Below are 56611 nucleotides of genomic sequence, written 5' to 3'. Positions count from 1 at the left end.
AACACCTTTACGCATCTGGGCTTTTGTGTTTTCAATGTTCATAATACATGATTTAATTTTTTGTGATTAACATTCGCTTTTTGATTTTCCCGCTGCGTGATTACTGCTTTGGTTGATGATTGAAACTCTTTGATTGATTGATTGATTGATTGATTGATTGATTGATTGATTGATTGATTTGATTTTGATTGATGATTATTTAAAGAAAGGTATGCTCAACGGATACTTATAAGCTTCACCATTAGAGGCTTTTACTGCAGCATAAATGATTAAGATAAATTCGATTACTTTCAAAAAACAAAACAGAAGCACAGCTATGATGCCTAGAATGGTTAATCCTGTAATGTTTCCTGTACTCAAATGGTCAATAATAAAATCGCCATTGAGGTGAATATCGTGATTTGGAATATTTTTAAAAATCGTATAGATAAAAATAGGAATGGCAATTAGACATAATACTATAGTATACATGAACATACTCAATTGAAAATTTAAGGCATTTTTACCATTTACATCCACAAATTCTGATTCATTTTTCTTGGCACTCCAAATGATAATAGGAAAGATATAATTCCCAAAAGGAATAACATATTGTGTCAAAGCACTCAAGTGCAAGAACGTAGCAATATTTTTTTCGTTGTTAGGTGTCATTTTATTTGATTTTTGGTTGATGATTTAATTTGATTTAACAATACTATAGATAGGCTATTAATTTCTTATACAAAGATAAGGCTAAAAAAAGGTATTATGCAATGCAAAGTACTAAGATTTAACAAAATATTAACATTTATAAAAGCGCTGAATACTATATCATTTTTTGTACTTTTATAGCAAAATCAAGCGTTTATGGAATTTTCACCTTCAAAATTAAATACTTTTTTGTTCTTTAAATTACCCTCTGCTTTTTGGTCAGGAGTTAGGGTAAAAGCCATCTCAAGGGAACAATGTGTGGTAACGGTTAAACATCGTTGGTTCAATCAAAATCCTTTTAATTCCATGTATTTTGCCGTACAAGCCATGGCGGCCGAATTGACAACTGGTGCTTTAGTAATGATGCAAATCAAAAATTCAGGAAAAAAAATCTCGATGTTGGTTGCCAATAACAATGGTAATTTTACTAAAAAAGCTACAGGACGAATTACTTTTACTTGCAACGATGGTCATTTAATAAGCGAAGCTATTCAAAGAACTATAGCTACCGGCGAAGGACAAACGATATGGATGAAATCTATTGGTGTAAATGAAAAAGGCGAGCAAGTTTCGGAAATGAATTTTGAATGGAGTATTAAATTAAAGTAATTAACAAACGTTAAACCCTTTACAATTAGGGTTTTTTTATGATGTTTCGATTGTAACTTTGATAAAAATTACTAAAATGAGAATACTAATTACAGGCGCAACAGGTTTAGTAGGAAACGAATTGGTAAAATTGTTATTAGCAAAAGGCCATACTATTCATTATTTGACCACTTCGAAAGATAAGATTGAAGCCGAATCAAATTATATTGGTTTCTTTTGGAATCCGCAAGAAGGAAAAATTGATGAAAACTGTATTTTCGAAGTAGATGCCATTATTCATTTGGCCGGAGCCAATATTGCCAAGCGTTGGACCAATGCTTACAAACAAGAAATTATTGAAAGTCGGACACTTTCAGCCGAGTTGCTTTTTAACTTGGTCAAAAAACATCCGAACCATCAAATAAAACAAATAATTTCCGCTTCTGGAACAGCTATTTATCCTGAAAGTATTGATGAAATTTATGATGAAACTACAAAGGAAACAGAAGATAGTTTCCTTTCTAATGTTGTTAAAAAATGGGAAGCCAGTGTCAATGTTTTCCAAGTTTTAGGAATCAAAGTTTGTAAGCTAAGAACCGGAATTGTTTTATCCAAGAAAGGCGGCGCTTTGCCCGAAATGGTAAAACCTATCAAATTAGGATTCGGTTCAGCAATGGGTTCAGGAAAACAAATACAGTCTTGGATACATATTAATGACTTGGTTGCCCTATACAATTTTGCTTTAGAAAAACGACTAGATGGTGTTTATAATGCGGTTACGACAAATCCTATAAGCAATGAAGTATTGAGCAAAACTATTGCCAAAACTTTGAAGAAATCAATTTGGTTGCCAAACACACCAGAGTTTGTAATGAAACTGATTTTAGGCGAAATGTCATACCTATTATTTTCAAGTAAAAACCTTAGTGCCAACAAGATCTTGGATTTAGGCTTTCAGTTTCAATTTCCCGATATAGAGAAAGCGATTGATGATCTATACCAATAAAAAAAGTGCTGTTAATTGACAGCACTTTTTTTTACTATAAAGATTGTTGAATTAATAATTATTACAGCTTTAAGCTAACCTAGAATAGTGTTTTTCTTAATCGTGTTAACAAATTTAATTAAAACGAAAACGTAATAGTCTTAAAATTATATTAAAATTTGGTTAAATAAATTTCAAAAATTTAATCCATGACCATCAAAAAAGTGTGACAATTTGACATTTTAAAAGAAATGGCAGTACTTTTGCAATCTGAACGAACGGAGTAAAACTCAAAAATGAAAATCAAGAATTTTTTTAAAAATACCTCACAAATGAATACGGATAACACGGATAAAGAGCCAATTGAAAACACAGCTGAAAATGTAGCAAATGAAATCGAAACGGCTGAAGAACTGAGTGTTGAAGAACAATTGCAAGAAGAATTAGCCAAAGAAAAAGACAAGTTTTTACGTCTTTTTGCTGAATTCGAAAATTTTAAAAAGAGAACGACAAAAGAACGTATCGATTTATTTAAAACTGCCAATCAAGAAGTATTGCAAGCCATGTTGCCTGTTTTAGACGATTTTGACAGAGCAATGGTTCAAATTGCCAAAACTGAAGATGAGGTTTTACTAAAAGGAGTTGAATTGATTCATGAAAAATTAAAAAACACTTTAGTATCCAAAGGTTTGGAGCAAGTTGACATCAGACCCGGAGATCCTTTCAATGCTGATTTCGCAGAGGCTATTACCCAAATTCCGGCACCAAGCGATGAACTGAAAGGTAAAATCGTAGACGTAGTTGAAAAAGGATATAAATTGGGCGACAAAATTATTCGTTTTCCAAAGGTTGTGATTGGTCAATAACAAGATATTATGAGCAAAAAAGATTTTTACGAAATATTAGGCGTTTCCAAAAGCGCATCTGCTGAAGAAATTAAAAAAGCTTACCGGAAAAAAGCGATTGAGTTTCACCCTGATAAAAATCCGGGCAATAAAGAAGCCGAAGAGAACTTTAAAACGGCAGCCGAAGCTTACGAAGTTCTAAGTGATCCTGATAAAAAAGCCAAATACGATCAATACGGTCACGCAGCTTTTGATGGTGCCGGCGGTTTTGGTGGCGGACATCACATGAACATGGATGATATCTTCAGTCAGTTTGGAGACATTTTCGGTGGCGCTTTTGGTGGCGGAAGTTTTGGTGGTTTCGGTGGCAATGGTGGCGGACAACGTCGTGCCAAAGGAAGCAATCTACGTATCAAAGTAAAAATGACCTTGGAAGAAATTGCCAATGGTGTTGAGAAAAAAGTCAAAGTAAAACGCAAGGTACAAGCGCCCGGCGTAAAATATAAAACTTGTTCAACCTGTAACGGTCAAGGACAAGTGTTGCGTGTGACCAATACCATTTTGGGCAGAATGCAATCAGCTACAACTTGCCACGTTTGTGGTGGCGTTGGACAAACAATCGAAAGTAAACCTAACAATGCCGATGCACACGGAATGATATTGGAAGACGAAACAGTATCTATCAAAATTCCGGCAGGTGTTGTAGATGGTATGCAGTTGAAAGTGTCAAGCAAAGGTAACGATGCGCCGGGGAACGGAATTCCGGGTGATTTGATTGTTGCCATCGAGGAATTAGAACACGAATTTCTAAAACGTGAAGGCGAAAACCTTCATTATGATTTGTATATCAGTTTTGCTGAAGCCGCTTTAGGGGTTTCAAAAGAGATTGAAGCAGTAAATGGTAAGGTCAGAATTAAGCTTGAAGAAGGCATTCAATCGGGTAAGATTTTGCGTCTAAAAGGCAAAGGTATTCCGAGTCTGAATAGCTATGGTAACGGTGATTTGTTGGTGCATGTAAATGTTTGGACACCAAAGAGTTTGAGTAAAGAACAACGTCAATTTTTTGAAAAATCATTAACTGATGACAATTTTATTCCAAGGCCTGAAAAGAGCGACAAATCTTTTTTTGAAAAAGTAAAAGATATGTTTTCATAATTAAAAAATTAGTTTTACATTTGGTTATTACTTGGAAACAAGTAATTTCTTTTTCATAGCAATTTTTCCCATCCTTTTGTAAAAATTAGGGTGGGTTTTTTTTGTAACAAACATTTCCGTTTGACTACTTATTGGTTACTTTTACAAAAACAAAATATAAGTATGAGCAATATACTTGAAGTAAACAAAGTCGTAAAGCAATACGGTAATTACACTGCGCTCAACGAAGTTTCTTTAACCGTTCCAAAAGGCAGTATTTACGGACTTCTAGGTCCGAATGGCGCCGGAAAAACTTCCCTTATCCGCATCATCAACCAAATCACCATGCCCGACAGTGGCGAAATCATCCTGGATGGTGAAAAACTCAATCCGTCTCACGTACATTCTATTGGCTATATGCCGGAAGAACGAGGTTTGTACAAAACCATGAAAGTAGGCGAGCAGTGTCTTTATTTGGCTCAATTAAAAGGCTTGTCCAAAGCCGAAGCCAAAAGAGAATTAGACTATTGGTTCGATCGTTTGGAAATCCAAGGTTGGTGGAACAAAAAAGTACAAGAGTTGTCCAAAGGAATGGCGCAGAAAGTACAATTTGTAGTAACGGTTTTGCACAAACCCAAGTTGCTTATTTTAGACGAACCATTCTCAGGTTTTGATCCGGTGAATGCCAATTTGATTAAAGACGAAATTATCGAGCTAAACAAACAAGGAACCTCGATTATTTTTTCGACTCACCGCATGGAAAGTGTGGAAGAAATGTGCGATTATATCGCCTTAATTCACAAATCAAATAAACTCATTGAAGGTAAATTGTCGGAGGTAAAGAAACAATTCAGAACTAACAATTACGAAGTGGGTATTTTATCAGACAATATCGAAGGTTTGATGTATGACTTGTCACAGAAATTTACTTTGGCACAAACTGATTTCAAATCATTGAATGACGAATTGAAGTTGGAAATAAATTTAGGCAACGCAACACCAAATGAACTACTCAATACTTTAGTCCAACGCGGACAAGTAACTCATTTTGTGGAAAAAATCCCGAGTGTGAATGATATTTTTATTAAAACAGTAACAGAATAGATTGTTAGAAATTTAGATTGTTAGATTTTTAGAAAAAAGAATCTAACAGTCCAAAAATCTAATAATCCAAAAATCTAAAAAATGAGCAAACTAAGTTTAATCATCAAAAGAGAATTTGTCGCCAAAGTGCGCAACAAATCATTCATCGTCATGACTTTTTTAAGTCCGTTATTGTTTGTCGGAATTGCAGTTTTTGTAGGCTATTTGAGCACTATGAAAGCTGATAAGAAAACTATTGCCATTCACGACGAAAGTGGTTTGTTTGTAAAAGAATTTAAAAGCAATGACGAATACAAATATGTCGATTTGACATTAGTAGATACCAAAATTTTAAAAGACAGCATCGTTAGCGAAAGCTATGAAGGGTTATTGGTTATCCCAAAAGCAACAGATATCAAATCTTTGGAAAAAGGCATTCAATATATTTCCAATGATAGTCCAAGTGTTTCCTTTATTGAAGATGTGGAAGATGTCATTAGCCAAAAACTCACCAAAGAGAATTACATCAAATCCGGTTTAGATACCTTAGCCATTAAAAAATCGGAAGCTGATGTTACTATTAGTTTGTCCAAAGCTTCAGGCGAAACGGCTTTAAAAGGGTTGAACGAAATTAAAATCGCCATTGGCGGTGCCTTCGGTTATTTAATCATGATGTTTATCATCATTTACGGTAATATGGTGATGCGAAGCGTAATCGAAGAAAAAGTATCGCGCATTATCGAAGTAATCATTTCTTCGGTAAAACCTTTCCAATTGATGATGGGGAAAATCATTGGAACTTCATTAGCCGGAATTTTACAATTTATGATTTGGGCCATTCTCGGATTAACAGCCATGTTTGTATTGTCCTCTGTTTTTGGAGTGCAAATGGGATCAACTTCAGGTGTTGATACACAAACTTTACAAAATGCCCAAGAAGAATTAGGCGGTTCTATGGTAATGTATGTAAAAGAACTTTGGAACTTACCTATTGCAACCATTTTAGTTTCATTTATCATTTATTTTATCGGCGGTTACTTTTTATACAGTTCATTCTATGCGTCAATCGGTGCGGCTGTCGACAATGAAACCGATTCACAACAGTTCTTGTTGCCAATTATTATGCCTTTGATTTTAGGAGTTTATATAGGTTTCTTTACTGTGATCAATGATCCGCACGGAACGGTAGCAACTGTATTTTCGATGATTCCTTTAACATCACCAATCGTAATGATGATGCGAATTCCGTTTGGTGTACCGCTATGGCAAATTGCCGTTTCAATGATTTTATTGTTCAGCACTTTCTTCTTAGTGGTTTGGTTTGCCGCCAAAATTTATCGCGTGGGTATTTTAATGTATGGCAAAAAACCAACTTGGAAAGAACTCTACAAATGGTCAAAATACTAAATATGAAAAATTTATTTTTGCTATTGTTATTGTTTTTTAGTTTTTCGGGTCAAGCCCAAAAGGATGACGTGCAAAAAACCATCGATACGTTTTTCGAAGGTTTTCATGCCAAAGACACGGTAAAAATCAAATCAACATGTAGCGAGAAACTAGTCTTGCAATCTATATCTGAAAGTTCAAAAGGCAATAAGTTTTCGGAAGAAAGTCCAAACGAATTCTATAAATCTATAGCGACTATTCCGGCTGACGTTAAGTTTGAAGAAAGAATTCTAAGTTATAATATTCAAGTCGATGGAACGATGGCAAATGCTTGGACGCCTTATGAATTCTACATCAACGGTAAATTTAGTCACAAAGGCGTGAATGCTTTTACACTTTATAAGGATAACGGAACTTGGAAAATTATTCATCTCATTGACACGCGCCGAAAGTAATCTTTATAAAATCTTTATACTTTCAAGAGTTTACTTTATATCCTACTTATAAGTATTGCCGTAACTTTGTCAAAAATTAATACCAATGGACAAGTTAGTATTAAAAAGCGTTAGGAATCAATATCTTATCAGCTTTTTGTCGGTAGCTGCGGTTTCTTTTTCCTGTCTGATTGTCAGAGATGTGATCGACTACAGAATTGTTGGATATCTTCTATTAGTAGTGGTTTCCTTGTTGGCTATTTTTCTCGAAATCAAGCCGGTTTTATTAGGTGCTGTTTTAAGCGCTTTGGCTTTGAATTTTATGTTTATCAAGCCTTATTTTACTTTGCATATCGACAGTGCCGAAGACATTTTACTATTGATAATGTATTTCATCATTGCCTTAATCAATGCGGTGCTGACCAACAATTTTCGCCGAATGCAACGCGCCATTCAAGTCAAACAAACCCGAGCCAGTACTTTAAAATTATACAATACTTTATTAGATTCTCTTTCGCATGAATTGAGAACTCCAATTGCGGCCATTCTCGGTTCGATTGATACTTTGCAACAAAAGAATGTCAACCTTTCCGAAGAAACCCAACAAAAACTCCACAACGAAATCGAAAAAGCATCAATGAAGTTGAACTATCAAGTGGAAAATTTGTTGAATATGTCTCGCTTAGAATCGGGCTATATTCATCCCAAATTGGATTGGTGCGATGTCAAAGAAATCATCTACAATGTTTGCGATCGCCTAAAAGAAGAAACCAAAGACCACAAAATCACTTATGCCATCGATGATAATTTGCCGCTTTTCAAACTCGATTATGGTTTGATGGAACAAATCATTTACAATTTGGTTTACAATTGCGCGCAACATACACCAAAAGGCGTCAACATAACCATCAGCGCCAAATATGAAGTCGATGCCGATTATGAAACGCACATCGATTTAATCAAAAAATGTGTCCTCACAATTTCCGATGATGGCTATGGTTTTCCGCCAAACGAAATTGACAAAGCTTTCGATAAATTCTACCGATTCAAAACATCAAAAACCGGTGGAACAGGCTTAGGACTTTCCATCGTAAAAGGTTTTGTAGAAGCGCAAAACGGAACCATTACCTTAAGCAATGCCAAAGATGGTGGCGCAGTTTTCGAGTTGACTTTCGCGGTTGATTGTTTACCTATTAATTCTTTAGACCATGAATAACGGTTTTTCCATATTAGTCATTGACGACGAAGCGCAAATCAGAAAATTGCTCGAGATTTCTTTGGAAGCCAATGATTACAAAGTGCTGTTTGCCATCAACGGAAAAGAAGGCATTACGATGTCGGCGAGTCACCAACCTGATTTGATACTATTGGATTTGGGTTTACCCGATGAAGACGGACAAATAGTTTTGAAAAAATTACGCGAATGGTATCAAAATCCGATTATTATTCTTTCAGTAAAAAGTGCCGAGGAAGAAATCGTAAAAGCGTTGGATTCCGGTGCCAATGACTATCTGACCAAACCTTTTCGAACCCAAGAATTATTGGCCCGAATCAGAACCGCTCTGCGAAATAAAACTACAGTAAACAACGAGTTAACAGTTACTTTCGGCAATTGTTCAGTCGATTTTACTTCCAGAATAGTTAAAGCCAATAACGAAATTATCAAACTCACCGCGACAGAATACAACTTACTGACCTTATTAATCAAAAACGATGGTCGCGTCTTAACCCATCAATATATTTTAAAAGAAATTTGGGGCCAAAGCTACGCCGACCAAACCCAATACTTACGTGTTTTTGTAGCACAGCTTCGCAAAAAGATAGAAGAAGATGCCAATCGCCCGAAGTTTATTATTACCGAATCCGGTGTTGGTTATCGATTTAATTCCGGCTAAATAATCCAAAAAAAATCGTCTGAAGCATATTTTGTGAAAACCACTTTCGGTCTTCACCTAGGCATTCGCATGCCAAATTTTAACTAAATAATACTTTAAAATGAATACAACTGTAAAGCAAAAAATCACCGCAGCCTCGCTATTAGTCGCACTCGGAATCATTTATGGCGATATCGGAACGAGTCCGCTGTATGTAATGAAAGCTATCGTAGGCGACAAATCCATTACCGAAATGTTAGTCTATGGCGGCATTTCGTGTGTGTTTTGGACACTGACTTTTCAAACTACTTTTAAATACGTTTTACTAACGCTTTCAGCCGATAATCATGGCGAAGGTGGCGTGTTTTCGTTGTATGCTTTGGTAAAAAGATTCGGAAAGGGAAAATTGGTCCTTCCAACCATACTCGGAGCAACCACACTTTTAGCTGACGGAATTATTACGCCGCCTATCTCTGTTGCTTCGGCTGTTGAAGGTTTGGAAGCCATAGTGCCTAATTTGCCAACGATACCAATTGTAATAGCGATTCTTTCGGGGTTGTTTATTTTTCAACGATTTGGTACTCATAGAGTAGGTACAATTTTCGGACCGGCAATGGTTGTTTGGTTTACCATGTTGACGGTTTTAGGATTGTCTCAAATCATTCACCATCCGGATATTTTGAAAGCTTTGAATCCTATTTATGCTTACCGTTTGTTAGTAGAATATCCTCACGGATTTTGGCTGTTGGGCGCTGTATTCCTTTGTACAACAGGAGCCGAGGCTTTGTATTCTGATTTAGGTCATTGTGGTAGAAAAAACATCCGAATCACTTGGATATTTGTAAAATCGGCGTTATTGATTAATTATTTAGGCCAAGGCGCTTGGTTGATGCACCAAGGAAATGAATTCTTAAATGGACAAAATCCGTTTTATACCATCATGCCCGAATGGTTTTTAATCTTTGGAATTGTGATTGCTACTTTAGCGGCCATTATTGCTTCTCAAGCTTTGATTAGCGGTTCATTTACGTTGATTAACGAAGCGATTTCCTTGAATTTTTGGCCGAGAGTGGCTTTGAAAAACCCAACGAATTTAAAAGGACAAATTTATATTCCATCCGTGAATACAATACTTTGGATTGGTTGTATATTGATGATTTTATACTTCAAAAATTCGGCACACATGGAAGCGGCTTATGGTTTTTCTATCACGATAGCCATGATGATGACTACGATTTTATTGTCTTATTATTTGTTCTTTATCAAAAAAGTAAAAATCGGTTGGATTGCTTTGATGCTATTGGTTTTTGCCTTGATAGAAGTTTCCTTTTTTATCGCCAATATTGTCAAAATTAAAGAACGATGGATGTTCCTTTTCTTCGAATTGTTCATCTTCATGGTGATGTATGTTTGGTATTATTCCCGAAAAATCAATAACCGTTTTCTGAAGTTTGTCAACTTGGCCGAGCAAACGCCAATGTTAGAAGAATTAAGTGCCGATGATGAAATTCCAAAATACGCCACGCATCTAATCTATTTATCCAAGGCGAACAAAACCTATGAAATTGAAGAGAAAATCATCAAATCAATCTTTGCCAAAAAACCAAAACGCGCTGATGTTTATTGGTTCTTGCATATCAATCGAACAAACGAACCGTTTACACTGAATTATGAAGTGATTGAATTGTTAGATGATAAAGTGATTAAAGTGGTGCTCAATGTTGGTTTCCGAATCCAACCTAAAGTCGAATTGTATTTCAAAAAAATTGTACAGGAATTGGTAGAACGCAAAGAACTGAACCTTCATATTCGTCCTGATGGTTCAACAAAATACAATGCCGAACCCGATTATAAGTTTGTGATTATCGAGAAATTCATTTCGGTAGAAAACGAGTTTGCTTTTAAAGACGGTTGGTTATTAACTTCGTATTTTTGGTTAAAAAAATTATCGTTATCGGATGAAAAAGCCTTTGGTTTAGATAAAAGTGATGTGGCCATAGAAGAATATCCAATGGTGTATTCGCCGGTGAATAATTTGGAATTATGTCGAAAACAAAAATCGCTTTAAGATGAAAATAGCATTAGCATTGACGGCAGCTTTGTTAGTTATAACTACTGGTTTTGCCCAAGAAAATAAAGAGGTGAAATTGTCTTTTTTGGGCTATTTGGAAAGCTATTATGCCTATGATTTTAACCGGCCGGAAGCACAAACCAAACTACCGTTTATGTATAATTACAACCGACACAATGAGTTCAATGTCAATATTGGTTTGTTAAGAGCTAAAGTTGATTACGACAATGCTTATGCTTCTATTGCGCTGCATTCCGGAACCTATGTTGAAGATAATTATGCCAATGAAACGACTAAAATTATCAGCGAAGCTTATGTAGGTTTGTACCTCGATAAAGACAGAAAATCAACCATTGAGGTTGGTGTTTTGCCGAGTTATATCGGATTTGAAACCGCGACTTCTGGTTCAAATTTGACTTTGACGCGCTCGATGCTTGCGGAGAATTCACCTTATTTTATGACCGGAGTGAAGTATACTTTTGTGCCCAATGCCCAATGGCAATTTTCAGGATTAGTCACCAATGGTTGGCAACGCATCAACAAACCGGATAAAAATGTTTCACCGGCTTTGGGTTCTCAAATTGTTTATAAACCATCGGACAAATCAATGTTCAATTGGAGTACTTTCATGGGTAAAGAATTGTACAATAACGAATGGGGAATGCGCTATTTCAGTAATTTATATTGGGACAAACAATGGCATTCCAAATGGAGAACTATTATTGGTTTTGATGCAGGTTTGCAGACAGCTGTTACTGATAATAACCGGGAATTGTTTTGGATGAGTCCGGTTCTGATAACGCAATATTCATTAGCACCTAAATGGCAAACTGCCTTCAGAGTCGAATATTATCAGGATAAAGATAATGTGATAATTTCCACAAGCGATGCATTTAAAACCATTGGCATGTCATTCAATATTGATTATTTAATAAATGATAAAGTCAAGTTCAGAACGGAAGCAAGGTATTTCAACAGCCAGTCGAAAGTATTTGCGAAAGAGGATTATTTAGTCAATGACAACTTTTGTATTACAACGAGTTTGTCTTTTGGATTTTGAGTTTGTTGAACTATTAAGCAAATTTCATTTCCAGCACTTCTTTGAAAGCATTGCTGTAATCTGCTACTTGGGTTTTCTTCATGATATGTTTTACACCGGCATCATTATAGCTACGAATTAGTTTTTTGGGTAAAGCACTCGATATGATTACTACCGGAATATGATGGTATCTCACAGAGTTGTTAAGGATTACTATGAGCTCTTTTCCGTTTAAAATAGGCATATTGCCGCCAAAAAAAAGGATGTCAGGTTTGATGTCTAGTTTGCTTAAGTCGTCCATCATCTTGTGGACGTCTCTGTATATAGAAATTTGATGTCCTAAACCTTCGATGGCATGTTTAAAAAAATACAAATCTTCATTGTCTATATCTAGGTAAAATATCGTACGTGATTCTGTCATAGCTACTTGTGTAAAAGTAGGCAAAGGTACCGACAGGACTTCCGAAAAGAATTATACTATTCTTACTGAAAATTGCATAATTAGTTTAAACTAACAATCTGCCATATTTACCGCCACAGCTAAACCGCCTTCCGAGGTTTCTTTGTACTTAGAGTTCATGTCTTTAGCCGTTTGCCACATCGTATCAATTACTTTATCCAACGGAACTTTTGCATTTTTGGCATCAGTTTCCATAGCGAGTTCTGCAGCGTTAATGGCTTTGATGGCACCCATGGTATTTCTTTCTATACACGGGATTTGTACCAATCCACCAATTGGATCACAAGTCAACCCTAAATGATGTTCCATAGCAATTTCGGCCGCCATTAAAACTTGATCCGGTGTTCCGCCCATAACTTCACATAAAGCTCCGGCTGCCATGGCTGAAGAAACTCCGATTTCGGCTTGACATCCGCCCATCGCGGCTGAGATGGTAGAACCTTTTTTAAAGATACTGCCGATTTCTCCGGCCACCATCAAGAATTGTTTGATTTGCTTTTCATCGGCTTGGTGGTTTTCGATGACCATATAATACATCAAAACTGCGGGAATAACACCGGCACTACCATTAGTTGGTGCCGTTACCACTCGACCTAAAGCGGCATTGACTTCATTGACTGCCAAAGCAAAACAACTAACCCATTTCAGGATTTGGCGAAACTTTACTTCGGTTTTTCGAATGCACTCGAGCCATTCTTGAGGCGAATTGTAATTGGATAACCCAATCAAACCTTGGTGCATATCAAAAGCGCGACGACGTACATTTAATCCACCTGGAAGTATTCCTTCGGAATGACAACCAATATACATGCATTCTAACATGGTGTTCCAAATGCGCATCAGTTCACTATGCACTTCGGCTTCGGGACGCATGGAGATTTCATTGGCATAAACAATCTCTGAAATCTGTTTGTTTTCAGTTATAGTATATTGAAGTAGCTCTTCCGCATTTTGAATTGGGAAAGGAAACGCACATTTGATTTGGTGTTTCTTTTTGGCGTTAATTCTCTCTTCTTTAACCACAAATCCGCCACCAATAGAGTAGAAAGTAGAAACGATTTCTTCACCGTCATGGCTTGTAGCTGTAAAGGTCATTCCATTGGCATGAAAAGGCAAGAAGTTTTTATTGAATACGATATCGGTTTCTGCATTGAACGCCATCATAAATTGATTGGCCAATTTGATTTCGTGGTTTTGTTTAATCGATTGGATGATGCTATCAATGTTTTGTACCGGAATATATTCGGGGTCTTGACCGCTTAGTCCAAGCATTACGGCGTAATCAGTGGCGTGACCTTTACCGGTTAGGGATAAAGAACCATATAAATCGACTCTGACGTGAGTGATTTTATCTAATTGATTGTCTTCTTTTAACTCATTTAAAAAACGCTCCGCAGCACGCCAAGGTCCGAGTGTGTGTGAACTAGAAGGTCCGACACCTATTTTAAGCATATCAAATACCGAAATGCATTCTTCCATTACTATATCGATTTAGTTAGGGCAAAGATATTGAATTTAGTGTTCAGTAGGCAGTGTTCCCGCAGCAGAAATTCTTTTAATCTTTTGAATTTTGATAGGGTGTTTTTCGATTTTAATTAAACTTTGAATAACAAAGTACTTTGTTTTTATTAAAAAATTGTACTTTAGCAAAATCAATTTTTAGGGTATGGACTATTTTGTTAAGGAACAATCAATCGTTAGAAAAATTTGGGGCAAGAGCGACACCATTTTATTCATTTTTGCCGGAGCTGCTGCTGAGTTTGCTTTGAACAAAGCAGTCGATTGGCTTTACTTTACTGGAAAGTTGCCTTCGGATCCTTTAGGGCGACTGTTTTCTACGGTGAGATATGCCCGAATGATAGTTTTTGCTCCAAAAGAAGAAGCTAATAAAGCCATTGATACCATGCGAAAAATACATTCCGCTGTTGAAGAAAATCGCGGGGCTACCATTCCGGATTGGGCTTATCGAGATGTTTTGTTTATGTTGATTCATTATTCCATTTCTGCCTATGAACTCTTAGAAGCAAAATTGACCGAAGCGGAAAAAGAAGAAGTTTACAATGTTTTTTATCGTGTAGGCGATAGAATGGGATTAAAGGAATTGCCTTCAAATTATATCGAATGGTTACCGGTAAGAGAAGCTCATTTACAAGCTAACTTGCAAAAGAGTGCGTTTACAGCCGATCTTTTTAAACAATATAAAAAACACCTTGGCAGCATGCGTTTTAAAGTATTGATAGAAGGACAAAAATTAGTTTGTCCCGATAAGGTAAAAACCATGCTGCAGTTTAGTGATTTTTCCTTGTTAACGCCAATCGTACCAATTTACAAAGTAAGTAGATTGATGAAAATGGATTGGTTGCTAAAAGGCATCTTACTACCTGCTGACTATAAAGATCAGATCAATGACTTGGATGTTTACAGACGATGAAACGCTATTTTATTGTAACAAAAAGTAATACATAACTGCCCAAACGGCTATAAAGAAAAGTCCCGGAAACAATACGGTTTTAAGTTGTTTTAGATCTTTTTTGATGATTAACAGGTATAAAATGTAAATGGCAAATATGACAATTAGTCCAATGGAAACAAATGGGTATAGCATGTTTATTGATTATTGATTGCCATAAATTTAAGCCTTTTTTTTGAAAACTATCTTGCAATTGCTACAAATTAGTTTGTTAACGATTGTTTGTTTTATTTCAGAATTTATCATTCCTGATTATCAGTTAGTTTATTTTCTGTTACAAACCATGACGCGATGTAGGCCGTAAATGTTCCAAATAATCCAACTCCGGCAGTCATTAAAATAGCTGCAATAATTCTTCCTTCAGTTGTAACCGGAAATTTATCACCGTAGCCAACCGTTGTTATAGTAACATAAGCCCACCAAATAGCATCTTCGGCTGTTTTGATGTTACTGTTTGGATCGGTCTCCACTTGTAGAATTCCAATAGCAGAGAAAATCACAAGTAAAATGGCAATTATCGAAACTGAAGTAAAAGCGCCTTGAGCTTTATTTGCGAAAATATGGTCAACAATTTGTTTTGTACTTCTAAATGCTCTGACAATCCTTAATAATCTGATGAGTCGCAATAAACGGCCGGCACGAAGTACATCAATCATAGGAATACAAGAAATTAAATCAATCCAACCCCAACGCATAAATTTTGGTTTGTTTTCTGCGTTTTTAAAACGGATGCAAAATTCAATAAAGAAAAAGCCACAAATGACATTATCAATATAACTTAAAAGAATTGAAGTCTCCGTTGGCAAAACATAAACGGAATCTATGACTAATGCGCCTAAAACATAAACTGATAAAATTAAAACTATCAAATTTACTAAGTTTAGTTTTTCTGTTTTTTCAATTTTAGAAGAGGTCATTTTCGAAATGATGTTATGATTACTGTAACTGACCTGCAGATGATTTCTAAGTCAGAAATATAAAGATAGCTAATATATAAAAAAGATTACAAAGACTTAAAGTTCAAATTTTGTCAGCAATTGAAATATACTTACCTTTAAAAGATAAATTGATTATCAAACAATTAACTCTACAAACATGGCAACAACAAATGTAAAAGCTTACGGCACAAGTGCTTCAGACGCACCTTTAGCCGAAATGAATATCGAGCGCAGAGACGTTTTAGCAAAAGATATTGAAATTGAAATTATGTATTGTGGCGTTTGTCACTCGGATTTGCATTTTGCCAAAAACGATTGGGGAATGACCACTTATCCGGTAGTTCCCGGTCACGAAATCGTGGGTAAAGTAACTCGAATAGGAAGTGACGTAACCAAATTAAAAGTAGGCGATTTTGCTGCTGTAGGTTGCTTAGTCGATTCTTGTCGCACTTGTAATAGTTGTGAGAAAGACCTGGAACAATACTGTTTAAACGGATGGACCGGAACTTATGGTGGATTTGATAAGCATTTAAATCAACCTACTCATGGCGGTTATTCTCAAAAAATTGTAGTCGATGAACACTTTGTATTGAGTGTACCGGCTAATTTAGACCTAGCGGCGGTAGCACCATTGCTTTGCGCCGGTATTACCACTTGGTCGCCATTGGTTCATTGGAATGTTGGAAAAGGAACAAAAGTAGCGGTTGTAGGTTTAGGCGGATTAGGTCACATGGCCATTAAACTCGCCAAAGGTTTAGGTGCCGAAGTAACACTTTTCTCCAGAACACCCGATAAAGAAAAAGACGCTAAAGAGTTAGGTGCTGATGCCGTTATCATTTCTACAGATGATGCGCAAATGGCTTCTGTAGCCGGAAAGTTTGATGTGATTATCGATACCGTTCCTTATGTGCATGATGTGAATCCCTATATCGGAACTTTAGGAATTAGCGGCACCTTGGTTTTAGTAGGCTATTTGGGCGGATTGGATCCAATTTTAAATACGGTTCCAATGATTATGGGTAGAAAATCAGTAGCCGCTTCTTTAATTGGCGGTATTGCTGAAACTCAGGAAATGCTCGACTTCTGTGGTAAGCACAACATCGTTTCTGAAATTGAAATCATCAAAATGCAAGACATTAACAATGCCTATGAAAGAATGCTTAAAAGTGATGTGCGTTATCGCTTCGTAATTGATATGGCTTCTTTGAAAGATTAATTTCAAGTATTTTTATAAAAACAAAAAGCAGCTGGTTGGCTGCTTTTTGTTTTTAACTCGGAATTGCTTCCAAGAGCATTTCTTTTCCGGCTTTGTCATAATAAGTACAAGTCATTTTTTCCATACAAACAACCCATTTTTCAACACCGGATTTTGCCGAATCGTTACAAAATGTCATATAGTCTGTTTTGCCCTGTTGGTGTGCTTTTAAATCGGATTTGAATTGCTCAATGCTACTATTTTCAGCTACGGTTAAGCTGTCGTATTTTGATGACGAAGAAGTTTTGTAGTTGTCTTTGCCAAAATAATTGGTGTGACCGTCTGAAACAAAGGCTTCATAATGTGTTACTCCCAATTGAATAAGATCTTGTACATAATTAGGAAAATCAGCACCCGATTTTACTTTAGCATGAGCCGCTTTGATTTGTTCTATTGTAAACATAGTTTTGATTATAACTTGAGCTAAAATACAAAAATAGTCCTAAGAATAGGTGAAGACCTAAGCTGTTGCTTTGGTTTATCTCTGGTTGTTTAACTCATCTTCTTCATCTGTAAACTCTGAGGTGTTGGCATTAAAATATTTGGTCACTTTTTCTTTGTCTTTTTGATTTTGACGAATTAAATAGGCTACTAAACCAATAGCCGCAATGGCTACGATAACGATTATAATCCAATTGATTTCCATGGTTCTAGGTTTTACTTAAAGATAGAGAAAAGTTGATTTTACAAGTTATTTTTTAGATTACTAAATTGTTAATTATTCTTTTCTTCTTTGTTGTCATTGCTCAATGCTAATAGTAATAATATGAATCCAATAAAGATAAAAAAGCCTCTTATTAAACTTAGGCTTAACCAAGTTTGTCCACGTTTAATCCATTCAGTTTTTGTTACATTCGGATAGTTAACGCTATCAGCAAAAGCAATTAGTTCCGGTACAAAATAAATGGCTGTTGCCAATAATGCTAGGATGTAAATACCAAAACTGCTTAAGATGTATTTTCGTCTAATCCTTAATCTCCAATTCAGTATTAGTGTAATAATTGTAGTCAAAATAGCCAGCGGATGGATAATCATCCAGAAATGACTATCATGAAGGCCATAATTACCGGTAATAAGTTGATTAGATTCTGGTAGATGGGAAAGATATGCAGGAAAATAAACTATATGTGTATACATTACTCCGCCAACCAAATTTCCCCAAAGTATAATGGCTGTTATTAGTGAAAATTTTTGGGCTGAAGTCTTCATTGTTTTGAAATATTAAGGTTGTTTTTTGGGTTTTTGCGTATGTCATATTCTGAATAGAAACTTTTATAGCCCATTAATCGAATGATTGGAGTGAGTAAGAATCCGGTTGCTTTTTGAATAGGAACCGGTGGACCATCCGCTAAATAAGAATCAAATCCGGCCGAGTTAAATAACGCCATTTGAAAAACCGTTTCAGGTGATTTTTCAAAATGGTGTTTGCTGTCCATTACTCCATAAACTTGATTCAAATAGAAAGCAAATTTTTCAGGAAAAGCGATTGAACCTTTAACAGAGATGGTGTCAGCGGTTTCATTGAACGGTTGGTGAGGCGTTCCGCGTGGTATAAATAAGGAATCTCCCGGTTGTAACTTTATTATTTTACCATCAACCCAAACGCTTAATTCTCCGTTGGTCACTTCAAAATGCTCGTCAAAATCGGTATGAATGTGTTTTGGTGGTCCGTCAGCAAAAGGCTCGATTACTAAAGAGCAATACACATAACCATTCTCTTGCTTTACAACAGTTTGTTTAAATTTTTCAGTTTTACTGTAAAAGATTTGTCCGGGTTTGAAATAGGTAGCAACATCGGGTTTGTTTTCGGGGAAAATGACTAAATGAAAAAAATAGCCAATAGCCAAATAGGCAACAAGAACAGCAGCAAGATAAAGAGTTGCTTTTTTTATGATTTTCTTTAACATTGTTTCTTTGTTTTTAACTGATTAAACTCAGGACAAAAGTCAGCAACTTGTTAAAGCAAAAATTGTATATATCGGACAAGTTTCAAATACTATAAAAAAGTACGGTCAAAGAAAATTTAGGAAAATAAATGAAAGGGTAATTCACTTTTATTTGTTTGGTATTGCTTGGCTGTTATACCGGTGTATTTTTTAAAAACCCGACTAAAATGAGACTGGTCGTAAAACCCTGAACGATAAGTAATATCTGTAAGAGTTGTTTTGTCACCATGCATCAGGTTGACAGCATATAAAAATTTCTTGTAGATGATAAGTTCTTCAGCAGACATGCCAAATATGCTGTTTACTTTTCGGTTTAGGTGTCTAGGAGAATAGAAAACTTCTTTTGAAATTTGGTCTATCGATTGAAAATTCTGAATTGAGTTTTCTAAAAAAAGGTGAGAGAGTTTTTTTAGTCTTGGGTTGTCAGCATCTGATAAAATCGGAAAAACGGCTTCAATGACTTTTACTCTTTCTTCAAATGATTTTGCCTCCATTAATTGATGCCAAATAAATTTAAATTCTGACTTAATAAGTGTCAAATCAACTATAATATTATTCAATTCTGAAGGCATAATGCCAAGTAAACGCTGTACCATATGTGGTTGCAATCGAATACCAAATAAGTGTTGCTGACCGTTATAATCGACGTTAATGACATGAGTGTTAATACCTTGAATAAAACATTTTGGAGTGTCGACCGCGTTATGACTAAAAGGTAAGATTCCTTTCATATCATCGGCCAAATTGAAAACCATTTCAAAAATACCTTTCGGTAGTATAATTTCGGTGATGTTACGTTGCCCGTTTACTTCCCAAATAGAGGTAATGTATTCATTTAGTGGTGAACTAAAAGGTAAATGCAAATGTGTTTCCATATTTGGGTAACGTCATGTAATTGTGCAATATTTTGAAGTATAGGTAGTTAAAAAAGTTTTTTTGTTACGGAAATAAAGCGATAAAATTGAACAGGACATTAAACCCAACTATACAAATGATGAAAATTCCATAATAAATTAAAGACTTTTGCAAATCGCCATAAAATGAAGTATTGTTCCCAATAAAACAAAAACGTGCCAAATAGTATGATAATACAACTTATAACTTTTTACATAAAAGTAAACCCCAACCGTGTAACTCAAACCACCACCCAAAATCCACCAAAAAACGTTTAGCGGAACGGTATCAATTAATGGTTGAATTACAAAAACAATCATCCAACCCATGACCAAGTAGAGTACAACAGACAACCATTCGAATTTTTTGATGAAGAATATTTTAAAAAACATTCCCAAGAAAACCACTGTCCACATGGTAGTTAGAAATACAAAAGCGGTTTCGCTCGGAAGGTATTTAATCATCAGCGGTGTGTAAGTTCCGGCTATTAGGAAATAAATACTGATGTGATCCGCTATTTGAAGCCAACCTTTGGTCTTTTCTTTTTGGGCAAAATGATAAAAAGTTGAACAGCTGTAAACCAAAAACATCCCAATGGCAAAAGCCGCCACCGAATAAAAAGTCGTTAAATCGTTATTGTCATAAGTAATAGCAAGTACTATCGGCATGGCAATAATACAAAACAGCACACCCAAACCGTGTGAAATGGCATTGGCCCATTCTTCTTTTCGGGTTTGATCTCGGTGTTTCATAAAAGTAGTGATGTGTGGTGTAAAAATAATCAAAAAGCCAAAGGATTGTAAGACCATTGTAATAAATTGTTGTTTTGTGCGTCAAACGATTATTCGTTTTAAATCCACACTCATGAAACAGTATATACTATTCTTTTCGCTTCTGATGAATGTCTTGGTTTGCGCACAATCGCAGAGAGAAATCTACAACAACAGTGTCAAAGCTTATGAAGCTAAGGACTATATCACTTTTCTAAAATTGACCCAAACCCTCGACAGTATTCGTCCTTTTCATCCCACATTTACATACAACCTGGCTTCGGCTTATGCTTTGAATGGTCAAGCCGATGAATCTTTAACTGTTTTAAAGCGATTGGTTTTAATGAACAACACCACCGAATTTGAAAAAGACACCGATTTCCAATCCATTCAAAATACCGAAGGTTTTAAAGCCGTTTTAGCCTTGAAAACTGCTCAGAATACTTTGATAGCCAACGCCCAAAAAGCCGTGACCTTATCAGAAAACGCTTTGCATCCGGAAGGGTTGACTTATTTGAAGAAAACAAAAACCTGGTTAGCGTCAAGCATTTATAAACGAAAGATAGTATCATTTGATAGCAAAACTGGTGTTTGTGCCGATTGGTTAAAAACCGATGACATGTTATCCGTTTTTGCCCTTAAAGCCGATGCTAAAGAAGACTATTTATGGGTAGCAACATCCGCCATGCCCGAAATGGAAAATTTCTCTAACGCAGTAGAAGGTAAAGCAGCCATTCTGAAAGTAAATATCAAAACCCAACAAATTGTAAAACGATATACTCTTGAAGGGAACCACGTTTTCGGAGATATTTATGTCACCAAGAATAATGTGGTGTATATTTCTGATAGTGCCAAACCCATGCTTTACAAAATTGAAAACGATGCAATAGAGCCTTTTGTGTCTTTTGAAAACGATGGATTTAATCTGCAAGGCATAACGATGAACGACAAAGAAGACCAACTTTTCGTAGCTGATTATTTAAAAGGAATAGCGCTGGTGGATATGAAAACACTTTCTAAAACTTGGCTAAAATTTCCCGAAGGAACCATTGGCAAAGGCATCGATGGATTAGTTTTTTATAAAGATAAATTAATTGCGGTTCAAAATGGCGTTACGCCTATTAGGTTAACCCAATTCAACTTGAATAAATCTCAAAGCGAAATAGAAACCTATCGTATTTTGGACAACAATCGTCCTGAGTTTGACGAACCGGCATTGGCGACTATAGTTGGAAACAAACTGTATTTCTTTGCCAATTCGCCATGGAAAGCTTATGATAAAAATGCAGTGTTGGATTTGACTAAAGTTAAAAATCCGGAGTTGTATTATTTGGAGTTTTAGTCCTTGCTTTTATAAAATGAACCGATTTGTCCAGGGCCAATTTAGCCGCATCAATTTCTAAGTTGAATTGGTATTCATGAGGCAACTTTGGAGCAAAACCTTTAGGATAAAACAAACGGTAAACTGCAACACCCAAGCTATCCAGTTTATCGGCTAGAGCCAAAGAATGGTATTCCAGCGGATCATCGTTGCCTGCCGAAATAAAAGTTGGCGGAAAATCTTTGGTGACAAAACCCAGTACCGAAGCCGTTTTGAAATACTCATTATTTACAAAATTCTTATCGCCACTATACGACCATAAAACCGTGGTCATAAAAGAACCAAAATCGCCTTCAATCGTAATTTTATTGGTCTCATACGGTCCGCAATATAAAAGCATACCTTTGATTTGAGCGGATGTTATTTTCGGATTTACTTTTGTTGCTTTGGCATACGCTGAAGAAGTAACTATCGTTGCCAGTTGTGCCGAAATATGGGAACCGCCCGAATCTCCGGCCAAAAAGAATTGGTTGGCATCTACAGGAAATTGAGAAGCGTTTTGGGTTAGAAATTGCAAAGCCGCATTCAACTGCCTTACCGGCTTAGGATAAACAGCTTCGGGTGCAACCGAATAATCAATTGCTGCCACGGTAAAACCATACGAAGCTAAGATTTTACAATAATTGGCCACCTGGTCTTTGCTGCCCGAAATCAGTCCGCCACCGTGTGTCCAAACTATCGTGGGTAATTTGGTTTTTACCGCAGTAGTATCGGGATAATACAAATCGAGTTTGGCATCTTCATCTTTAGCGTCATAAACGATATTCAGCTGTGAAGCAATCCCTTTCGGAACATATTTTTCTAATGCCTTATTGCTTTCCACTCCGCCTTTATCAAAAGCATAACGAATGAGCAACGCCTTTGGGTAAGGAGAAACTTTAACAGCAATAAAACTGATAACGGTCAGTGCTACTAAAACAATTATCGTTCGAAGGAGAATTTTTTTTACCATAGTGTCTCATTTATTTTGCTTTAAACAATTTGCCAATGCCAACAATGACTATCGCTAATACTAAAAATGCCAATACCAAAACACCGCTATTGACCAATACTTTTTCCAGGCCTAATTTGGTTACATTAACAAACGGATAAGGATAAAAGCCTGAAAGATGACCTCTGAACAGGATAAAAATCAAATACCCTAAAGGATAAAGCAACCAACTCGGAATCAATGACCAAGCCACCGCTTTTTTGTTTTCATAGGCTATCCAAAAAACGATTACATACACCGGAATAACCGAATGCAACAGTTCATCAACAATTCTTTGCATACCGGTTGGCTCCCAAATGCCACGCAAAACCAACTGATAAACGGCACCAACCGTAGCGATATAAAGCGTTGTGGCAGTAAGAAAACCCGGTTGCTCAAATCGGGTTAGGAGTGAATTGGGTTTTTTGTACCAAAGCACTGAGAAATACAAAGCCACTAAACTATTAGTTACTATCGTAAAGAAACTAAAAAACCGAATCGTAGTTTCGGTCAACGATTCCACTCGGTTTTGCATCATTAGTATAAATTGCATGATGACGGCAAACCAACTTAAAGCGGAGCCGATAAAAATGACTTTATCTTTAAAAGAATTAGTCATCAATGACAATTATTTAGGACAATCTATTTTGCTCAAAGGCATGGTTGAAGTAAATTTCAGTTGAGATACCTCTTTGAATTTCGTGCCGTCTTCGGTCATTTCGCCATAACCTTCAATGAGTTGGTTGTCTTTGCGTTGAAAAGCAACTTGGCGTGTGCTTTCCGTTCCTTCTGATAGAAAAGTATAATCAAGTAAAAGAATGTTGTTTTCCCATTTGCCTTTAATGAATCCGGCGTTTTTGTCCTTTTCGGATAGTTTATAAGTCATGGCACCAAAAACATCTTTTCCGGTAGTTTCTATTTGCATCGAAATAGAATTGCCGTCTTTGTCATATTCATAGCATTCTTTGAGGACAGTAGCATTGGGTTCTCCAAACACAATAAAGTCGCCTTTTTTACAACCTGTCAATAGGAATAGCATTGAAATCGAAAATAGCATTTGTTTTTTCATAAGGTTTACTGTTGAGGTTTGGCAATCTTTTTAAAACGCATCATCGGTATATCATCAATAAGCAAAAGCAATTTATTATCGCTGTCAAAGGCTAGCTTATTGACTTTGCCGAGCATTTTAAGGAAAGCTTCTTCACCGCCGCCTTCGCAAAAAATCATGGTTTTGATGGCGTCGCCAAATTGGATGCTGTTTTCTTTCTTGGTATATTTTCCGCTGTAGCCATTGCAACTGGTGTTGCCACTGAATTGGCTTCCGGATTCTTTGAACATAATGAATGGCTTTTGCTCCGGATACAATCCCTCAAAGGCAATGCGTGTTCCCGAAAGGTATTCGAGTTCCCAAGCATAATCGTAAAAATCAGATTTGCCAAGGGTTGAGGTTACCTCTTTGGTTTTGGTAGGGCAACAAGAAGAGGATATTATCGAAAATAATACAAGTAGGAAGACTGCTTTTTTGGTCATGGCTTTGGTGTTTTTAAAGTAAACTTTCTTGAAACACTCAAATTTAGCAAAAAAGAGTTTATGATACCTTATTTATTTAAGTAATAAACCCAATTTCTACATCGGTTTCGGGGCGATTTCTTTAGTGGAAATTGAAGATACCTTGTTGTCGGCATCAACCGTTACAAAGAGTTCGCGTTTGAAGAGTTTTTTTTCATAATCAATACCATAACGAAAAATGTATTCTCCTGTAATCTCATTATGGGTAACTTCCAAAAGATTGAGACCTAAGTACCTTCCGTTTCTTTGGTTTATCTTTTTGCAAATGGTAGAAATCTTTTCTTTGGTGGCATTTTGACGCACTTTGTCGGTTGCTTCGGCCGCAGTAAAGGGTTTGAAGCGCGAAGTGTTGCAGGTTTCCAACAATCGTTTGCCTAAATCATAAGCCCTGTTTTTCTTTACAGCTTCTACTTCCTCGGGTTTAACTGTTTTGATAGTTTTTTCTACTACCGGCACTTTGCTTTTACAGGATACGAGTGTAAGCGAACTGGTGAAACAAATTAACAGCACACTGCAGTACAATATAATTCTTTTCATAAGATGTTGATTTTTATAGCGATAATGACTTTGTTAAGATTTTGACCTCACAAAGGTAGCGTCAGCCAGTTGGGCAACTGTTATACTATTTTGTACAATATTTATAAGATTTGCCAATGGTTCAATCAAAACAATTCATTTTACCGTATATGATTTTCGTTAATGAATTAGTATTTTTGATTTCTATAAATCAGCCACCATGAAAATCGTAATATCGCCGGCCAAATCGCTCAATTTTAATAAAGAAGTGCCAACGCTTACCTGCACCGAACCACAGTTTTTAAAACAAGCCACGACCATTCAAAACACTTTGAAAAAGAAAAAGCCCAAACAGCTTTCGGCATTAATGGATATATCCGAGAAATTGGCGGAGCTCAACTGGCAACGCAATCAGGAATGGCACACGCCGTTTACTAAGGATAATGCTCGCCCGGCGGTGTATACTTTTGATGGCGATGTGTATTTGGGTTTGGATGTTTACAGTTTGCCCGCCGAAAAATTACCCGCACTTCAAGACAAACTCCGAATCTTATCGGGCTTGTATGGTTTGCTCAAACCGCTCGATTTAATGCAGGCGTACCGTTTGGAAATGGGAACGTCCATGCCGATAGGCAAAAACAAAAACTTATATGAGTTTTGGAAAAAAACCATTACCAAAACCTTGAATGACGAATTACAAAAAGACGAACTGTTCATCAACCTAGCGAGCAACGAATACTTCAGCGCTGTTGATGCCAAAAACTTAAAAGTACCGGTTATTACCCCCGAATTCAAAGACTACAAAGACGGCAAACTCAAGATGATTAGTTTCTTTGCCAAAAAGGCGAGAGGTATGATGGTGCGTTATATCCTAGACACCAATGCGGAAACGATTGAAGACCTGAAAGGTTTTAATTATGAAGGGTATGGGTTTGATGGTAATTTGAGTAAGGGGAATACGTTGGTGTTTACCCGATAAAAAAGGGATGAATTACGAATTACGAAGAAGCACTTATTTCCGGTTTTAAAGTTGCGCTATTTGTTGTAAAGTTTTTGGCCACAGATTAGACTGATTTTTACGGATTGTAAAGTTGGGCTGTTGGGTCTTTATTTTAGCTTCCTTTTTCTTGGGTTTTGTCTGTTGGAGAAAAATGAAATTATTTCAATCTGTTCATTTGTAACTCTGTAGTAAAGCGTATTATAGGTCAATATTACAATACGACGAATTTCTTTTTTATAATCAGATGTTTGAAATAAATTGGGGTTACGCGAAATCAAGGCTAACTTCTCTTCAATATTTTCGGCTAAATTCTTTAACTCTTTTTCAGTCCAGTTTTCTTCAAGATATTCAATTGTTTTTTCTAATTCTTTAAGTGCGAAGTCTGTCCAAAGAATTTTATAACCATTTTTCATAAACCTTTCTTGCGTTTGAATGAGGGTTAAGTTTGCCTGAATCAGCGTCTTTAATTCCACTTTCAATGGCCTCTTTCTCACTTTCTGAAATTGAATTCCACCAATCTTTACTTTCTTTTTTTCGCAACTCCATAATTTTTTCAATTACTGTTGAATCTTCAATGGAAGAAAGCCATTGGATTAACTCCAACTTTTTAGACTGTATGTTTAATTCAATTTTCATAACCCATTTGATTTAATACTCAAAAGTACAAATTAATCTATTAGTTCTAAAAAAGAGGAACAAAAACTGTTGGATATGGATATTATTAGTATTGTCTATCAACTTATTTCAATTTCCGCTCAAAATACAAATGTGCATACTCCAGTTTTAGAATAACGCTGTTTTCAGAAGTGAATTCTATAGTGGCGTCTTCGTCAAAGGTGTATTCTTCTTGAATGTCTCTTTGTTGGGTGATGGTTTTGCCATCTTCTGAAATTTGGTATTGGCCCGTGATGGGAGCGGTGTTATTGGCCATAGTAGAAGTATATTTACCGTTAGCCTCAAAGCATACCGTAATACTATCCGCCGGTGGCATGGATTCCTGAGGAATGTTTGCCGAGGCGGGAGCCACCATTTTTTTAAACACCCAACAGCCTTGTATTTTTTGGGTGTTTTCTTTTTGGGCCAATGAAGTAGCGGTGGTGAAAACAACTAATAAGATAATTAATGATTTGATGTGGTTCATGTAGTTTGTTTTTATGCTTCTAACAATTGAATTGTTCTGTTGGTTAATTCATTCTTATACTTCAATAAATCATCAATGTGTTCAAGAATGTATTCATTATTATCAATGGCTATTCTTAGTGCTGAATTATTAAACATCAGCTTACATATGACTTTCTTATTATTATCATCAACACTAATATTGAAGAATCCTTTAAAATCTCTAAATGCAATTCTTTCTTTTGGTATTTTCTTATTCTGAATTAGAAGTGTTCTGATTGTATGATAAGCTTGAATTTCAAGTTCTGTTGTAATAACCCCTTGTGAATTTGATGTTGACTCCAGAAGAACCTTTTTATCATACATACTTTTAAGAAATGGTGAATTGATAAGATTAATCATTTTGCCTTGTGTTTCTTCATTAAACTTGGTGACAAATGTCATATTCTTATGAATGATTTTCAACAGGTCTTTAGATGGTGCAACCAATTCTTTGAAGAAAGCATTTTCAAAGCTTTCAATGAATACAATGTGTTGTGCAGCTTTGATTATTGTTTGAACGTTTATAAATCGTTTATCAAATTTAATCAATGCTTCAAGGTCATTTTCGGTGTAGCTTTCAATATTAAATGTGAAGAATGGTTTACTGTCAATTAAGTTCGGTTCAAGCACATCTGAAAAGAATCTATATTCAGCACCATTGGTAAGTATTGCAATCTTTGAATTCTTAGTGTTTCCAAAATATCCATTTAATTGGCCAGCTTCTTTATCGGTTAATCTACTGCCATATTTCTTTGCTTCAACCAATATAAATTCCTTCTTGTTTATTTTGATTGCATAATCAACTTTTTGACTAACTCGGTCACCAAAATCAGCATTGAATTCAGGAATAAGATCTATTGATTGATAATTTAGCATATTAAAAAAAGGTTCAATTAGAAACTTTCTTGTTTGTGCTTCATTAGAACACATTTGTATAGCTTCTGAAAGCTTAAAATTATCTAATGCTTTTTTTAATTGACCAACAGCTTGTTTGGGTATGATTACAGTATTCATTATTTGGTGGGATTAGAATATCAAATATAAAGATAAATTCAATTAATAAGAAAAATGATATAAAAAAGAAAAGATATTTTCGCTATTACACGAATCCTTTCGTGTGCGGGAAACCTAAACCAAGTAATTGCTACTAACGGCTGTTAGTTGCTGGTATTTGGGTAGCAAAATGTTGTTATAAACGATTAAAATCCCTTTAGGGATGGGATATCATCGAATTAACCGATATCTCATCCCTAACGGCATGTTTTTTTGCGGATATTTTTTTACCGAGATTGTATCCCTAGCGGGATGTTATTTATGCGGTTGTTTTGATTGATTGTTTGGTTTTTTAGCATGGAAAGGATTGCAATTCTGCGCTATAGGATTAGCACTAAATCTGCAAGGGTTTTAAACGGTTGTTATGGGTTAGTGCGCTAAAATCCAACTACCACCGGAAGCGCCCATTTTTCCCATAGCTGTACATTTTTACCATTATGTTTTGCCGGAATATAAGGGATACTTCTAAAAATTCTTAGCATTTCTACTTTTATAATATCTGTGCCATTTATAACTTTTGCTTCAAAGATCCCAAGTTTATTGATGGTAAATTGGACAAAAACTTTGCGCCTTTCAAGGTTTTTCAATAATCTTGACTCTTTCAATTCGGGAGTTATAATTTGTAAATATTTCGGATTTAATACACCGTCTATGAATAGCAGGTATTCTTTGCCTTTATGGATAAATTTAGGTTTCTCACTGACATTGTCAATTGACATTATTGTTCCGTTTCGGAATTCGGGACAATATTCTTTCATGATTTTTGTAATTTCTTTATCGCCTATTATATATACTTTGTAAAAGTGTTCGCAAGCCTTGTCTTTTTCGCCGAGATTATATTCTGAAGCCGCCAAATTATAGATTATGTTTTTATTAAGAGAATCTATAGCTATTGCTTTTGTATATAATTCTTTGGCTAGTTTAAAATCGTTTACTGCAAATGCTGAATCTGCCTTGGTTAAAATATTAGTATCATTTTGAGACCAGCTAATTTGTGAAAGCAGGAGAAGTAGGGCAATTCTTTTCATTTTTTTTATGATAAAGATCAATTTGTATGAGGTATAATCCCGTAAGGATGACATTTGGGTTGAAAAATAGAATTAAGATAAATTAAAATCCCGTCCGGATGGTATTTTTCGGTATAGCATCCGATACGGGATGTTTTATTTTGTAATGGCTAGAATTTATTTTTATAGTCATTAATGGCTTTAAGAACAATTTCTTCCGCTATAGCCTTGTTTTGGAACTCTTCTACAATCACGGTTTTGTTTTCTAGCTTTTTATAGTCTTCAAAAAAGTTTCTCATTTCAGAGATAAAGTGTTGTGGCAATTCTGAAATGTCATTGATGTGGTTTACGCTAGGGTCACCCTCAGCTACGGCTATAATTTTATCATCGGCTTCGCCACCGTCAATCATTCTCATAACGCCAATTACTTTTGCAGAAACGATGCAAAGAGGCACGATGTCTATTTGGGAAAGGATTAGTATGTCAAGCGGATCATTATCATCACAATAGGTTTTGGGGATGAAGCCATAGTTGGCAGGGTAGTAAACAGAAGAGAATAGCACACGGTCTAATTTGAGCATTCCGCTGTCTTTGTCGAGTTCATATTTTGCTCTGGAGCCTTTTGGGATTTCAATAATTCCGTTTACTATGCTTGGGGCATTGTCTCCAAATTCGACATCATGCCATGGGTTTGTTTTCATACTTGTTTTATTTAATGTTTATATCTGTTTTGAATTTTTATTGTTGATGGATTTGCCAACATGTTGGTTGTAGCGAGTGTTTTTGGCCTCTCCAATTATTTGTTTGTTATAAATACTGTTGTGCCCTGAAAGCAAATAAGATACAACGCAAGCAATGGCGGCATAAATGCCACATTCTGCACCAAAGAGTTCAATAGCCATTAGCATGCAAGCCAAAGGGGTATTGGTGGCTCCTGCAAAAACGGCTACAAATCCCATGCCTGCCAAAAGCCCTGTTGGTAATGGAAGGAATAAAGACAAGGCACTACCTAAAGTAGCTCCGATGAAAAATAAAGGTGTTACTTCGCCACCTTTAAAACCTGCGGAAAGGGTAAGAATGGTAAAAGCCATTTTTAATGCAAAGTCGTAAATGGGTAATTGTTGGTCAAATGATTCAACGATAGTGGGTATTCCTAAACCGATGTATTTTGTTGTGCCAATGGCTAAAACGGCTAAAGCCACAATGATGCCTCCAATAAATGGACGAAGCGGAGCAAAGGCAATTTTATTTTTGAAAATAGCCGTGACATAGTGAATGGTTTTACTAAAAAAAGCTGCGCACAAGCCAAACGCTATTCCGGCGATGATGCTGTAAATTATTGGGAGTACTTCTAATTTCGGAATGAAATCAATATGATAGTGCGTGTGTTTAACCTGCCAAAGGTCAGTAACCAAACTAGCAAGAATGGCTGAAGCAAATGCCGGGAAGATGGCGTTGTACTTAATCCTACCGATTAAGAAGACCTCTAATCCAAATACAGCTCCTGCTAATGGTGTTCCGAATATGGAACCAAAGCCTGCAGCAATAGCGGATATCAGCAATATTTTTCGCTCGCTTTCATTTAGTTTGAAAGGTTTGGTAAACTGATCAGCTATCGCTCCAGCCATTTGCAAAGCTGTTCCTTCTCGACCTGCTGAACCGCCAAAAAAATGGGTAGCTATAGTGCCGATATACACAAAAGGAGCCATTCTGAACGGAATGATTTCTTTGGGATTGTGTATGGTGTCAATTAATAGATTGTTTCCGGCTTCAATGTCTTTGCCTAAGTGATGGTATAATAAGCCTATGAGTAAACCACCTAAGGGTAGTAGCGCAATGAGCCACAGATTGTTTTCTCTGAAATTAGTTGCCCAGTCAAGAGAAATTAAAAAACCGGCGGAAGCTGAACCTACACAAATGCCAATTATGGAGCTTATTAAAAACCATTTAATGATATAGGGGAAGGCCGGAAATTTTCTGAAAAAAAACTTGAATTGAATTTGAGCTTTTTTGCTTGCTGATTTCTTTTGCTTACGATTGGTCATAATTATCCTGATTAAATGTGCTTTTTACATTGTTTTAATCAGGCGTCATCAGCTTTTTAGGGCGGTTGGGTTAGGAAGAACACCATTTCCTATTGAAGCGTAAAAGTAAACTTTATTTTGGTCAGTACAAATTTTCGAGTGGATTTTTTAGATTTAAAAGGTCTAAATCTAATGCGTTGTAGACAAAAAGCCGATAAACAAAGCCTTGAAAAGTAGCTTTGTTTATCGCATATAATAATATTCTTGGTATTCTAAATGGGTTTCCCGACTAATCTTTCGCTGGTCACGAGCCAATTCTCGCATGGCTTCAACACCTTTCCTAGCGCACCGCTTCACTTTCGTTAGGCGAGAGGTAAACTCCGCTAGTTTTTTAGCATCTTCCGGACTCAACTTGGTCTGCAGTTCTTCCACAAAATGAGAGAACTCATTTACTACTTCTTGGTTTTCGTCATACTCGGTAGTTAAGTCTTCTAACAGGTCCTCAATTTCTTTACTGATCTCTTTGTGGTGGCTTTCGCTTTTTTGCTGAAGTTCCTCAATGAGTTTCTTCTCTCGGTTGTTAAATAGTCCCATAACGGTTTGGTTTATTGGTTGTTTTTTGACAGTATTAAACCAAATTTAGGAAATTGTTTTTAGAAACAACGCAAATTGTTAATAACTAAGTGATTACAAAGATAGATACTGCTGAAGAACTTTTAAAATAGCTAGTATAAGTAAAATCTATATTGAATATTTAAAATATTGTTTTCCAAAGTTATATATTAAATTATTTAAAGTATATTTTGGATAAATTCAGGAATGGCTCTCGCTTCGTTTTGGGTTATAAATTGTATAAAACTACTGCCAATTATGGCTCCTTTTTGGTGTTCTGTAGCTTGCTTAAAAGTGGTTTTATTGCTAATGCCAAAGCCAATTATTTGTGGATTTTTTAAATTCATATCGGCAATCCTTTTAAAATAATCCAACTGATTGTTGTCAAAACTATCCTTGCTTCCGGTTACTCCGGCGCTGCTCACCATATAGATAAATGCATTGGAGTTAGCGTCAATCAAACGGAGTCTCTTTTCTGAAGTCTGCGGTGTAATTAAGAAAACCATCGCAATACCATAGTGTTCAAAGTGTTCTTTGTATTCGGAAAGGTAGATTTCCAGAGGCAAATCAGGGATAATCAGTCCGTCTATACCGGTTTCCTGGCATTGTTGCAAAAAACGGTCTATGCCATATTGGAGCATCGGATTGAAATAGCCCATGATGATTAACGGGATATCTACCGTATCTCGAATACCTGTCAACTGTTCAAAAAGCAATGTAGTAGTCATGCCGTTTTTCAAAGCTTGGGTAGAGCTGGCTTGAATAGTAGGGCCATCGGCCAAAGGGTCGCTAAATGGCAATCCGATTTCTATCATATCGACCTTGTTTTGAGCTAAATTTTCTATTAAACTTTTAGTGTCGTTTAGAGTAGGAAAACCTGCTGTAAAATAAATAGATATAATTTTTTTATCTTCTGATAATTTGTGTTGGATTCGGTTCATTATTACAGCTTAAAATAGTTAATATATGTATTCAAATCTTTGTCGCCGCGTCCGGATAAATTGATGACTACAACGTCATTTGGCAAGAACTTTTTGTGCTTCAAAACCGCAAAAGCGTGAGCGGTTTCTATAGCGGGAATGATGCCTTCAGTTTGCGCCAATTCAATACCGGCTTGCATGGCGTCATCATCGGTAATGGCGATAAACTCGGCACGTTGGGTTTGGTATAAGTTGGCGTGCATCGGGCCAACACCCGGATAGTCCAATCCGGCAGAAATAGAGTAAGGTTCAGTGATTTGTCCGTCAACCGTTTGCATCAATAGGGTTTTGCTGCCGTGGATAATCCCAATTTTACCCAAAACAGAAGTCGCGGCACTTTCGCCTGAATTAATACCTTTTCCTGCGGCTTCTACGGCAATAAGTTTTACGTTTTCTTCGTCTAAAAAATGATAGAAAGCACCGGCTGCATTGCTACCGCCGCCAACGCAGGCTATGACGTAATCAGGGTTTTCTCTGTTTTCTTGTGTCAATAATTGGCTTTTAATTTCTTCAGAAATCACACTCTGGAACCGCGCCACCATATCGGGATAAGGGTGTGGTCCAACAACAGAGCCAATGATGTAGAAAGTATCTTCCGGGTTGCTGATCCAATCACGAATGGCTTCGTTAGTGGCATCTTTTAGGGTTTTAGAGCCAGAAATTGCCGGACGGACTTCGGCACCGAGCATTTTCATGCGGGCAACATTCGGCGCTTGGCGTTCGATATCGACTTCACCCATATAAACAACGCATTGCAAACCCATTAACGCACAAACCGTTGCGGTAGCTACACCGTGTTGGCCGGCACCGGTTTCGGCGATGATTCTGGTTTTGCCTAAACGCTTAGCCAAAAGGATTTGTCCGATGGTGTTGTTGATTTTGTGAGCGCCGGTATGACACAAGTCTTCGCGTTTGAGGTAGATTTTAGCGCCAAATTGCTTTGATAAACGCTTGGCGTAATAAAGAGGCGTTGGGCGACCGACATAATCCTTTAAAAGCGCTCTAAATTCGTCTTGAAACGAAGGCTCGGCACTGATGGCTAAATACTGTTGACGTAAAGCTTCTACATTCGGATAAAGCATTTCGGGAATAAAAGCGCCACCAAAGTCGCCGTAGAAGCCGTTTTCGTTGATGTTGTATTGGGAATTCATAGTGTTTGTTTTAGATTTTGCATAAATGTTTTCAGGGTTTCCGGGTTTTTATGACCCGGCTCAATTTCGAATTTACTATTGAGATCTAGGGCGATGCATTTCTTCGCATAGTCTTTTTGGAAAAATGTTTTTAAATCGGTTAAGCTTTCTAAGCCAATGCCGCCACTGAGAAAGTAAGGTTTGTTGAGGTGATGCCGTTCTAAAATGCGCCAATCGAAAGCGATTCCGTTGCCGCCGTAGTTAGCGCCTTTGGTGTCAAAAAGAAAGTAATCGCAACAATAACTATAAATACTTAAATTATTAAAATTAAAGGTATTATCAATATTAAACGACTTGATTACTTTAAGTTTATTTTGTTGTAGTAAAAGACATAATTCAGGCGATTCTTCTCCGTGTAATTGCACTAAATTCAATTTGTGCGTATTTACCTTTTCCATTATTTCTTCCAAGGTAGCATTGACAAAAACACCAATTTTTTGAATGGATTGGTCTAAAGTAGGAATCTCATTTTCAACATATCTCGGCGACTTTTCATAAAAGATAAATCCCAAATAGTCGGGTTCCAAAGCGGCTATTTCCATGATGTTTTCCGGATGTTTCATACCGCAGATTTTGATTTTGGTTTCCATTAGGCTTTCAATTGAGTGATGAATTGTTCCAAGGCTTGTCCGGGATTGTTCGTCTTCATAAAGTTTTCTCCGATTAGAAAGCCTTGAAATCCGTGACTTTTTAGCAGTTTCAAATCATCTACAGTACTCAAACCACTTTCGGAGATCTTAACAAAGTCGGTTGGAATATGGGAAGCCAAATCGATACTATTCTGCAAACTCACTTCAAAAGTCTTTAGGTTTCTATTGTTGACACCAATGATATCAAGGCTTGGCATGATGCTTTTCTCCAATTCTTCGAGATTATGCACTTCCAGTAAGACTTCCAAAGCAATAGAATGGGCGAATTCTGAGAGCGATTTGATTTCGGCTCGTGTCAAAACCGCAGCTATCAAGAGTATAGCATCGGCGCCATGGGCTTTGGCTTCCAAAATTTGATACTCGTCAATGATGAATTCTTTGCACAACAATGGCGTATTTACGGTGGCTTTTGCCAAAAGCAAATCGTCTAACGAACCGCCGAAATATTGACTGTCAGTTAACACTGAAATACCACTTGCACCACCTTTTTCGTAACCTGTAACGACTTCTTTTACTGACAGGCTATAATTGATGGTGCCTTTTGAAGGTGAACGACGTTTGTGCTCGGCTATAATCCCGAAAGGGGAATTGAAGATAGATTTGCTTAACGAATAGGTTTTAGCTTTGAATAAAGCCGTATTCTCCAATTGATTGCTTGAGATAACGCTTTTCTTTAAAGCGATTTCTTTTCGCTTACCGGCGATGATTTGATCTAGTAGGTTCATGACGCTTGGCTGATTTGTTGAAGTTTCTGTAATTTCTCTAAGGCTTTTCCGGATAGCAGGCTTTCTTTGGCTTTAGCAAAAGCTTTCGGAATAGTTGAATTTTCTACGGTGGCTATCGCCATTGCAGCATTGGCACAAACTACATTTTGCTGCGCTTCGGTACCATTTCCGGAGATGATTTTCATGAAGATATTGGCTGATTCTTCAATAGTTGTTCCGCCTTTAATGTCTTCGAAAGCCAGTTTGGTTAAGTTGAAATCATTTGCATTAACAATGCTTTCCGACGATTTGGTAATGATTTTAGCCTCGGCAGTCAGAGAAATTTCATCATAACCATCTAAAGCATGGAGAATCGAATAATTGACAGTCGTATTTTGGTACAAATAAGCATACATGCGTGCCAATTCTAAACTAAAAACACCCACCAATTGGTTCTTGGGAAATGAAGGATTGACCATTGGCCCAAGCATATTAAAGAAAGTTTTAACACCTAATTCTTTTCTAATCGGCCCAACATTCTTCATCGCCGGATGGAATAAAGGTGCGTGAAGTATGGCGATATTGGCTTCTTCGAGGCATTTAGTCAAAAAACCTTTGTCGTTGCTGAATTTTACACCCAAAGTTTCCATCACATTACTCGAACCTGAAATAGATGACACCCCATAATTACCATGTTTAGCAACTTGAATTCCGGCACCGGCTGTTACAAATGACGCTAAGGTTGAAATGTTGAAAGTGTCTTTGCCATCGCCACCGGTTCCGCACAAATCGATGGTGTTGTAGACCGAAAAGTCTATGGCGATGCAAAGCTCTAATAACGCTTCGCGAAAGCCGGAAAGCTCTTCGATAGTGATGTTGCGCATCATGTAAACGGTTAGAAATGATGCAATTTGACTCGGATTGTATTGCCCTGAAGAGATGTTGACCAAAACGGTTTTGGCTTCTTCTTGGGTTAGGGTTTCGTGATTGATTAATCGGTTTAAAATGGTTTTCATAGTACTTAGTTTTAGTGAACTGCCGAGAATCGACAGCGTAAAAGTTTACCGTCGACTTGTAGCAGACAGTAAACTAAGCGTTAAGCCAGTTTTTTAAAATGGTTTTTCCGTGTGGCGTGAGCACGCTTTCGGGGTGAAATTGGACGCCTTTGACGTCGAAGGTTTTGTGTCGGAGTGACATGATTTCGCCGTTTTCATCGGTTGAAGTGACTTCTAAGATTTCGGGAAAATCATTGGCATTGACTACCCAAGAATGGTAGCGACCGACTTCAAATTCATTGGGCAAATTATTGAAAAGCGATTCGTCGGTAACGGTTTGGTTTACTTTGGTCGCTACGCCGTGGTAGACTTTGTCCAAGTTAGTTAGGCTTCCGCCGAAAACTTCTCCGATGGCTTGTTGGCCTAAGCAAACGCCGAGTATGCTTTTGGTTGCGGCATATTTGGCGATGATTAATTTCAATAAACCGGCTTCGTCAGGAATTCCCGGACCAGGCGACAATAGGATTTTATCGAAAGACTCGAGTTCTTCCAATTCCAGTTCGTCGTTGCGGAACACAGTCACTTTTCCGTTCAAATCTTCGAGATAATGAACCAAGTTGTAAGTGAAACTGTCGTAGTTGTCGATAACGGCTATCTTCATGATGGTGTAAAGTTAAATGGTTTCTGCTAAATCTAAAGCATTATTTAAGGCTCTCAGTTTGTTATATACTTCTTGCATTTCGTTTTCTTCTGTCGAACTTTCCACGATTCCGGCACCGGCTTGGTAATGCAGTTGGTGGTTTTTAGATAAAAATGTCCGAATCATAATCGCGTGGTTAAAGTTGCCTTCGAAGTCCATAAAGCCAATCGCGCCGCCGTAAAATGTTCGGTTGGTGTTCTCAATACTTTCTATTAATTGCATCGCTTTGTGTTTTGGAGCACCACTTAAAGTGCCGGCCGGAAATGTATTCGCTACCAATTGCATAGAACTACCGGTTAATTTTCCGGTAACTTTGGAAACCAGGTGAATGACGTGGGAAAAGAATTGGACTTCTTTGTATTTATCGACTTTAACATCGGTACAATTTCGACTTAAATCATTTCGGGCCAAGTCGACCAACATGACGTGTTCGCTGTTTTCTTTGGTGTCTTCGGATAGTTTTTTGGCCAAATCGGCATCTTGTTCGTCGTTACCGGTTCGTTTGAAAGTTCCGGCAATAGGATGGATTTCGGCGTGGTTGTTTTTGATAACGAGTTGCGCTTCGGGCGAAGACCCAAAAATTTTGAAGTTGCCGTAATCAAAAAAGAACAAATACGGAGACGGATTGATATTGCGCAAAGCTCGATACACATTGAACTCATCGCCTTTAAAAGCTTGCGAAAATCTTCGGGATAACACCAATTGGAAGACATCGCCGCGGTGACAGTGTTTTTTGGCTAAAGTGACATTGGCTTTGAATTCGGCATCGGTTAAGTTGGAAAGCGCTTCGCCTTCTTTGGTGAAACCATAACTCGCGAAAGTTTTAGTTTGCAATAATTGTTCGATTTCTTTGATATTGTTGGCATTGTCAATGCTGTGACAGAAAATATAAGCCTCGTTTTTGAAATGGTTGATAGCGATGATATTTTGGTAAACGGCGTAAAATACTTCCGGAATGGCTAGATCATTGGACTTTTTGGCAATCTCAATTTTCTCAAAATATTGTACCGCATCGTAACTGATATAACCAAACAAGCCGTTGTGGATGAACTTGAAATTGTTCTTTTCGGGTTGGAATTGTGCCGCGAAGGCTTCGATTACTTTGGGAATATTAGTATCAACCGAAATCGTAATTTCATCTGAGGTTCCATCCGGAAAGGTTTTTAAAATGCTATTGTTTTCCAATTTGATGGAAGCGATAGGATTACAGCAGATATAGGAAAAACTGTTGTCAGCCGTGTGATAATCGCTGCTTTCGAGTAAAATACTGTTGGGAAATTTGTCTCTTATTTTTAAATAAATACTCACCGGCGTGATCGTATCGGCTAGGATTTGTTTAAAGTTAGTATGGATTTGATAGGTTTTCATAGTTCAGTTTTTAGCATAAAAAAAGGCTTGTCGTGAATGACAAGCCTTTTTGGATATTTAGATTTTAAAATATACTCATAGCGGACTATTTCACGACGTTCGACGTAAAGTATTCCACCACCAAGTATTGTTTAAAATGTTGTTCATTTTCTTTTTGTATGAAACAAATGTAGGGAAGTGATTTTAATTTTCAAACATTAAAATAAAAAAACCTCGAAAAAAATTCGAGGTTTTAATTTCATAACAATAATTCCCTGATTAGAATTGTAATTTGATAGCCAAATCAAAGTCATCGTAAATGGCTTTGTCACCAACATCAAAGAAGCTTTTTGAACCGTACTTGATATCGTATTTTGTTCTGTCAACTTTGAAAGCAGTAGTTGCAGTGTTTCCTTTTACAGTCAAGTCAAAAGTTACCGGATTAGTAATGCCTTTAATCGTTAAATCAGCCGTTACACCATACAAACCATTTCCTTTATCGGCAATTTTGGTGAATTTTAAAGTAGCTGTTTTGAATTTTTCGGTACCAAAGAAGTCGTCGGCTTTTAAGTGACCGTCTAATTTGTCTTTCCATTCTCCGGTTAAATCGGTAGCAGTTAATGAAGTCATGTCAACAGTAAAATTACCACCAACTACTTTTTTTCCTTTGAAGATTAACATTCCTTCTTGGAAGTTAACAGTTCCGCTGTGTTCACCGGTTACTTTTTTACCTACCCAATTGATAGTACTTTTGGCAGCATCAATCTTTTTGTTTTGAGCAGTAGCAACAGTCGTTCCGAAAGCTACTAATAAGGCAATGGCAATAGTTTTTAAATTTTTCATTTGTAAATTAAATTTAGTTATAGATTATAAATTGATAAATAATTCTTCGTTTGATTTACGCACTTTAGCGTAGTTTTGAGTGTCATCTTCTGCGTGACGATACCCAATAGTGGCTACTAAGGATGCGTTTAGACCTAGTTCTGATAACCCTAGAATTTCGTTGAATTTTTCCGGTTCAAAACCTTCCATAGGGGTAACATCAATACCTAATTCTGCCGCAGCATTTAATAAATTAGTCAAAGCGATGTAAGTTTGTTTAGAGGTCCAAACATTTCTGTTTTCTTCTGAAAGTGTCGTGATTTTTGACTTCATGAAATCACCGTAACCTTTCAAAGCGTCGGTTGGTAAACCTCTAGTGATAGCAATATTGTTGATGTGTGCGTCAATTTGGGCCTCACCAAAATCAGTAATGTTGGCAAACACTAACAAGTGAGAAGCTTCAACAATTTGAGATTGTCCCCAAGCTACCGGTTGTAATTTTGCTCTCAAGTCAGGATTTTCAACAAAAATTACTTTGTACGGCTGTAATCCGTAAGAAGAAGCGCTTAAACGAACGGCTTCTTTTAAAACTTCTAGGTCTTCATTTGATACCTTTTTGGTGGCGTCAAATTTTTTGGTGGCGTAGCGCCAGTTGGCATTCTTTATAAAGTTACTCATAGCGATTTATTTAGTTGTTTTTCTGTATTTTTCTAACAAGTTGTTTAACTGATTCAGTTCTTCTTGGGTTAAATTGGCGGCGAATTGTTGTTCGTGCTCTTTAACTTTCGGGTCTAATTCGGTTAAAACGTCAAGGCCTTTTGGGGTAATTAGCACCTCTATTTTTCTGCGATTGTCCGGACAAACTTCACGGGTAACAAATTCTTTCAACAACAACTTGTCAATCAATCGAGTAGTGTTACTGTTTTTAGCAATCATGCGTTCTTGAATGACACACATATTGGCCGGATTCCCTTTTTGACCGCGAAGAATTCTCAAAACATTGTATTGCTCACTCGATAAATCATAAGGTTTTAAAATCTCGCTGAATTTGTCGCTAATTACGTTTTGAGTAAACATAATATTCAAGATGACTTTTTTAGCGTCTTCCAGAGCAACGGTCGATTTTATTACTTCTTCAATCTTCATAATTACAATTGTAATATTTGTAGGTACAAATGTAAAGACTTTTATAGTTGTATATACAAATGTTTCGTTATTTTTTTGTTAAATTTTTTAAAAGTGTAGCAGATTTGGGTTTTTACATTGAATTTTAAGACATTAAATAAAGTATATTTGTTAATCAAAACAGAATCACATGAATTTATCACAACAAGACTGGAAAGCGCAATTAGACAGAGATCAGAACGCTGTAATTTTAGATGTAAGAACCCCGGAAGAGTGCAGTGAAGGTTTTATTCCCAGAGCCATTAATATAGATATTTATAAAGGACAAGGATTTATCTATGCTGTGGATGAATTGGACAAATCTAAAAACTATTATGTGTATTGTAAAGCCGGTGCCAGAAGTGCACAAGCTTGTCAAATTATGAACCAAATGGGTTTTGAAAATACTTTCAACCTTGACGGTGGTTTTATGAACTGGAAAGGCGATGTTGCCTTTTCTACAGAAGGCTAAATATGAATATTCCAACGTCATCTAAACCTCGTATCGTCATTATTGGCGGTGGATTTGCCGGAATTGCTTTGGCCAAAAAACTCCGCAATAAGAATGTTCAAGTGGTTTTGTTAGACAAACACAACTACCATACTTTTCAACCGTTGTTATACCAAGTGGCCACCGGCGGATTAGAAGCGGGTTCGATTGCTTATCCGATTCGGAAAGTGATTCAGGAATACCGAGACTTTTACTTTCGCTTGACTTCTGTCAAAGAAATTGATACCAAAGAACAAAAAGTCATCTCCGAAATAGGCGATTTGCATTACGATTATTTAGTAATAGCCACCGGTTCTAAAACGAATTATTTTGGCAATAAAGAAATCGAACGCTATTCAATGTCGATGAAAACTATTCCGCAATCGCTGAACATTCGAAGTTTGATTTTAGAGAATTTTGAGCAAGCGGTTTTATTAAAAGACGAAACCGAAAGAAACTTGTTGATTAATTTTGTTTTAGTCGGAGCCGGACCAACAGGCGTAGAGCTTGCAGGAGCTTTAGCCGAAATGAAAAAAGCGATTTTGCAAAAAGATTATCCCGATTTGGATATTTCCAAAATGGAAATTAACTTAATTCAAAGCAATGACAGGGTTTTGAATACTATGAGTGAAAAATCTTCTGCGGAAGCGGAAAAGTTTTTGACAGATTTAGGGGTGAAAGTTTGGAAAAACATTCGCGTAACTAATTACGACGGAAGAACCATCACCACCAATACCGATTTGACTTTTGAAACCGCAACTGTGATTTGGACTGCAGGAGTTCAAGGCGCAGCCATTCGTGGTTTAGACGCTAAATCTTTGGTGGAAAGAGTGGAGCGCATTCGGGTGAACGAATTCAACCAGGTAAAAGGATATGAGAATATTTTTGCCATAGGCGATATCGCTTCAATGGAAACCAAGGAATATCCTCAAGGTCATCCAATGATGGCACAACCGGCGATGCAACAAGGAAAACTACTGGGCGACAATTTGGTACAACTCATTGGTGGCAGAATTATGAAGCCTTTCGAATACAATGACAAAGGTTCGATGGCAACGATTGGCAGAAATTTGGCCGTAGTTGATTTGCCTAAATACCATTTCAGTGGCGTTTTTGCTTGGTTTGTTTGGATGTTTGTGCATTTATTTTCCTTAATTGGGTTCAAAAACAAAGCAGTCGTTTTCACCAATTGGGTTTACAATTACATTCGTTTTGATAGAGAAGGCCGATTGATTGTGCGTCCGTACAAGAAAAGAAGTTTCACGACATTTACCAGTGATGAAATATAACCGATGAAAAAAGTTTCTTTTTTATGGATGGTATTTCTATTGGTTTCCTGTAAGTCAACTTATCTCGATGCCAAAAAATCATCGGTTTTATTAGACATCAACAAAGAGACAGATGAAAACGCTTTTGTCAACCTGAAAAATTACAGCAACGATTTTGTTTACGATATGAAATATGCGACTTCGGATAATTTTCTTAAAGAGAAAGTTTATCCTTGTGGCGAATGTTTTTTGCGGGTGAAGACTGTTAAATCTTTATTGGAAGCAAATAAGACTTTTCTAGAAAAAGGCTTTAAAATAAAACTATACGATTGTTATCGTCCGATAGCGATTCAAAAAAAGATGTGGAAAATTGTTCCTAATCCGACTTATGTAGCCAATCCCAAAAAAGGGTCTATTCACAATAAAGGCGGCGCGGTTGATATTACTTTAGTAGATTCGCTTGGAGTCGAATTGAATATGGGAACGAAATTTGATTTTTTTGGCGAAGAAGCAAGCCACAATTACCCAAATCTTTCCGAAGAAATTATAGCCAACCGAAAGTTTTTAAAAGAAATCATGCTCCAACACAACTTCAAATCTTTTGATTCCGAATGGTGGCATTACAATTTGAATAACAGTTCAGCCGATCAAGTGTCTAACCAAAAATGGCGTTGCGCAGACTAATTTTCAACACACTTCAAGAAATCGATAAAATACCCTTCCGGTTCGTATACCTTTTTATCCAATTCTGAAACAAAAGCCGTTCTAAAAGGATAATCAATGGTTTCTCCGGCATATTTTATTCTCATAAAAGTCACGGGTGATTTCTTCAGTTCTTCAAAATTTTCTTTAGAAAATACAAAAGTACCGCTGGTAATTCGGTTGTTACTATTGTTTTCATCACGCAACAAGTTACCACAAGTATCAGCACCGGCATAAAGTAAGGTAACAATTTTGTTATTATTTAACTGTAAATAGATTTTAGAACTGGCATCAAAACAAATGGCTTTGATGAAATCTTGACTGCGTTGTAAAATTTGAGTTTCGAGTCCAAGAATACCATTGTCATTGTATAAAGAAAAGAAAATATTCGTCGAGTTTCCGGCGAAGCTTCTTTCAAAAATGACGTGTTGTTTAGTCGATTTATAGATACCTAAACTATCTTTAATGTCATTGTCAATTTCACAAGGTTTTTGGGCAAATGCTGTAAAATTTAAAAGTAGAAATAAAGCTAAAAACAGATTCTTCATGGAATTATTATAATTTGCTGCAAAGTAAAACTATTTTATTGTTATTCGCATCAGTTGTGAAGAAACAATACAAATTTCCACCGTCTTTTATTTTCCACTTTTTGCGAATGCTTTCCACTGAATCGGGAAAATTTCTCGTGGTGATATTGGCTTTTTGATTTTCTAGGAATGGTTTCATTTCATTTTTGTTGTAGCCAATGATTTGCTGAATTTCAAAACGGCGTCCCGGAAAATTGATTAAGGTTTCTGAAGTGTACAAATGCGAATGTTGGTGCAATTTATCCAGTTTAAATTGAGTCGAAACCACGTCAAATCCGCCCGATTTCATGATGGCTGCGTTGGGTTCGTATAAGTATTTTTGGGGTAATCCAAAATGAGCTTGATTTTCTGTATCGAGTTCAAAACTAAATGTTTCGGTTTCGTTTTTCAGAAGATTAACAGTGAATATTGTAATTGATTTGGCGTAATCTTTCTCCAAAATCCATAGCAATTCTTTGACTTCATTTTCAAAAGCTACAATGTGAATGGCTTTTACATTCTTCATTTCAGACAATCCTGCGGTTATGTCCAGTAACGGAGCTGTTTTTATCATGATGTTTGGCGAAAAGCCAAAATAGAAATCGATATTTTCAGGCACATTTGGAAGACAATCTTTAAGCATAAATACTTTGCCTTTCGAGTCATTTCTTCGCGATGGGTCGATGTAAATCCAGTTGAGTGTTTCGTTTTTGCTTTTGAGAATATCATAACTATCGCCCGAAATGCATTCAATATTTGATACGTTCAGATGCTTAAAATTGTGTTCTACAATCTCCGAAAGTTCCTCATTGATTTCACAATGAATGACTTGTTTTACTTTTTGGGCAAAATAAAAATCATCTACGCCAAAACCACCGCTCAAATCTATCAGAATTTCGCCTGAAACCAATTGTGATTTGTATTCAGCGGTTCTTTCAGAGGAAGTTTGCTCTACAGAAATCTTGGATGGATAAATGATATTTTCAGTATCAAACCAAGTGGGTAATTTGGTTTTTGCTTTTTGTTTGGCCGCAATTTGATTCAGAATGGAAGTCCAGTCAGCATTTGGGAATTTGTTTTTTTGTAGCGCTAACTGATTAACATCAGCATTAATATTTTGATTGATAAAACTTTGAATTGCTTCAGACAATATGGATTGATCCATACTAAATGTTTTTGGTTAACAGTTTGATGATTTTGTTTTCGGGGAAGAACTCTTTGCCAAAAACCTTTAAAATCGTGTAGAAAGGAATGGCAACAATCATCCCGACAATTCCAAAAAGAAAGCCTGTAATCAATACAACCAGAAAAATTTCTAAAGGATGTGAACTCACACTTTGCGAGAAAATCATAGGAGAAGAAACATTATTATCGATTAATTGAACTATCCAAAATCCAATCATCACATAAAGCGTTAAAGGCAAGATTTGGGATTGAAAATCACCACCTAAGTTGCCTAACATCGTTAAAATGGCAGCGACAACTGAAGCAATTAGCGGTCCGATATAGGGAACAATATTCAGTACGGCGCATAAAAAAGCGATGAGTAGGGCATTTTGTACACCAAAAATGAGCAATACAATAAGGTATAAAATGAATACAATTAGTAACTGAATCAGTAAACCAATAAAATAGCGTGACAACAAATGGTTGATTTTGTGTAGTGAGTTTAAGATTTTGTCTTCTTGAGCGTCTGGTATTAAATTTTTGGCACTTATGATGAATACCAATCTGTCCTTGAGAAAGAAAAAAGTAATGAATAGGACAGAGGCTAAGCCAATTCCGAAGCTGCTAATGGTTGAGATTATACTGTTGAATAAATTTGGAATAAAACTGAAATTCAATTTCGAACTGATGTTGGCTTCTTTAAAAAAACTAGAAGAATCGATACCGTGGTTATCTAAAAAAGCACCTATTTTATTGATTAATTCAAGAGTGCTTTTTTCTATTGCGCTAGTGTTTAATAAGGATAAGTTTTCGCCTTGTGCTAAAATTAGCGGTATAAACATTGAGATTAAGCCAAAAATGAGCAGGATGAAAATGGTTAAGGTAGCAATGGTTGCAAAAAGGTGGTTGAACTTTAGCCTTCTTTTAAAAAAGTCGAGAATCGGATTGCCAATTAAGGTTAATATAAAAGCAACAACTAAATAAATAATTACGGCTTGAATTTGGTATAAAAAGTATAAAGCTAAGGCTGCCAACAGAATAATTCCAACTCCTTTAACTATTCCTAAAGCAATCGTTTTTGAAGTTACCTTTGAATTGATCATAGTTTTTTATTTTGACTAAAAGTAAAAAAAAACTCGTCTTGTTATTCATAACGAGACGAGTTTTTCCAAATTTATATAAACAATTATTATGGCTGTCCGAAAGAGAATCTTGGGCCACCTGAAAGGAAGATAGCACCCATTCTTGATTTTTGACCGTTGGTAAACATATACATTCCTCTATCGTCAGTGTAATCCATGTAGTTCATAGTCATTTCTACCGGAGTTCCTGAGCAAGTACTGTAATGTGGGTAAGTTGGCACACCATAGTTAGCGGTGTTGTGTGTAGGTGTGTCAGCTACTTGGTCGTTTCCACAAGTTGTGTCGCCCCAAATGTGACGTAAATTCATCCAGTGACCTACTTCGTGGGTTGCTGTTCTTCCCAAGTTGTAAGGATAAGCCGGACCTGAATTGCTGGTAACTCCAACATATTTAGAATCAACTACAACACCATCAGTAGCAGATGAACCGCCAGGAAATTGAGCATAACCTAAGATTCCGCCACCAATAGTACAAACCCAAAAGTTTAATTTAGTTGTTGGAGAAGTTGGGTCAATTCCGCCTTGTTTTGATTTCTTCATCGCATCTCTGGTTCCCCAAGAGGTTTTGGTAGTCGATTTTCTGATCACTTGGTCTAAAACAAAAGTGATTCCCACATTGGCTTTTACACCTGAAAATAAGGTTGGCACTTGATTAAAATCTGAATTAGCGGCATTGAAATCAGCATTTAAAACATCAATTTGTGATTGTATTTGGGCTAACGAAATGTTCTCAGCAGCAGTTTTGTATAATACATTAACAACTACAGGAATTTCAATTTTGCCGTTTACCAAACGACTTTGGTTTAATACTGCGTTTTCTGTGAAAGCTTCAATTTGATTCATTTTTGCAGCCAATCCCGGATTTTCTTTCAATTGTCTTTCAAAAACTTCTTGGGTGTGACACGCTCTTTTAGATACACGAGCTTCAGCAGTAGTAGATTTTTCATCCTCTTGACATGAGAACAACATCAGCAAAGTTGCTAATGATAAACAGATTTTTTTCATTTTTTTATAATTATTTGGTTAAATAGTTAGTGCAATTTTATGCAATTACTATTTATGATGAAAAAAAAGCAAAACAAGTTTTCAACAAATCGATGAACAACATCGAATTTTAAGTTTTTGAATTGATAAGCCGATTTAAAGAAAGGAATGAACTACAAAAAATTAATTGTTAAAAATGTAGTTAAGGATGTTGGCTCCCATTTTTAAGGCTTTTTCACGAATTTCTTTAGGGTTGTTGTGCACCTCGGGATCTTCCCAGCCATCGCCTAAATCACATTCATAGGTATACAATAAGACCAAGCGATTATCTACAAAAACACCAAAGGCTTGTGGTCTTTTATTATCGTGTTCGTGAATTTTAGGTAAGCCTGTTGCAAATACATTAGGCTTTTGAAAAATGGCATGACTGGCAGGAATTTCAATCATATCGTTATTAGGAAATATTCGTTTGATTTCTCTTTTAATGTATTGGTCCATACCATAATTGTCATCGGCATGTAAAAATCCACCTGAAAGCAAGTAGTTTCTCAAATTTACAATTTCGGCATCGCTGAAGACCACATTCCCATGACCGGTCATGTGTACAAACGGATAGCTAAAAATATCAGGACTTCCCGGTTCAACAGTTGCCGGTTTCGCTTTTATATTAGTGTTGATGGTTTGATTGGCATATTTAATCAAATTGGGTAATGAAGTTGGATTTGCATACCAATCTCCACCGCCATTGTATTTTAGCAAAGCAATTTCTTGAGCATTGGATATTGAGACTAAGGGTAAAAAAAATAGTAGAAATATTATTTTTCGGGTATCCATTGTTTTTTGTTTTTAATTTGAGCAATTAAATTTTCAATTTCATTAGTGTTCATTTGAAAGCTTTCTACCTTTTTCTTAACAATGGTAGCATAACTCATGGCTTTATCAAACTCTTTATTTTTCAACATTAATTTTATAATTAAATAATATTTGCCAATGGTTTCATTAAGTTTTAAAGACCGTTCTGACCATTCGATGGCTTCTTCAATGGCTTTTTTATCCTGTATATTGTTTAAAAAAACAAGGCTAATTTCATTTAGAGTATTGGCATCATTCCAAGCAAACCGGTTTGCGTTTTGCTGGGAAGTTTTTTGATAAGCCTCAAAGTTTTCTGTGTTTTCATAAACAATTAAATCATACTTAAACAATAAAGAATCGATACTTTTTATATGAAAGTTTTGAGCTATTTTTTTGTTTCGGTTATAGTTTACAGTGTCAAGCGATTCAACAAAAGATTTGATATTTTCCTTAACAACGAATTGTATTTTTCGATTAATTCTTTTGTCTGAAATTACTTTTAGAAAGGCTTCTTGATTTTCAACTATGAATTTAAATTCATCTGAATCCATTTTATTGACTCCGTTTGCCATGATTTGCCAATTGATTTCACTAAAAAGTTCTTCTGATTTCTTTGTTTTTAGGTAAAGTTTGGTCATTTCAGTTGCATCAAATTCAGCTCTTCGTAAAGCGGTAATGTAATTTAAGCATTTTTGAGGATTTGAAGTTTCCGCTAAAAAAGTTGCTTTCAGGGTTGGTAATTGATTGTCTTTAATTAAAACTTTTTTTCCTTCACTGATGAAATTTTGACTATTGAATTCGCCTGAGAAACTAGCTAGTAACGTTTCGCTACTGTCCAAAAATGCAAAAGTTGGAAAGTATTTAATATTGATGTTGTTTTTGAATTTTTCTCTCAAATATTTACCGTTTTCGGTATCAATATCAATCGACAGGCAGTTGAAATTGGTTGTATAAAAAGCAATCAACTCCTCATTAGGAAAAACTTCTTTCTTCATTTTATTGCAATGCGGACACCATTTGGCATGAAACATTAGCAGTATAGGTTTCTGGTTGCTTTTCGAAATCTCAAGAACTTCCGGATAATTTTTATCTAAAAAAAAAGTTTGGTTTTGACCAAATAAAGATGAAGCAAGTAAGAAAATGAAAACAATTAAGTATTTCCTTAAAAATAATTCCATATTGATTACTCATTTTTAAATACAACACTATGACAAGCTACTATTGCAGCAGTTTCAGTTCGTAAACGCGTTTGACCCAAAGATACAGGAATAAAGTTTTGTTCGAGTGCCAATTGGATTTCTTTAACAGAAAAATCACCCTCCGGACCAATTAGAATGGTAACATCTTCATTGATTTTTAATTCGTTTTTCAATGACTTTTTATCGGTTTCTTCACAGTGGGCAATGAATTTTTGACTGTTGATTTTCTTTTTAAGAAAATCTTTAAAAGCAATCGGTTCGTTTAATTTAGGCAAATAAAAATGCAAAGATTGTTTCATCGCACTTTCCAAAATCTTTTGAAATCTATCGGTTTTGATTACTTTTCGTTCCGAGTGTTCGCAAATGATCGGTGTAATTTCTTGTATGCCGATTTCGGTAGCTTTCTCTAAAAACCATTCGTAGCGTTCGTTCATTTTGGTTGGTGCAACGGCCAAATGTAAATGAAATTTTGGCTTTGCTTGTTGTTCAAACGAATTGATTTTGACGGTACATTTATTATCGGAAGCAATTGTGATTTCAGTTTTGAATACAAATCCAAATCCATTGGTGACATACAAAGTATCGCCTTCTTTTTTGCGCAATACTTTAATAATATGTTTGCTTTCTTCTTTGTCAAAAACAAAAGAAGTCGCCGTTTCAGTAATCGATGGATTGAAGAATAATTGCATGGTTTAGAATTCGATTCGCGCTTTAGAAACGACAGTCGAATCGGTGAATTTGTCGTGTAAATATTTTTGATAACCCACAATGCCAATCATGGCGGCGTTATCGGTAGTGTATTCAAATTTAGGAATAAAAGTTTTCCAACCATATTTTCCTTCGGCCGCTTTTAAAGTAGTTCTAATGCCTGAATTTGCAGAAACGCCACCGCCAATGGCGATTTGCTTGATTCCGGTTTCGGCTACAGCCAATTTCAATTTATCCATTAAAATTTCAATAATCACATTTTGAACCGAAGCACAAATGTCTTGCTTATTTTCTTCAATGAAATTCGCGTTAGCCAATACATTTTTCTGAACAAAATATAGAATTTGTGTTTTTAATCCCGAGAAACTAAAATCTAATCCATCAACTTTAGGTTTGGTAAACGGAAACTTTTTCGGATTACCTTCTTTCGCAAATTGGTCGATTAATGGTCCGCCGGGATAGGGTAAACCTAGTATTTTTGCGGTTTTGTCAAAAGCTTCGCCAACGGCATCATCCGTAGTTTCACCGATGATTTCCATGTTAAAAAAGTCGTTTACTTTTACGATTTGGGTATGACCGCCGGAAATGGTCAAAGCCAAAAACGGAAACGTTGGTTTGTCAAAACCTTCTTCGTCAATAAAATGGGCCAAGATGTGCGCATGCATGTGATTCACAGCAATCAACGGGATATTCAAGGCCATTGATAAGGATTTGGCAAAAGAGGAACCCACTAATAGTGAACCCATTAATCCCGGACCTTGGGTGAAAGCAATAGCTGACAGTTGTTCTCTAGTGACATTGGCTTTTTTCAAAGCAACATCAATTACCGGAACAATATTTTGTTGGTGGGCACGCGAAGCCAATTCCGGAACAACACCACCATATTCCTCATGAATATTTTGTCGGGCAACGATATTGGAAAGCACCTTATTACCACGTAAAACGGCAGCTGCTGTGTCATCACACGAACTTTCAATAGCTAAAATAAAAACTTCTTCTGTATGCATAAAAGGCACAAATTTTGATTTATATTTGACAAGCCTACAAAAAAACTAAAATAGAGTTTTTTTTGCAAAGGTAATTTTCTTTCCTAAGTCACACACCATTTGGAAAAAAATAAAAAAGATAGCAAATTAAAAAGAGTCAGAAAGATTGTTTTTCGCACTATTGTTGCGCTGCTACTGCTTTTGTTATTGACGGTTGTTGCCTTGTCTTTGCCTTATGTACAAACCAAAATTGCACGATATGCAACAGACCAACTCAATAAAGACTATGGTACTAATATCAATATTGATCAAGTAGCCATTACTTTTTTTGGAGGTGTTAAGTTGAAATCGGTGATTATTTTAGACCATCACAATGATACTTTGATTTATTCAAAACGAATTAAAACCAGTATTCTCGATTTGAATAAGTTAATCAACGGAAAATTGCTCTTTGGTGATTTGGCGTTTGATGAATTTTATCTTCAGATTAAAACTTATAAAAAAGAAAAGGAGACCAACCTAGATTTGTTTATTGCCGCTTTTGATGACGGTAAAAAAAGCAGCGGTAAGTTCCTCATGACCTCCAAAAACATTCATTTAAAAGACAGCCGATTTCTAATGATTGATGAAAATCGTCCCAATCCTAAAGATGTTGATTTTACTCAATTGAATGCCCATTTAAAAAATTTCAAAATCAAAGGACCGGATGTGACCGCTAATATCGCTGAAATGAATTTTCATGACCATCGCGGTGCTAAAATCAATAACTTATTAGCCGATTTTACTTATACCAAGAAAAATATCCGATTAGAAAAGTTGGAAATAAGAACTCCGGAATCTTATTTAAAAGGCCAAGTAGTTCTTAAATACAGCAGAGAAAATAACGATTTTAGTGATTTTAATAATAAAGTTAAATTTGACGTAGTCATTGACAGCGCGACTTTATCGACTAATGATATCCGATATTTTTACAAAGAATTGGACAAAAATCAGAAGTTTTATTTGAATTCAAAAATCACCGGAACGATGAATGATTTTTATGCTACAAATTTATATTTGGTCGACCGAAAAAATTCAATCATCAAAGGCGATATCAATTTTAAAAATCTTTTTCCTCGCGCACCGGGAAGTTTTTATATGAAAGGAGATTTTGATAAGATTTCTTCTAATTACAACGATTTGACAAAGCTTTTACCCAATATACTCGGTAAAAAACTACCTACTTCATTACAAAAACTAGGACAGTTTCACTTTGTTGGTACCGCAGAAGTGACACAAAAATATATTAATGCCGATTTTGTAATGAACACGGCTTTAGGACTAGTTGAATCAGATTTGCAAATGTCAGACCTCAATAATATTGATAATGCTAAGTATAACGGTTATGTTATCTTAGATAATTTTGATGTTGGCAGTTTGATTAATGATAAACGAATTGGTAAAGTTAGTCTTGATTTAGAGATTAATGGTAAAGGATTTACTCAGAAATATTTAAACACTTCATTTATTGGTGATGTTTTTCAACTGAAATACAACGGTTACAATTATACCAAAATTATTGTAGACGGGTCATTTAAGCAGCCAATTTTTAAAGGGAAAGTCAATGTTAACGACCCCAATTTATTCATGGATTTTGTGGGAACCGTTGACTTGTCTGAAAGAGAAAACATCTATGATTTTCACTCTAAAATTGATTATGCCAATCTAGAAAAACTCAATTTTATCAAAGACTCTATTTCTGTTTTTAAAGGCGATATTGTGGTCAATGCTACCGGAAGTTCATTTGACAATTTAAAAGGAAATTTATTGTTGACCAATTCTTCTTATCAAAACAAAAAAGACATTTATTTTTTGGACTACATGGAAATTAATTCAAGCTTTGATGCCAATGGAGAAAGAGACATAACCATTGATGCTCCTGAAGCAATTGAAGGCTCTATAGTAGGAAAGTACAAGTTGAATGAAGTGCAAAAAATGGTTGAGAATTCACTCGGGAGTTTTTATTCCAATTACAAGTCTAATACAGTTTTACCTAATCAGTATTTAAAATTCAATTTTAATATCAATAGTAAGATTATTGAGGTTTTTAATCCCGATATTGTTTTGGGACCAAATACCTTTTTGAAAGGCAATATCAGTTCTGAAACCAAGAATTTTAATTTGAATTTCAATTCTCCGAAAATAGTTGCTTACGAGAATACTTTTGATAATATCTTAGTGCAGATTGACAATAAAAACCCATTGTATAACGCCTACGTTCAAATGGATTCAATCAAAACCAAACACTATAAGGTTAGAGATTTTAGTATGATTAATACTTTTTCTAAAGATACGTTGCATTTCAGAACAGAATTTAAAGGAGGCAATAAAGGACTGGATTTTTACAACTTGAATTTTTACCATACCATCAATAATGAAAATAACAATGTGGTTGGTTTTGCCAAATCGGAATTGCAGTTTAAAGATTATTTGTGGTTTTTGAATGAGCAAGAAAATGACCAAAGTAACAAAATTGTCTTTGATAAAAAGATGTCCAATTTCTCATTCGAAGACTTTGTCATTTCACATGAAAATCAAAAAATAAACTTTGTTGGTCTCATTGATGGCAAACAAAATAAAGACCTGCAGCTTTCATTCGACAATGTCAATTTGAATAAAGTCACACCCGATGTTGAGAAATTCAGTTTTGACGGAAATTTGAACGGTACCGTAAATTTTAAGCAAACCAACACCGTTTTTCAGCCTACTTCCAAATTGCGAATAGATAATTTATCGCTCAACGAAATTGCTTTGGGTAACTTAAACTTAGACATTAAAGGAGATGAAACATTAACAAAATTCTATTTGGATTCGAATTTAGAGAACGAGAATGTAGATTCGTTTAATGCCGATGGCAATATCCAAATAGTTGATGGACAAACGTTACTGGATATAGATTTGAGTTTCGACAAGTTTAACTTGGGCGTTTTAAGTAAAATAGGAGGTGAAGTGATTACCAATATTCGTGGATTTGCAACCGGGAACGCCCGAATTGACGGTAATGTAAACAGCTTAGATTACAACGGACGATTATACATTAATGAAGCCGGATTGACAATCCCTTACTTAAATACAGATTACCAATTTGTCAATAACTCGATAGTAGATGTTACCGAAAACAAATTTATCATCAGAGAAACTACAATTACCGATACTGAATTTGATACCAAAGGAACTATCAGCGGTTTCATCAAGCACAAACAATTTAGCGATTGGCAATTGGATTTGGGAATAAGTTCTAATCGCCTTTTAGCATTAAACACAAAAGATTCTGAAGATGCCGCCTACTACGGCAGAGCTTTTATGGATGGTTCGGCTTCTATCAAAGGACCAACCGATGGGTTAATGATTAGTGTCAACGCAGAATCGGCCAAAGGAACAGATATTAAAATTCCCATTAATGAAGCTGAATCTGTTGAAGAAAATAGTTTTATCCATTTCATAACCGCTGCAGAAAAGGCCAACAAAGGGAACGATAAGATTGTTCAAAACAAAAAGTACAATGGTTTAGAATTAGACTTCAATTTTGAAATCAATAAAAATGCCGATATTGAAGTAATATTGGACAGAAATTCGGGTCACGGAATGAAAGGTAAAGGTTATGGAACATTACTTTTCAGAATTAATACGACCGGTAAATTTCAAATGTTTGGTGATTTTATCGCTTTAGAAGGAGAATATAACTTTAAATACGGTGGAATTATTGATAAAAAGTTCAATGTTAAAAAAGGAAGTTCCATCAATTGGTTAGGTGATCCAATGGCAGCAACCTTAAATTTAGAAGCTGTTTACGAAACGTCTGCCAATCCCGCAGTATTAATTGATAATCCTTCATTTAACAAGAAAGTAGATGTCGAAGTTGTGATTGCTGTAAAAGGGAATTTGGCGAATCCCGAACCTGATTTTAATATCAATTTCCCAACAGTTGGTAGTTCCCTTAAATCCGAAATACAATACCAATTAGACGATAAAGACAAAAGACAAACACAGGCTTTGTACTTGCTTTCTACTGGTGGTTTTTTGAGTCAAGAAGGGGTTAACCAAAACCAATTGTCTAATAATTTATTTGAAAAAGCGAGTAGTCTTTTTAAAGATATTTTTTCGGGTGATGATGACAAAATCTCCATTGCTCCCGAATATGTAGTGTCAGACAGAACCGGTACAGGTCAAGAAACCGATGCCCGATTTGGTGTGACCGTTTCTTCCAGAATTAATGACCGAATTACCGTAAACGGAAAAGTAGGCGTGCCGGTTGGCGGTATTTCTGAAACTGCTATCGTTGGTGATGTAGAGGTTCAATACAGAGTAAACGATGACGGAACATTGAATTTGAGAGTATTCAATAAAGAAAACGACATTACTTATATTGGTCAAGGAATTGGCTATACACAAGGAATAGGAATGTCTTATGAAGTCGATTTTGATACCATGAAAGAACTAATCAATAAGATTTTTAAAAATGCCAAAATTGACCGCGTTAAAACTCAAAACCACGCGGATCAAGATTCTGAAATGTTTCCTGACGGTATCCGAATGAAATCTAAAAGCGACTCGGAAAACGATAAGAAAAAAGCAGACACAAGACCTAACCAAGATGCTATTCCTAACGAAGATTAAGCCTTCGGAACTACATTAAGGAAAAACTTATCAACGAAAACGTTTGAATTTCGGCCATTTTATTAATATATTAATAATATGGGCAAAAAACTACGCCATCTTTGCTAATTTTACATTTTAATCAGATAAAAATGTCTAAAAGTATAAAAAAAATTGGTGTGCTAACCTCGGGTGGTGACTCTCCGGGAATGAATGCAGCCATCCGTTCGGTAGTCAGAACCTGTGCCTATCATCAAATTGAATGTATCGGAATTTATAGAGGCTATCAAGGAATGATTGAAGGCGACTTTAAAGAAATGGGACCACGAAGTGTCAACAATATTGTCAATAAAGGTGGCACTATTTTAAAATCAGCACGTTCAAAAGAATTCATGACTGTTGAAGGCCGAAAAAAAGCCCATCAAAACTTGGTAAATGCAGCAGTAGACGCTTTAGTAGTAATCGGAGGTGACGGTTCTTTTACCGGTGCTGAAGTCTTTAACGATGAATTCAATTTTCCGGTTATGGGAATACCGGGCACTATTGATAACGATATTTTCGGTACCAGTCATACTTTAGGGTATGATACGGCTTTAAACACGGTGGTTGAATGCATAGATAAAATTAGAGATACGGCCAGTTCACACAATCGTTTGTTCTTTGTGGAAGTAATGGGAAGAGATGCAGGACATATCGCTTTAAACGCCGGTATCGGTGCAGGAGCAGAAGAAATCCTCATCCCGGAAGAAGATTTAGGTTTAGAACGTTTGTTGGAATCCTTGCAAAAAAGCAAAGCTTCCGGAAAATCATCCAGTATAGTGGTAGTGGCCGAGGGAGAAAAAATGGGCAAAAACGTATTCCAACTAAAAGATTACATTGAAGAGCATCTACCGGAATATGATATTAGGGTTTCAGTGCTTGGTCACATGCAACGCGGCGGTTCGCCTTCTTGTTATGACAGAGTGTTAGCCTCAAGATTAGGGGTGAAAGCCGTAGAGTCTTTGCTTGAAGGAAAAACCAATTTTATGGTTGGCGTGTTGGCCGATAAAATTGAGTTAACTCCATTAGAACAAGCCATTAAAGGTCATTCTGAAATCGACAGGGAATTGTTGAGAGTTTCAGATATAATGTCGACTTAGAACAAGACTCAATTTCAATAGCAATTTCAAAAATCAATAAAATATAATTAAATAAACAGACAATGTC

At 36.1% G+C, this 56611-nt stretch carries 63 protein-coding genes and 1 riboswitch (2 of these 64 cut by a window edge); of the genes, 21 read left to right on the top strand and 42 right to left on the bottom strand.

Annotation, left to right across the window (positions count from 1 at the left end):
* Both ACK4R1_RS08740 and ACK4R1_RS08735 read right to left on the bottom strand, forming a co-directional pair.
* Positions 1-42, bottom strand: partial view of a PadR family transcriptional regulator gene (locus tag ACK4R1_RS08740; RefSeq protein ID WP_121314380.1) — the 5' end (the start) only. 288 nt of this gene lie to the left of the window's left edge; only the first 42 of its 330 coding nucleotides appear in the window; its start codon is at positions 40-42; its stop codon lies beyond the left edge, outside the window.
* Positions 43-195: 153 nt separating this feature from the next.
* Positions 196-651, bottom strand: a complete 456-nt coding sequence (locus ACK4R1_RS08735; RefSeq protein ID WP_409685970.1) for a DUF4870 domain-containing protein — start codon at positions 649-651, stop codon at positions 196-198.
* Positions 652-846: 195 nt separating this feature from the next.
* Here ACK4R1_RS08735 and ACK4R1_RS08730 point away from each other — a divergent pair, with 195 nt between their 5' ends.
* From ACK4R1_RS08730 to ACK4R1_RS08680, 11 genes are all read left to right on the top strand, one after another.
* Positions 847-1299: a DUF4442 domain-containing protein gene (locus ACK4R1_RS08730; protein ID WP_409685969.1), complete on the top strand. Its 453-nt coding sequence runs from the start codon at positions 847-849 to the stop codon at positions 1297-1299.
* A gap of 76 nt (positions 1300-1375) precedes the next feature.
* Positions 1376-2284 (top strand): TIGR01777 family oxidoreductase, encoded by a 909-nt coding sequence (locus tag ACK4R1_RS08725; protein WP_409685967.1) that lies wholly within the window; start codon positions 1376-1378, stop codon positions 2282-2284.
* Between the two features lie 275 nt (positions 2285-2559).
* Positions 2560-3129 (top strand): nucleotide exchange factor GrpE, encoded by a 570-nt coding sequence (locus ACK4R1_RS08720; RefSeq protein WP_409685965.1) that lies wholly within the window; start codon positions 2560-2562, stop codon positions 3127-3129.
* Positions 3130-3138: 9 nt separating this feature from the next.
* A complete protein-coding gene (gene dnaJ, locus ACK4R1_RS08715; protein WP_409685963.1) occupies positions 3139-4263 on the top strand; it encodes a molecular chaperone DnaJ in 1125 nt (374 codons plus the stop codon).
* A gap of 162 nt (positions 4264-4425) precedes the next feature.
* The gene (locus ACK4R1_RS08710) at positions 4426-5346 is read left to right on the top strand and encodes an ABC transporter ATP-binding protein (protein WP_409685961.1); all 921 of its coding nucleotides are present in this window, start codon (positions 4426-4428) and stop codon (positions 5344-5346) included.
* 81 nt (positions 5347-5427) lie between these two features.
* Entirely contained in the window at positions 5428-6732 is a 1305-nt protein-coding gene (locus ACK4R1_RS08705; protein ID WP_409685959.1) for an ABC transporter permease, read from the top strand.
* A gap of 2 nt (positions 6733-6734) precedes the next feature.
* Positions 6735-7166, top strand: coding sequence for a nuclear transport factor 2 family protein (locus ACK4R1_RS08700; RefSeq protein ID WP_409685957.1), 432 nt, complete (start codon positions 6735-6737; stop codon positions 7164-7166).
* A gap of 85 nt (positions 7167-7251) precedes the next feature.
* Positions 7252-8361 (top strand): ATP-binding protein, encoded by a 1110-nt coding sequence (locus ACK4R1_RS08695; RefSeq protein ID WP_409685955.1) that lies wholly within the window; start codon positions 7252-7254, stop codon positions 8359-8361.
* Positions 8354-9040, top strand: coding sequence for a response regulator (locus ACK4R1_RS08690; RefSeq protein ID WP_409685952.1), 687 nt, complete (start codon positions 8354-8356; stop codon positions 9038-9040). The genes ACK4R1_RS08695 and ACK4R1_RS08690 overlap by 8 nt, the downstream gene beginning before the upstream one ends.
* A gap of 100 nt (positions 9041-9140) precedes the next feature.
* Positions 9141-11087 (top strand): KUP/HAK/KT family potassium transporter, encoded by a 1947-nt coding sequence (locus ACK4R1_RS08685; RefSeq protein WP_409685949.1) that lies wholly within the window; start codon positions 9141-9143, stop codon positions 11085-11087.
* A gap of 1 nt (position 11088) precedes the next feature.
* On the top strand, positions 11089-12150 hold the full coding sequence (locus tag ACK4R1_RS08680) for an outer membrane beta-barrel protein (RefSeq protein WP_409685947.1): 1062 nt from the start codon (positions 11089-11091) through the stop codon (positions 12148-12150).
* A 13-nt stretch (positions 12151-12163) separates the two neighbouring features.
* On the opposite strand, the gene ACK4R1_RS08675 is transcribed toward ACK4R1_RS08680, so the two are convergent.
* Complete coding sequence (locus ACK4R1_RS08675; RefSeq protein WP_409685944.1) at positions 12164-12550, bottom strand: hypothetical protein; 387 nt, start codon at positions 12548-12550, stop codon at positions 12164-12166.
* 90 nt (positions 12551-12640) lie between these two features.
* Complete coding sequence (locus ACK4R1_RS08670) at positions 12641-14068, bottom strand: L-serine ammonia-lyase (RefSeq protein ID WP_409685941.1); 1428 nt, start codon at positions 14066-14068, stop codon at positions 12641-12643.
* 187 nt (positions 14069-14255) lie between these two features.
* On the opposite strand from ACK4R1_RS08670, the gene ACK4R1_RS08665 reads away from it, so the two are divergent.
* Positions 14256-15020 carry an oxygenase MpaB family protein gene (locus tag ACK4R1_RS08665; protein WP_409685938.1) on the top strand — a complete coding sequence of 255 codons (765 nt, stop codon included), beginning with the start codon at positions 14256-14258 and terminating at the stop codon, positions 15018-15020.
* Between the two features lie 281 nt (positions 15021-15301).
* On the opposite strand, the gene ACK4R1_RS08660 is transcribed toward ACK4R1_RS08665, so the two are convergent.
* Entirely contained in the window at positions 15302-15976 is a 675-nt protein-coding gene (locus ACK4R1_RS08660) for a potassium channel family protein (protein WP_409685935.1), read from the bottom strand.
* 178 nt (positions 15977-16154) lie between these two features.
* On the opposite strand from ACK4R1_RS08660, the gene ACK4R1_RS08655 reads away from it, so the two are divergent.
* On the top strand, positions 16155-17213 hold the full coding sequence (locus ACK4R1_RS08655; RefSeq protein WP_409685932.1) for an NAD(P)-dependent alcohol dehydrogenase: 1059 nt from the start codon (positions 16155-16157) through the stop codon (positions 17211-17213).
* A 52-nt stretch (positions 17214-17265) separates the two neighbouring features.
* Here the strand turns inward: ACK4R1_RS08655 and ACK4R1_RS08650 are convergent, their stop codons facing one another.
* The 6 genes from ACK4R1_RS08650 to trhA all read right to left on the bottom strand — a co-directional run bounded on the left by ACK4R1_RS08650 (position 17266) and on the right by trhA (position 20901).
* The gene (locus ACK4R1_RS08650; protein ID WP_409685929.1) at positions 17266-17655 is read right to left on the bottom strand and encodes a DUF1398 domain-containing protein; all 390 of its coding nucleotides are present in this window, start codon (positions 17653-17655) and stop codon (positions 17266-17268) included.
* A gap of 75 nt (positions 17656-17730) precedes the next feature.
* A complete protein-coding gene (locus ACK4R1_RS08645) occupies positions 17731-17898 on the bottom strand; it encodes a hypothetical protein (RefSeq protein ID WP_409685926.1) in 168 nt (55 codons plus the stop codon).
* A gap of 68 nt (positions 17899-17966) precedes the next feature.
* A complete protein-coding gene (locus tag ACK4R1_RS08640; protein WP_409685923.1) occupies positions 17967-18461 on the bottom strand; it encodes a hypothetical protein in 495 nt (164 codons plus the stop codon).
* Positions 18458-19159: a cupin domain-containing protein gene (locus tag ACK4R1_RS08635; protein WP_409685920.1), complete on the bottom strand. Its 702-nt coding sequence runs from the start codon at positions 19157-19159 to the stop codon at positions 18458-18460. Before ACK4R1_RS08635 ends, ACK4R1_RS08640 begins: the two co-directional genes overlap by 4 nt.
* A gap of 116 nt (positions 19160-19275) precedes the next feature.
* On the bottom strand, positions 19276-20073 hold the full coding sequence (locus ACK4R1_RS08630; protein WP_409685918.1) for a helix-turn-helix domain-containing protein: 798 nt from the start codon (positions 20071-20073) through the stop codon (positions 19276-19278).
* Positions 20074-20211: 138 nt separating this feature from the next.
* Positions 20212-20901, bottom strand: coding sequence for a PAQR family membrane homeostasis protein TrhA (trhA, locus tag ACK4R1_RS08625; RefSeq protein WP_409685915.1), 690 nt, complete (start codon positions 20899-20901; stop codon positions 20212-20214).
* Positions 20902-20956: 55 nt separating this feature from the next.
* Between trhA and ACK4R1_RS08620 the strand changes: the two genes are divergently transcribed.
* On the top strand, positions 20957-22204 hold the full coding sequence (locus ACK4R1_RS08620) for a TPR end-of-group domain-containing protein (protein ID WP_409685912.1): 1248 nt from the start codon (positions 20957-20959) through the stop codon (positions 22202-22204).
* Here the strand turns inward: ACK4R1_RS08620 and ACK4R1_RS08615 are convergent.
* The 5 genes from ACK4R1_RS08615 to ACK4R1_RS08595 form a co-directional block, all read right to left on the bottom strand.
* Positions 22170-23195 (bottom strand): alpha/beta hydrolase, encoded by a 1026-nt coding sequence (locus tag ACK4R1_RS08615; protein ID WP_409685909.1) that lies wholly within the window; start codon positions 23193-23195, stop codon positions 22170-22172. The two genes, ACK4R1_RS08620 and ACK4R1_RS08615, sit on opposite strands and share 35 nt — an antisense overlap.
* A gap of 10 nt (positions 23196-23205) precedes the next feature.
* A complete protein-coding gene (locus ACK4R1_RS08610) occupies positions 23206-23832 on the bottom strand; it encodes a Pr6Pr family membrane protein (protein ID WP_409685906.1) in 627 nt (208 codons plus the stop codon).
* Between the two features lie 9 nt (positions 23833-23841).
* On the bottom strand, positions 23842-24282 hold the full coding sequence (locus tag ACK4R1_RS08605) for a hypothetical protein (protein ID WP_409685903.1): 441 nt from the start codon (positions 24280-24282) through the stop codon (positions 23842-23844).
* 5 nt (positions 24283-24287) lie between these two features.
* On the bottom strand, positions 24288-24743 hold the full coding sequence (locus ACK4R1_RS08600) for an META domain-containing protein (RefSeq protein ID WP_409685900.1): 456 nt from the start codon (positions 24741-24743) through the stop codon (positions 24288-24290).
* 96 nt (positions 24744-24839) lie between these two features.
* Positions 24840-25319 (bottom strand): hypothetical protein, encoded by a 480-nt coding sequence (locus tag ACK4R1_RS08595; protein WP_409685897.1) that lies wholly within the window; start codon positions 25317-25319, stop codon positions 24840-24842.
* A gap of 199 nt (positions 25320-25518) precedes the next feature.
* Here ACK4R1_RS08595 and yaaA point away from each other — a divergent pair, with 199 nt between their 5' ends.
* Positions 25519-26277, top strand: a complete 759-nt coding sequence (gene yaaA, locus ACK4R1_RS08590; protein WP_409685894.1) for a peroxide stress protein YaaA — start codon at positions 25519-25521, stop codon at positions 26275-26277.
* A gap of 128 nt (positions 26278-26405) precedes the next feature.
* Here yaaA and ACK4R1_RS08585 read toward each other — a convergent pair whose 3' ends face one another.
* The 18 genes from ACK4R1_RS08585 to ACK4R1_RS08500 all read right to left on the bottom strand — a co-directional run bounded on the left by ACK4R1_RS08585 (position 26406) and on the right by ACK4R1_RS08500 (position 40689).
* The gene (locus ACK4R1_RS08585) at positions 26406-26711 is read right to left on the bottom strand and encodes a type II toxin-antitoxin system RelE/ParE family toxin (RefSeq protein ID WP_409685891.1); all 306 of its coding nucleotides are present in this window, start codon (positions 26709-26711) and stop codon (positions 26406-26408) included.
* Positions 26695-26934, bottom strand: a complete 240-nt coding sequence (locus tag ACK4R1_RS08580; protein WP_409685888.1) for a hypothetical protein — start codon at positions 26932-26934, stop codon at positions 26695-26697. The genes ACK4R1_RS08585 and ACK4R1_RS08580 overlap by 17 nt, the downstream gene beginning before the upstream one ends.
* Positions 26935-27037: 103 nt before the next feature.
* Positions 27038-27439, bottom strand: coding sequence for a hypothetical protein (locus tag ACK4R1_RS08575; protein WP_409685885.1), 402 nt, complete (start codon positions 27437-27439; stop codon positions 27038-27040).
* 11 nt (positions 27440-27450) lie between these two features.
* Positions 27451-28473 (bottom strand): type I restriction enzyme HsdR N-terminal domain-containing protein, encoded by a 1023-nt coding sequence (locus tag ACK4R1_RS08570; protein ID WP_409685882.1) that lies wholly within the window; start codon positions 28471-28473, stop codon positions 27451-27453.
* 416 nt (positions 28474-28889) lie between these two features.
* Positions 28890-29540, bottom strand: a complete 651-nt coding sequence (locus ACK4R1_RS08565; protein ID WP_409685879.1) for a tetratricopeptide repeat protein — start codon at positions 29538-29540, stop codon at positions 28890-28892.
* Positions 29541-29689: 149 nt separating this feature from the next.
* Positions 29690-30220: an inorganic diphosphatase gene (locus ACK4R1_RS08560; protein WP_409685876.1), complete on the bottom strand. Its 531-nt coding sequence runs from the start codon at positions 30218-30220 to the stop codon at positions 29690-29692.
* Between the two features lie 18 nt (positions 30221-30238).
* Entirely contained in the window at positions 30239-31564 is a 1326-nt protein-coding gene (locus ACK4R1_RS08555; protein ID WP_409685873.1) for a voltage-gated chloride channel family protein, read from the bottom strand.
* 32 nt (positions 31565-31596) lie between these two features.
* A riboswitch (Fluoride riboswitch) is annotated at positions 31597-31663 on the bottom strand.
* Between the two features lie 123 nt (positions 31664-31786).
* Complete coding sequence (locus ACK4R1_RS08550; protein WP_409685870.1) at positions 31787-32137, bottom strand: hypothetical protein; 351 nt, start codon at positions 32135-32137, stop codon at positions 31787-31789.
* A gap of 197 nt (positions 32138-32334) precedes the next feature.
* The gene (trpA, locus tag ACK4R1_RS08545) at positions 32335-33096 is read right to left on the bottom strand and encodes a tryptophan synthase subunit alpha (protein ID WP_409685867.1); all 762 of its coding nucleotides are present in this window, start codon (positions 33094-33096) and stop codon (positions 32335-32337) included.
* Between the two features lie 2 nt (positions 33097-33098).
* Positions 33099-34286 (bottom strand): tryptophan synthase subunit beta, encoded by a 1188-nt coding sequence (gene trpB / locus ACK4R1_RS08540; RefSeq protein WP_409685864.1) that lies wholly within the window; start codon positions 34284-34286, stop codon positions 33099-33101.
* Positions 34283-34915, bottom strand: coding sequence for a phosphoribosylanthranilate isomerase (locus ACK4R1_RS08535; protein ID WP_409685861.1), 633 nt, complete (start codon positions 34913-34915; stop codon positions 34283-34285). Before ACK4R1_RS08535 ends, trpB begins: the two co-directional genes overlap by 4 nt.
* Positions 34915-35700: an indole-3-glycerol phosphate synthase TrpC gene (trpC, locus tag ACK4R1_RS08530; protein WP_409685858.1), complete on the bottom strand. Its 786-nt coding sequence runs from the start codon at positions 35698-35700 to the stop codon at positions 34915-34917. The genes ACK4R1_RS08535 and trpC overlap by 1 nt, the downstream gene beginning before the upstream one ends.
* Complete coding sequence (gene trpD, locus ACK4R1_RS08525) at positions 35697-36695, bottom strand: anthranilate phosphoribosyltransferase (protein ID WP_409685855.1); 999 nt, start codon at positions 36693-36695, stop codon at positions 35697-35699. The genes trpC and trpD overlap by 4 nt, the downstream gene beginning before the upstream one ends.
* Positions 36696-36768: 73 nt before the next feature.
* Positions 36769-37335: an anthranilate synthase component II gene (locus tag ACK4R1_RS08520; protein ID WP_409685852.1), complete on the bottom strand. Its 567-nt coding sequence runs from the start codon at positions 37333-37335 to the stop codon at positions 36769-36771.
* A gap of 12 nt (positions 37336-37347) precedes the next feature.
* Positions 37348-38742, bottom strand: coding sequence for an anthranilate synthase component I family protein (locus tag ACK4R1_RS08515; RefSeq protein ID WP_409685849.1), 1395 nt, complete (start codon positions 38740-38742; stop codon positions 37348-37350).
* A 258-nt stretch (positions 38743-39000) separates the two neighbouring features.
* On the bottom strand, positions 39001-39564 hold the full coding sequence (locus tag ACK4R1_RS08510; protein ID WP_409685846.1) for a YceI family protein: 564 nt from the start codon (positions 39562-39564) through the stop codon (positions 39001-39003).
* Positions 39565-39588: 24 nt separating this feature from the next.
* Complete coding sequence (locus tag ACK4R1_RS08505) at positions 39589-40221, bottom strand: NAD(P)H-dependent oxidoreductase (RefSeq protein ID WP_409685843.1); 633 nt, start codon at positions 40219-40221, stop codon at positions 39589-39591.
* A 6-nt stretch (positions 40222-40227) separates the two neighbouring features.
* On the bottom strand, positions 40228-40689 hold the full coding sequence (locus ACK4R1_RS08500; protein ID WP_409685839.1) for a MarR family winged helix-turn-helix transcriptional regulator: 462 nt from the start codon (positions 40687-40689) through the stop codon (positions 40228-40230).
* A 169-nt stretch (positions 40690-40858) separates the two neighbouring features.
* Here ACK4R1_RS08500 and ACK4R1_RS08495 point away from each other — a divergent pair, with 169 nt between their 5' ends.
* The 3 genes from ACK4R1_RS08495 to ACK4R1_RS08485 are packed head-to-tail and all read left to right on the top strand — an operon-like array spanning position 40859 to position 43149.
* Positions 40859-41179, top strand: coding sequence for a rhodanese-like domain-containing protein (locus ACK4R1_RS08495; RefSeq protein ID WP_409685836.1), 321 nt, complete (start codon positions 40859-40861; stop codon positions 41177-41179).
* Between the two features lie 2 nt (positions 41180-41181).
* Positions 41182-42486 (top strand): NAD(P)/FAD-dependent oxidoreductase, encoded by a 1305-nt coding sequence (locus tag ACK4R1_RS08490; protein WP_409685833.1) that lies wholly within the window; start codon positions 41182-41184, stop codon positions 42484-42486.
* Positions 42487-42489: 3 nt separating this feature from the next.
* A complete protein-coding gene (locus tag ACK4R1_RS08485) occupies positions 42490-43149 on the top strand; it encodes a M15 family metallopeptidase (RefSeq protein ID WP_409685830.1) in 660 nt (219 codons plus the stop codon).
* Here ACK4R1_RS08485 and ACK4R1_RS08480 read toward each other — a convergent pair.
* From ACK4R1_RS08480 to tsaD, 8 genes are all read right to left on the bottom strand, one after another.
* On the bottom strand, positions 43146-43715 hold the full coding sequence (locus ACK4R1_RS08480; RefSeq protein ID WP_409685827.1) for a hypothetical protein: 570 nt from the start codon (positions 43713-43715) through the stop codon (positions 43146-43148). The genes ACK4R1_RS08485 and ACK4R1_RS08480 overlap by 4 nt on opposite strands.
* Positions 43716-43722: 7 nt before the next feature.
* The gene (locus tag ACK4R1_RS08475; RefSeq protein ID WP_409685824.1) at positions 43723-44898 is read right to left on the bottom strand and encodes a THUMP-like domain-containing protein; all 1176 of its coding nucleotides are present in this window, start codon (positions 44896-44898) and stop codon (positions 43723-43725) included.
* 1 nt (position 44899) lies between these two features.
* Positions 44900-46003, bottom strand: a complete 1104-nt coding sequence (locus tag ACK4R1_RS08470) for an AI-2E family transporter (protein WP_409685821.1) — start codon at positions 46001-46003, stop codon at positions 44900-44902.
* 86 nt (positions 46004-46089) lie between these two features.
* Positions 46090-47046: a zinc metalloprotease gene (locus ACK4R1_RS08465; protein WP_409685818.1), complete on the bottom strand. Its 957-nt coding sequence runs from the start codon at positions 47044-47046 to the stop codon at positions 46090-46092.
* 162 nt (positions 47047-47208) lie between these two features.
* On the bottom strand, positions 47209-47859 hold the full coding sequence (locus tag ACK4R1_RS08460) for a DUF4159 domain-containing protein (protein WP_409685814.1): 651 nt from the start codon (positions 47857-47859) through the stop codon (positions 47209-47211).
* Positions 47841-49055: a thioredoxin family protein gene (locus tag ACK4R1_RS08455; RefSeq protein WP_409685810.1), complete on the bottom strand. Its 1215-nt coding sequence runs from the start codon at positions 49053-49055 to the stop codon at positions 47841-47843. The genes ACK4R1_RS08460 and ACK4R1_RS08455 overlap by 19 nt, the downstream gene beginning before the upstream one ends.
* Positions 49056-49060: 5 nt before the next feature.
* Positions 49061-49765, bottom strand: a complete 705-nt coding sequence (locus ACK4R1_RS08450; RefSeq protein ID WP_409685808.1) for a 16S rRNA (uracil(1498)-N(3))-methyltransferase — start codon at positions 49763-49765, stop codon at positions 49061-49063.
* Positions 49766-49768: 3 nt separating this feature from the next.
* Entirely contained in the window at positions 49769-50791 is a 1023-nt protein-coding gene (gene tsaD, locus ACK4R1_RS08445; RefSeq protein ID WP_409685805.1) for a tRNA (adenosine(37)-N6)-threonylcarbamoyltransferase complex transferase subunit TsaD, read from the bottom strand.
* 99 nt (positions 50792-50890) lie between these two features.
* Between tsaD and ACK4R1_RS08440 the strand changes: the two genes are divergently transcribed.
* The 3 genes from ACK4R1_RS08440 to gap all read left to right on the top strand — a co-directional run.
* On the top strand, positions 50891-55426 hold the full coding sequence (locus ACK4R1_RS08440; protein ID WP_409685803.1) for a translocation/assembly module TamB domain-containing protein: 4536 nt from the start codon (positions 50891-50893) through the stop codon (positions 55424-55426).
* A gap of 131 nt (positions 55427-55557) precedes the next feature.
* On the top strand, positions 55558-56544 hold the full coding sequence (gene pfkA / locus ACK4R1_RS08435; RefSeq protein WP_409685800.1) for a 6-phosphofructokinase: 987 nt from the start codon (positions 55558-55560) through the stop codon (positions 56542-56544).
* A 62-nt stretch (positions 56545-56606) separates the two neighbouring features.
* On the top strand, positions 56607-56611 hold the beginning of the coding sequence (gap, locus tag ACK4R1_RS08430; RefSeq protein ID WP_409685797.1) for a type I glyceraldehyde-3-phosphate dehydrogenase. 1006 nt of this gene lie beyond the right edge of the window; only the first 5 of its 1011 coding nucleotides appear in the window; the start codon lies at positions 56607-56609; the stop codon falls past the right edge of the window.

Origin of the sequence: Flavobacterium sp. (assembly GCF_046293665.1) — a bacterium.
In the GTDB taxonomy this organism is placed as follows: domain Bacteria; phylum Bacteroidota; class Bacteroidia; order Flavobacteriales; family Flavobacteriaceae; genus Flavobacterium.
Note: the sequence above shows the minus strand (reverse complement) of the source record. Positions and strands in the feature narration are given on the sequence as shown.

What these genes read in the sequence shown, in the direction of transcription:
- ACK4R1_RS08735 (WP_409685970.1), bottom strand. Translation starts at nt 651, where the DNA reads ATGACACCTAACAACGAAAAAAATATTGCTACGTTCTTGCACTTGAGT.
- ACK4R1_RS08730 (WP_409685969.1), top strand. Translation starts at nt 847, where the DNA reads ATGGAATTTTCACCTTCAAAATTAAATACTTTTTTGTTCTTTAAATTA.
- ACK4R1_RS08725 (WP_409685967.1), top strand. Translation starts at nt 1,376, where the DNA reads ATGAGAATACTAATTACAGGCGCAACAGGTTTAGTAGGAAACGAATTG.
- ACK4R1_RS08720 (WP_409685965.1), top strand. Translation starts at nt 2,560, where the DNA reads ATGAAAATCAAGAATTTTTTTAAAAATACCTCACAAATGAATACGGAT.
- dnaJ (WP_409685963.1), top strand. Translation starts at nt 3,139, where the DNA reads ATGAGCAAAAAAGATTTTTACGAAATATTAGGCGTTTCCAAAAGCGCA.
- ACK4R1_RS08710 (WP_409685961.1), top strand. Translation starts at nt 4,426, where the DNA reads ATGAGCAATATACTTGAAGTAAACAAAGTCGTAAAGCAATACGGTAAT.
- ACK4R1_RS08705 (WP_409685959.1), top strand. Translation starts at nt 5,428, where the DNA reads ATGAGCAAACTAAGTTTAATCATCAAAAGAGAATTTGTCGCCAAAGTG.
- ACK4R1_RS08700 (WP_409685957.1), top strand. Translation starts at nt 6,735, where the DNA reads ATGAAAAATTTATTTTTGCTATTGTTATTGTTTTTTAGTTTTTCGGGT.
- ACK4R1_RS08695 (WP_409685955.1), top strand. Translation starts at nt 7,252, where the DNA reads ATGGACAAGTTAGTATTAAAAAGCGTTAGGAATCAATATCTTATCAGC.
- ACK4R1_RS08690 (WP_409685952.1), top strand. Translation starts at nt 8,354, where the DNA reads ATGAATAACGGTTTTTCCATATTAGTCATTGACGACGAAGCGCAAATC.
- ACK4R1_RS08685 (WP_409685949.1), top strand. Translation starts at nt 9,141, where the DNA reads ATGAATACAACTGTAAAGCAAAAAATCACCGCAGCCTCGCTATTAGTC.
- ACK4R1_RS08680 (WP_409685947.1), top strand. Translation starts at nt 11,089, where the DNA reads ATGAAAATAGCATTAGCATTGACGGCAGCTTTGTTAGTTATAACTACT.
- ACK4R1_RS08675 (WP_409685944.1), bottom strand. Translation starts at nt 12,550, where the DNA reads ATGACAGAATCACGTACGATATTTTACCTAGATATAGACAATGAAGAT.
- ACK4R1_RS08670 (WP_409685941.1), bottom strand. Translation starts at nt 14,068, where the DNA reads ATGGAAGAATGCATTTCGGTATTTGATATGCTTAAAATAGGTGTCGGA.
- ACK4R1_RS08665 (WP_409685938.1), top strand. Translation starts at nt 14,256, where the DNA reads ATGGACTATTTTGTTAAGGAACAATCAATCGTTAGAAAAATTTGGGGC.
- ACK4R1_RS08660 (WP_409685935.1), bottom strand. Translation starts at nt 15,976, where the DNA reads ATGACCTCTTCTAAAATTGAAAAAACAGAAAAACTAAACTTAGTAAAT.
- ACK4R1_RS08655 (WP_409685932.1), top strand. Translation starts at nt 16,155, where the DNA reads ATGGCAACAACAAATGTAAAAGCTTACGGCACAAGTGCTTCAGACGCA.
- ACK4R1_RS08650 (WP_409685929.1), bottom strand. Translation starts at nt 17,655, where the DNA reads ATGTTTACAATAGAACAAATCAAAGCGGCTCATGCTAAAGTAAAATCG.
- ACK4R1_RS08645 (WP_409685926.1), bottom strand. Translation starts at nt 17,898, where the DNA reads ATGGAAATCAATTGGATTATAATCGTTATCGTAGCCATTGCGGCTATT.
- ACK4R1_RS08640 (WP_409685923.1), bottom strand. Translation starts at nt 18,461, where the DNA reads ATGAAGACTTCAGCCCAAAAATTTTCACTAATAACAGCCATTATACTT.
- ACK4R1_RS08635 (WP_409685920.1), bottom strand. Translation starts at nt 19,159, where the DNA reads ATGTTAAAGAAAATCATAAAAAAAGCAACTCTTTATCTTGCTGCTGTT.
- ACK4R1_RS08630 (WP_409685918.1), bottom strand. Translation starts at nt 20,073, where the DNA reads ATGGAAACACATTTGCATTTACCTTTTAGTTCACCACTAAATGAATAC.
- trhA (WP_409685915.1), bottom strand. Translation starts at nt 20,901, where the DNA reads ATGGTCTTACAATCCTTTGGCTTTTTGATTATTTTTACACCACACATC.
- ACK4R1_RS08620 (WP_409685912.1), top strand. Translation starts at nt 20,957, where the DNA reads ATGAAACAGTATATACTATTCTTTTCGCTTCTGATGAATGTCTTGGTT.
- ACK4R1_RS08615 (WP_409685909.1), bottom strand. Translation starts at nt 23,195, where the DNA reads ATGGTAAAAAAAATTCTCCTTCGAACGATAATTGTTTTAGTAGCACTG.
- ACK4R1_RS08610 (WP_409685906.1), bottom strand. Translation starts at nt 23,832, where the DNA reads ATGACTAATTCTTTTAAAGATAAAGTCATTTTTATCGGCTCCGCTTTA.
- ACK4R1_RS08605 (WP_409685903.1), bottom strand. Translation starts at nt 24,282, where the DNA reads ATGAAAAAACAAATGCTATTTTCGATTTCAATGCTATTCCTATTGACA.
- ACK4R1_RS08600 (WP_409685900.1), bottom strand. Translation starts at nt 24,743, where the DNA reads ATGACCAAAAAAGCAGTCTTCCTACTTGTATTATTTTCGATAATATCC.
- ACK4R1_RS08595 (WP_409685897.1), bottom strand. Translation starts at nt 25,319, where the DNA reads ATGAAAAGAATTATATTGTACTGCAGTGTGCTGTTAATTTGTTTCACC.
- yaaA (WP_409685894.1), top strand. Translation starts at nt 25,519, where the DNA reads ATGAAAATCGTAATATCGCCGGCCAAATCGCTCAATTTTAATAAAGAA.
- ACK4R1_RS08585 (WP_409685891.1), bottom strand. Translation starts at nt 26,711, where the DNA reads ATGAAAAATGGTTATAAAATTCTTTGGACAGACTTCGCACTTAAAGAA.
- ACK4R1_RS08580 (WP_409685888.1), bottom strand. Translation starts at nt 26,934, where the DNA reads ATGAAAATTGAATTAAACATACAGTCTAAAAAGTTGGAGTTAATCCAA.
- ACK4R1_RS08575 (WP_409685885.1), bottom strand. Translation starts at nt 27,439, where the DNA reads ATGAACCACATCAAATCATTAATTATCTTATTAGTTGTTTTCACCACC.
- ACK4R1_RS08570 (WP_409685882.1), bottom strand. Translation starts at nt 28,473, where the DNA reads ATGAATACTGTAATCATACCCAAACAAGCTGTTGGTCAATTAAAAAAA.
- ACK4R1_RS08565 (WP_409685879.1), bottom strand. Translation starts at nt 29,540, where the DNA reads ATGAAAAGAATTGCCCTACTTCTCCTGCTTTCACAAATTAGCTGGTCT.
- ACK4R1_RS08560 (WP_409685876.1), bottom strand. Translation starts at nt 30,220, where the DNA reads ATGAAAACAAACCCATGGCATGATGTCGAATTTGGAGACAATGCCCCA.
- ACK4R1_RS08555 (WP_409685873.1), bottom strand. Translation starts at nt 31,564, where the DNA reads ATGACCAATCGTAAGCAAAAGAAATCAGCAAGCAAAAAAGCTCAAATT.
- ACK4R1_RS08550 (WP_409685870.1), bottom strand. Translation starts at nt 32,137, where the DNA reads ATGGGACTATTTAACAACCGAGAGAAGAAACTCATTGAGGAACTTCAG.
- trpA (WP_409685867.1), bottom strand. Translation starts at nt 33,096, where the DNA reads ATGAACCGAATCCAACACAAATTATCAGAAGATAAAAAAATTATATCT.
- trpB (WP_409685864.1), bottom strand. Translation starts at nt 34,286, where the DNA reads ATGAATTCCCAATACAACATCAACGAAAACGGCTTCTACGGCGACTTT.
- ACK4R1_RS08535 (WP_409685861.1), bottom strand. Translation starts at nt 34,915, where the DNA reads ATGGAAACCAAAATCAAAATCTGCGGTATGAAACATCCGGAAAACATC.
- trpC (WP_409685858.1), bottom strand. Translation starts at nt 35,700, where the DNA reads ATGAACCTACTAGATCAAATCATCGCCGGTAAGCGAAAAGAAATCGCT.
- trpD (WP_409685855.1), bottom strand. Translation starts at nt 36,695, where the DNA reads ATGAAAACCATTTTAAACCGATTAATCAATCACGAAACCCTAACCCAA.
- ACK4R1_RS08520 (WP_409685852.1), bottom strand. Translation starts at nt 37,335, where the DNA reads ATGAAGATAGCCGTTATCGACAACTACGACAGTTTCACTTACAACTTG.
- ACK4R1_RS08515 (WP_409685849.1), bottom strand. Translation starts at nt 38,742, where the DNA reads ATGAAAACCTATCAAATCCATACTAACTTTAAACAAATCCTAGCCGAT.
- ACK4R1_RS08510 (WP_409685846.1), bottom strand. Translation starts at nt 39,564, where the DNA reads ATGAAAAATTTAAAAACTATTGCCATTGCCTTATTAGTAGCTTTCGGA.
- ACK4R1_RS08505 (WP_409685843.1), bottom strand. Translation starts at nt 40,221, where the DNA reads ATGAGTAACTTTATAAAGAATGCCAACTGGCGCTACGCCACCAAAAAA.
- ACK4R1_RS08500 (WP_409685839.1), bottom strand. Translation starts at nt 40,689, where the DNA reads ATGAAGATTGAAGAAGTAATAAAATCGACCGTTGCTCTGGAAGACGCT.
- ACK4R1_RS08495 (WP_409685836.1), top strand. Translation starts at nt 40,859, where the DNA reads ATGAATTTATCACAACAAGACTGGAAAGCGCAATTAGACAGAGATCAG.
- ACK4R1_RS08490 (WP_409685833.1), top strand. Translation starts at nt 41,182, where the DNA reads ATGAATATTCCAACGTCATCTAAACCTCGTATCGTCATTATTGGCGGT.
- ACK4R1_RS08485 (WP_409685830.1), top strand. Translation starts at nt 42,490, where the DNA reads ATGAAAAAAGTTTCTTTTTTATGGATGGTATTTCTATTGGTTTCCTGT.
- ACK4R1_RS08480 (WP_409685827.1), bottom strand. Translation starts at nt 43,715, where the DNA reads ATGAAGAATCTGTTTTTAGCTTTATTTCTACTTTTAAATTTTACAGCA.
- ACK4R1_RS08475 (WP_409685824.1), bottom strand. Translation starts at nt 44,898, where the DNA reads ATGGATCAATCCATATTGTCTGAAGCAATTCAAAGTTTTATCAATCAA.
- ACK4R1_RS08470 (WP_409685821.1), bottom strand. Translation starts at nt 46,003, where the DNA reads ATGATCAATTCAAAGGTAACTTCAAAAACGATTGCTTTAGGAATAGTT.
- ACK4R1_RS08465 (WP_409685818.1), bottom strand. Translation starts at nt 47,046, where the DNA reads ATGAAAAAAATCTGTTTATCATTAGCAACTTTGCTGATGTTGTTCTCA.
- ACK4R1_RS08460 (WP_409685814.1), bottom strand. Translation starts at nt 47,859, where the DNA reads ATGGATACCCGAAAAATAATATTTCTACTATTTTTTTTACCCTTAGTC.
- ACK4R1_RS08455 (WP_409685810.1), bottom strand. Translation starts at nt 49,055, where the DNA reads ATGGAATTATTTTTAAGGAAATACTTAATTGTTTTCATTTTCTTACTT.
- ACK4R1_RS08450 (WP_409685808.1), bottom strand. Translation starts at nt 49,765, where the DNA reads ATGCAATTATTCTTCAATCCATCGATTACTGAAACGGCGACTTCTTTT.
- tsaD (WP_409685805.1), bottom strand. Translation starts at nt 50,791, where the DNA reads ATGCATACAGAAGAAGTTTTTATTTTAGCTATTGAAAGTTCGTGTGAT.
- pfkA (WP_409685800.1), top strand. Translation starts at nt 55,558, where the DNA reads ATGTCTAAAAGTATAAAAAAAATTGGTGTGCTAACCTCGGGTGGTGAC.